This window comes from Shinella sp. GW835-FHT14H05 (assembly GCF_058793575.1).
Genome location: NZ_JBXAFY010000001.1, coordinates 664,158 through 721,339, shown reverse-complemented (window position 1 = coordinate 721,339; position 57,182 = coordinate 664,158). Strand labels below are relative to the sequence as shown.

50 protein-coding genes (1 of these 50 only partly in view) are annotated in these 57,182 nt (G+C 64.3%); 27 read left to right on the top strand and 23 right to left on the bottom strand.

Translation table 11 applies throughout. From position 1 onward, the window contains the following. Nucleotides 1-157, bottom strand: the 5' portion of a protein-coding gene (locus AC1Q6Z_RS03590; RefSeq protein ID WP_492646767.1) for a sensor domain-containing diguanylate cyclase. It extends 833 nt beyond the left edge of the window; the window shows 157 of its 990 coding nt (coding positions 1-157); its start codon is at nt 155-157; its stop codon lies off the left edge, out of view. Between the two features lie 193 nt (nt 158-350). Further along, nucleotides 351-1,844, bottom strand: coding sequence for a glycerol kinase GlpK (gene glpK / locus AC1Q6Z_RS03585; RefSeq protein ID WP_492646766.1), 1,494 nt, complete (start codon nt 1,842-1,844; stop codon nt 351-353). Between the two features lie 195 nt (nt 1,845-2,039). Between glpK and AC1Q6Z_RS03580 the strand changes: the two genes are divergently transcribed. The 8 genes from AC1Q6Z_RS03580 (at nt 2,040) to guaD (ending at nt 12,005) form a co-directional block, all read left to right on the top strand. After that, nucleotides 2,040-2,813 (top strand): 3-hydroxybutyrate dehydrogenase, encoded by a 774-nt coding sequence (locus AC1Q6Z_RS03580; protein ID WP_256117620.1) that lies wholly within the window; start codon nt 2,040-2,042, stop codon nt 2,811-2,813. Between the two features lie 8 nt (nt 2,814-2,821). Then, the gene (xdhA, locus tag AC1Q6Z_RS03575) at nt 2,822-4,297 is read left to right on the top strand and encodes a xanthine dehydrogenase small subunit (protein ID WP_492646765.1); all 1,476 of its coding nucleotides are present in this window, start codon (nt 2,822-2,824) and stop codon (nt 4,295-4,297) included. A gap of 223 nt (nt 4,298-4,520) precedes the next feature. Further along, a complete protein-coding gene (xdhB, locus tag AC1Q6Z_RS03570) occupies nt 4,521-6,866 on the top strand; it encodes a xanthine dehydrogenase molybdopterin binding subunit (RefSeq protein WP_492646764.1) in 2,346 nt (781 codons plus the stop codon). A gap of 1 nt (nt 6,867) precedes the next feature. Continuing rightward, nucleotides 6,868-7,683, top strand: a complete 816-nt coding sequence (gene xdhC / locus AC1Q6Z_RS03565; protein ID WP_492646763.1) for a xanthine dehydrogenase accessory protein XdhC — start codon at nt 6,868-6,870, stop codon at nt 7,681-7,683. 278 nt (nt 7,684-7,961) lie between these two features. Further along, the gene (locus AC1Q6Z_RS03560; protein WP_492646762.1) at nt 7,962-8,855 is read left to right on the top strand and encodes a LysR substrate-binding domain-containing protein; all 894 of its coding nucleotides are present in this window, start codon (nt 7,962-7,964) and stop codon (nt 8,853-8,855) included. A gap of 39 nt (nt 8,856-8,894) precedes the next feature. After that, nucleotides 8,895-9,377 carry a transcription elongation factor GreA gene (greA, locus tag AC1Q6Z_RS03555; RefSeq protein WP_492646761.1) on the top strand — a complete coding sequence of 161 codons (483 nt, stop codon included), beginning with the start codon at nt 8,895-8,897 and terminating at the stop codon, nt 9,375-9,377. 87 nt (nt 9,378-9,464) lie between these two features. Beyond that, on the top strand, nt 9,465-10,691 hold the full coding sequence (puuD, locus tag AC1Q6Z_RS03550) for a urate hydroxylase PuuD (protein WP_492646760.1): 1,227 nt from the start codon (nt 9,465-9,467) through the stop codon (nt 10,689-10,691). 6 nt (nt 10,692-10,697) lie between these two features. Further along, nucleotides 10,698-12,005, top strand: a complete 1,308-nt coding sequence (guaD, locus tag AC1Q6Z_RS03545) for a guanine deaminase (RefSeq protein ID WP_492646759.1) — start codon at nt 10,698-10,700, stop codon at nt 12,003-12,005. Here the strand turns inward: guaD and uraH are convergent. Genes uraH through puuE form a run of 4 tightly spaced genes read right to left on the bottom strand, consistent with a single transcriptional unit; the run spans nt 12,002 to nt 14,346 of the window. Then, nucleotides 12,002-12,364: a hydroxyisourate hydrolase gene (gene uraH, locus AC1Q6Z_RS03540; RefSeq protein ID WP_492646758.1), complete on the bottom strand. Its 363-nt coding sequence runs from the start codon at nt 12,362-12,364 to the stop codon at nt 12,002-12,004. The genes guaD and uraH overlap by 4 nt on opposite strands. 8 nt (nt 12,365-12,372) lie before the next feature. Then, nucleotides 12,373-12,867 (bottom strand): ureidoglycolate lyase, encoded by a 495-nt coding sequence (locus AC1Q6Z_RS03535; RefSeq protein WP_492646757.1) that lies wholly within the window; start codon nt 12,865-12,867, stop codon nt 12,373-12,375. A gap of 52 nt (nt 12,868-12,919) precedes the next feature. Then, nucleotides 12,920-13,417: a 2-oxo-4-hydroxy-4-carboxy-5-ureidoimidazoline decarboxylase gene (gene uraD, locus AC1Q6Z_RS03530; protein WP_492646756.1), complete on the bottom strand. Its 498-nt coding sequence runs from the start codon at nt 13,415-13,417 to the stop codon at nt 12,920-12,922. Continuing rightward, entirely contained in the window at nt 13,414-14,346 is a 933-nt protein-coding gene (gene puuE / locus AC1Q6Z_RS03525) for an allantoinase PuuE (RefSeq protein ID WP_492646755.1), read from the bottom strand. Before puuE ends, uraD begins: the two co-directional genes overlap by 4 nt. An 82-nt stretch (nt 14,347-14,428) precedes the next feature. On the opposite strand from puuE, the gene AC1Q6Z_RS03520 reads away from it, so the two are divergent. Then, a complete protein-coding gene (locus AC1Q6Z_RS03520) occupies nt 14,429-14,803 on the top strand; it encodes a PRC-barrel domain-containing protein (RefSeq protein ID WP_256117643.1) in 375 nt (124 codons plus the stop codon). Between the two features lie 9 nt (nt 14,804-14,812). Here the strand turns inward: AC1Q6Z_RS03520 and AC1Q6Z_RS03515 are convergent, their stop codons facing one another. Then, the gene (locus tag AC1Q6Z_RS03515; RefSeq protein ID WP_256117644.1) at nt 14,813-15,991 is read right to left on the bottom strand and encodes an NAD(P)/FAD-dependent oxidoreductase; all 1,179 of its coding nucleotides are present in this window, start codon (nt 15,989-15,991) and stop codon (nt 14,813-14,815) included. On the opposite strand from AC1Q6Z_RS03515, the gene mnmC2 reads away from it, so the two are divergent. Further along, complete coding sequence (mnmC2, locus tag AC1Q6Z_RS03510; protein ID WP_492646754.1) at nt 15,990-16,712, top strand: tRNA (5-methylaminomethyl-2-thiouridine)(34)-methyltransferase MnmC2; 723 nt, start codon at nt 15,990-15,992, stop codon at nt 16,710-16,712. The genes AC1Q6Z_RS03515 and mnmC2 overlap by 2 nt on opposite strands. A 4-nt stretch (nt 16,713-16,716) precedes the next feature. On the opposite strand, the gene AC1Q6Z_RS03505 is transcribed toward mnmC2, so the two are convergent. Next, nucleotides 16,717-20,370, bottom strand: coding sequence for a PAS-domain containing protein (locus AC1Q6Z_RS03505; RefSeq protein WP_492646753.1), 3,654 nt, complete (start codon nt 20,368-20,370; stop codon nt 16,717-16,719). 225 nt (nt 20,371-20,595) lie between these two features. On the opposite strand from AC1Q6Z_RS03505, the gene AC1Q6Z_RS03500 reads away from it, so the two are divergent. Continuing rightward, nucleotides 20,596-22,197: a trimethylamine methyltransferase family protein gene (locus AC1Q6Z_RS03500; RefSeq protein ID WP_492646752.1), complete on the top strand. Its 1,602-nt coding sequence runs from the start codon at nt 20,596-20,598 to the stop codon at nt 22,195-22,197. Here AC1Q6Z_RS03500 and AC1Q6Z_RS03495 read toward each other — a convergent pair. Then, nucleotides 22,194-22,646 (bottom strand): host attachment protein, encoded by a 453-nt coding sequence (locus tag AC1Q6Z_RS03495; RefSeq protein WP_435267829.1) that lies wholly within the window; start codon nt 22,644-22,646, stop codon nt 22,194-22,196. The genes AC1Q6Z_RS03500 and AC1Q6Z_RS03495 overlap by 4 nt on opposite strands. 214 nt (nt 22,647-22,860) lie before the next feature. Here AC1Q6Z_RS03495 and AC1Q6Z_RS03490 point away from each other — a divergent pair, with 214 nt between their 5' ends. Continuing rightward, complete coding sequence (locus AC1Q6Z_RS03490; protein ID WP_492646751.1) at nt 22,861-23,961, top strand: DNA alkylation repair protein; 1,101 nt, start codon at nt 22,861-22,863, stop codon at nt 23,959-23,961. Between the two features lie 356 nt (nt 23,962-24,317). Then, nucleotides 24,318-25,739: a DEAD/DEAH box helicase gene (locus tag AC1Q6Z_RS03485; protein WP_256117656.1), complete on the top strand. Its 1,422-nt coding sequence runs from the start codon at nt 24,318-24,320 to the stop codon at nt 25,737-25,739. Nucleotides 25,740-25,795: 56 nt separating this feature from the next. On the opposite strand, the gene AC1Q6Z_RS03480 is transcribed toward AC1Q6Z_RS03485, so the two are convergent. Next, nucleotides 25,796-26,680: a DMT family transporter gene (locus AC1Q6Z_RS03480; RefSeq protein WP_492646750.1), complete on the bottom strand. Its 885-nt coding sequence runs from the start codon at nt 26,678-26,680 to the stop codon at nt 25,796-25,798. A 320-nt stretch (nt 26,681-27,000) separates the two neighbouring features. Between AC1Q6Z_RS03480 and AC1Q6Z_RS03475 the strand changes: the two genes are divergently transcribed. The 3 genes from AC1Q6Z_RS03475 to AC1Q6Z_RS03465 are packed head-to-tail and all read left to right on the top strand — an operon-like array spanning nt 27,001 to nt 30,195. Beyond that, nucleotides 27,001-28,410 carry a circularly permuted type 2 ATP-grasp protein gene (locus tag AC1Q6Z_RS03475; RefSeq protein ID WP_256117658.1) on the top strand — a complete coding sequence of 470 codons (1,410 nt, stop codon included), beginning with the start codon at nt 27,001-27,003 and terminating at the stop codon, nt 28,408-28,410. Nucleotides 28,411-28,415: 5 nt separating this feature from the next. After that, nucleotides 28,416-29,357, top strand: a complete 942-nt coding sequence (locus AC1Q6Z_RS03470; protein WP_256117659.1) for an alpha-E domain-containing protein — start codon at nt 28,416-28,418, stop codon at nt 29,355-29,357. Between the two features lie 16 nt (nt 29,358-29,373). After that, a complete protein-coding gene (locus AC1Q6Z_RS03465) occupies nt 29,374-30,195 on the top strand; it encodes a transglutaminase family protein (protein ID WP_492646749.1) in 822 nt (273 codons plus the stop codon). Nucleotides 30,196-30,383: 188 nt separating this feature from the next. Here the strand turns inward: AC1Q6Z_RS03465 and AC1Q6Z_RS03460 are convergent, their stop codons facing one another. From AC1Q6Z_RS03460 to chvE, 7 genes are all read right to left on the bottom strand, one after another. After that, complete coding sequence (locus AC1Q6Z_RS03460; protein ID WP_492646748.1) at nt 30,384-30,992, bottom strand: hypothetical protein; 609 nt, start codon at nt 30,990-30,992, stop codon at nt 30,384-30,386. A 202-nt stretch (nt 30,993-31,194) separates the two neighbouring features. Next, nucleotides 31,195-32,934, bottom strand: coding sequence for an L-arabinonate dehydratase (araD, locus tag AC1Q6Z_RS03455; RefSeq protein WP_492646747.1), 1,740 nt, complete (start codon nt 32,932-32,934; stop codon nt 31,195-31,197). Between the two features lie 50 nt (nt 32,935-32,984). After that, nucleotides 32,985-34,418, bottom strand: coding sequence for an aldehyde dehydrogenase family protein (locus AC1Q6Z_RS03450; protein WP_492646746.1), 1,434 nt, complete (start codon nt 34,416-34,418; stop codon nt 32,985-32,987). Between the two features lie 51 nt (nt 34,419-34,469). After that, nucleotides 34,470-35,465, bottom strand: a complete 996-nt coding sequence (gene araD1, locus AC1Q6Z_RS03445) for an AraD1 family protein (RefSeq protein WP_492646745.1) — start codon at nt 35,463-35,465, stop codon at nt 34,470-34,472. Between the two features lie 127 nt (nt 35,466-35,592). Further along, nucleotides 35,593-36,801: a multiple monosaccharide ABC transporter permease gene (mmsB, locus tag AC1Q6Z_RS03440; RefSeq protein ID WP_492646744.1), complete on the bottom strand. Its 1,209-nt coding sequence runs from the start codon at nt 36,799-36,801 to the stop codon at nt 35,593-35,595. Further along, on the bottom strand, nt 36,801-38,336 hold the full coding sequence (gene mmsA / locus AC1Q6Z_RS03435) for a multiple monosaccharide ABC transporter ATP-binding protein (protein ID WP_492646743.1): 1,536 nt from the start codon (nt 38,334-38,336) through the stop codon (nt 36,801-36,803). Before mmsA ends, mmsB begins: the two co-directional genes overlap by 1 nt. 120 nt (nt 38,337-38,456) lie before the next feature. After that, a complete protein-coding gene (gene chvE / locus AC1Q6Z_RS03430) occupies nt 38,457-39,530 on the bottom strand; it encodes a multiple monosaccharide ABC transporter substrate-binding protein (RefSeq protein WP_256117669.1) in 1,074 nt (357 codons plus the stop codon). A gap of 255 nt (nt 39,531-39,785) precedes the next feature. Between chvE and AC1Q6Z_RS03425 the strand changes: the two genes are divergently transcribed. Both AC1Q6Z_RS03425 and AC1Q6Z_RS03420 read left to right on the top strand, forming a co-directional pair. Next, on the top strand, nt 39,786-40,793 hold the full coding sequence (locus AC1Q6Z_RS03425) for a LysR family transcriptional regulator (RefSeq protein WP_435267838.1): 1,008 nt from the start codon (nt 39,786-39,788) through the stop codon (nt 40,791-40,793). 11 nt (nt 40,794-40,804) lie between these two features. Then, a complete protein-coding gene (locus AC1Q6Z_RS03420; protein WP_492646742.1) occupies nt 40,805-41,290 on the top strand; it encodes a hypothetical protein in 486 nt (161 codons plus the stop codon). Here AC1Q6Z_RS03420 and AC1Q6Z_RS03415 read toward each other — a convergent pair. The 5 genes from AC1Q6Z_RS03415 to AC1Q6Z_RS03395 form a co-directional block, all read right to left on the bottom strand. Then, nucleotides 41,287-41,511: a hypothetical protein gene (locus AC1Q6Z_RS03415; protein ID WP_256117672.1), complete on the bottom strand. Its 225-nt coding sequence runs from the start codon at nt 41,509-41,511 to the stop codon at nt 41,287-41,289. The two genes, AC1Q6Z_RS03420 and AC1Q6Z_RS03415, sit on opposite strands and share 4 nt — an antisense overlap. A 62-nt stretch (nt 41,512-41,573) precedes the next feature. Continuing rightward, entirely contained in the window at nt 41,574-42,368 is a 795-nt protein-coding gene (locus AC1Q6Z_RS03410; protein WP_492646741.1) for a 3-methyl-2-oxobutanoate hydroxymethyltransferase, read from the bottom strand. 15 nt (nt 42,369-42,383) lie between these two features. Then, nucleotides 42,384-43,610 (bottom strand): NAD(P)/FAD-dependent oxidoreductase, encoded by a 1,227-nt coding sequence (locus AC1Q6Z_RS03405; protein ID WP_492646740.1) that lies wholly within the window; start codon nt 43,608-43,610, stop codon nt 42,384-42,386. A gap of 10 nt (nt 43,611-43,620) precedes the next feature. Continuing rightward, the gene (locus tag AC1Q6Z_RS03400; protein WP_319324112.1) at nt 43,621-43,935 is read right to left on the bottom strand and encodes a MocE family 2Fe-2S type ferredoxin; all 315 of its coding nucleotides are present in this window, start codon (nt 43,933-43,935) and stop codon (nt 43,621-43,623) included. 26 nt (nt 43,936-43,961) lie between these two features. Continuing rightward, entirely contained in the window at nt 43,962-45,047 is a 1,086-nt protein-coding gene (locus AC1Q6Z_RS03395) for a fatty acid desaturase family protein (RefSeq protein WP_492646739.1), read from the bottom strand. A 134-nt stretch (nt 45,048-45,181) separates the two neighbouring features. Here AC1Q6Z_RS03395 and AC1Q6Z_RS03390 point away from each other — a divergent pair, with 134 nt between their 5' ends. The 6 genes from AC1Q6Z_RS03390 (at nt 45,182) to iolG (ending at nt 52,155) form a co-directional block, all read left to right on the top strand. Next, a complete protein-coding gene (locus AC1Q6Z_RS03390; RefSeq protein ID WP_492646738.1) occupies nt 45,182-46,213 on the top strand; it encodes a LacI family DNA-binding transcriptional regulator in 1,032 nt (343 codons plus the stop codon). A 159-nt stretch (nt 46,214-46,372) separates the two neighbouring features. Continuing rightward, nucleotides 46,373-47,185 (top strand): TIM barrel protein, encoded by an 813-nt coding sequence (locus AC1Q6Z_RS03385; RefSeq protein ID WP_492646737.1) that lies wholly within the window; start codon nt 46,373-46,375, stop codon nt 47,183-47,185. Between the two features lie 252 nt (nt 47,186-47,437). Further along, a complete protein-coding gene (locus AC1Q6Z_RS03380) occupies nt 47,438-48,367 on the top strand; it encodes a sugar ABC transporter substrate-binding protein (protein ID WP_435267846.1) in 930 nt (309 codons plus the stop codon). 100 nt (nt 48,368-48,467) lie between these two features. Beyond that, nucleotides 48,468-50,006 carry a sugar ABC transporter ATP-binding protein gene (locus tag AC1Q6Z_RS03375; RefSeq protein WP_435267847.1) on the top strand — a complete coding sequence of 513 codons (1,539 nt, stop codon included), beginning with the start codon at nt 48,468-48,470 and terminating at the stop codon, nt 50,004-50,006. A 37-nt stretch (nt 50,007-50,043) separates the two neighbouring features. Continuing rightward, entirely contained in the window at nt 50,044-51,063 is a 1,020-nt protein-coding gene (locus tag AC1Q6Z_RS03370; protein WP_256117685.1) for an ABC transporter permease, read from the top strand. 99 nt (nt 51,064-51,162) lie between these two features. Beyond that, the gene (gene iolG, locus AC1Q6Z_RS03365) at nt 51,163-52,155 is read left to right on the top strand and encodes an inositol 2-dehydrogenase (RefSeq protein WP_492646736.1); all 993 of its coding nucleotides are present in this window, start codon (nt 51,163-51,165) and stop codon (nt 52,153-52,155) included. Between the two features lie 141 nt (nt 52,156-52,296). Here iolG and AC1Q6Z_RS03360 read toward each other — a convergent pair whose 3' ends face one another. Further along, complete coding sequence (locus tag AC1Q6Z_RS03360; RefSeq protein ID WP_492646735.1) at nt 52,297-53,517, bottom strand: ROK family protein; 1,221 nt, start codon at nt 53,515-53,517, stop codon at nt 52,297-52,299. 243 nt (nt 53,518-53,760) lie between these two features. On the opposite strand from AC1Q6Z_RS03360, the gene xylF reads away from it, so the two are divergent. From xylF to AC1Q6Z_RS03345, 3 genes are all read left to right on the top strand, one after another. Further along, nucleotides 53,761-54,801, top strand: a complete 1,041-nt coding sequence (xylF, locus tag AC1Q6Z_RS03355) for a D-xylose ABC transporter substrate-binding protein (protein ID WP_256117692.1) — start codon at nt 53,761-53,763, stop codon at nt 54,799-54,801. A 215-nt stretch (nt 54,802-55,016) separates the two neighbouring features. Further along, nucleotides 55,017-56,330, top strand: coding sequence for a sugar ABC transporter permease (locus tag AC1Q6Z_RS03350; RefSeq protein WP_256117693.1), 1,314 nt, complete (start codon nt 55,017-55,019; stop codon nt 56,328-56,330). A 14-nt stretch (nt 56,331-56,344) separates the two neighbouring features. After that, entirely contained in the window at nt 56,345-57,130 is a 786-nt protein-coding gene (locus tag AC1Q6Z_RS03345) for an ATP-binding cassette domain-containing protein (RefSeq protein WP_435267850.1), read from the top strand. The last annotated feature ends 52 nt before the right edge of the window (nt 57,131-57,182 follow it).

The window sequence follows — 57,182 nt, the reverse complement described above, 5'->3', positions numbered from 1 at the left end:
CGTAGAGATCACAAAGCCGCTTGTCCCAGACCACCGCGTCGGTGATGAGGTTGTGCTCCCATATGCCCATCTGCGACGCTTCGAGCGCGAGCGCCAGCTTGCGGTAGAGCAGCCGAAACTCTTCCGCAGATTCATTGGGGAGCTGAACTTGCTCCAATGCTCGCTCCTCTACGCCGATGGCCTCGGAACGATGGCGGCATGCTCATCCATGATGGGCAGCCTCTCCTAACCCGTATCGTCCCCACACCCCGAGCCTACCGCACGTTTCTCAACATCCCGTTGCCGGCTTTCGCTAAAATCGAATATTTCGGGGTGGTTCATGGGCATGCCGGCAGGAGTGTCGCGCCGGTTTACGCGTCGCTCAGCGTCCGCCGAACCGCATCCTTCCAGCCCCTGATCTTCGTGGCCCGCGTCTTCTCGTCCATCTTCGGCTCGAAGCGCGTATCGCGCGCCCAGGACTTGGCAAACCCCTTGCGGTCCGGCCAGACACCGGCGCGCTGGCCGGCAAGCCATGCCGCACCAAGCGCCGTCGTCTCCAGGATCGTCGGGCGGTCCACCGGCGCGTCCAGGATGTCGGCGAGGCGCTGCATGGTCCAGTCGGAGGCGACCATACCGCCGTCAACGCGCAGCACGGTTTCCTTGCCGTTGGCCTTCCAGTCCTTGTGCATGGCGTCGAGCAGGTCGCGCGTCTGGTAGCAGACGGCCTCCAGCGCCGCGCGTGCGAATTCCGCAGGGCCGGTGTTGCGCGTCATGCCGTAGATCGCGGCGCGCGCCTCCGGGTCCCAGTGCGGCGCGCCGAGCCCGGTGAAGGCGGGCACGAGATAGACGTTCTGCGTCGGGTCGGCCTGCGCCGCGAGATCGCCGGTATGGGGCGCGGCCTTGATGACCTTCAGCCCGTCGCGCAGCCATTGCACGGCCGCACCCGCGATGAAGATCGAGCCCTCCAGCGCATAGGTCGTCTCGCCGTCGAGGCGGTAGGCGATGGTGGTGAGCAGGCGGTTCTTCGAGCGCACCATGTCGGCGCCGGTGTTGAGCAAAGCGAAGCAGCCGGTGCCATAGGTGGATTTCATCATGCCCGGCTCGAAGCAGGCCTGGCCGATGGTGGCGGCCTGCTGGTCGCCGGCCACGCCGAGGATAGGGATTTCCGCGCCGAACAGCGCCTTCTCCGTCACGCCGAAATCGGCCGCGCAATCCAGCACCTCCGGCAGCATGGCTTTTGGCACGCGCAGGATGTCGAGCAGCTCATTGTCCCAGTCGTTCGCGGCAATGTTGTACATCAGCGTGCGGCTGGCATTGGTGGCGTCGGTGACGTGCGACTTGCCGCCGGTCAGCCGCCAGATCAGGAAGGTGTCGATCGTGCCGAAGCAGAGATCGCCCTTGGCACCCCGCGCCCGCGCACCCTTCACGTTGGAGAGCATCCACGAAAGCTTCGTGCCGGAGAAATAGGGGTCGAGCAGCAGGCCGGTCTTCTTGGTAAAGGTCTTTTCGAGATCCTGCTTCTTCAGCTTCTCGCAATAGGAGGCGGTGCGGCGGTCCTGCCAGACGATGGCATTGTGGATCGGCTTGCCGCTCTCGCGCTCCCACACGACCACCGTCTCGCGCTGGTTGGTGATGCCGATCGCGGAAATGTCGGCGGCCTTGACGTCGGCCTTCTTCAGCGCAGCCTTCACCGACCAGACGACGCTGTCCCAGATCTCTTCCGGATCGTGCTCGACCCAGCCGGATTGCGGAAAGATCTGCGTGAATTCCTTCTGGCCGGAGCCGACGACCTTCTGTTTGCCGTCGAAGACGATCGCCCGGCTCGAGGTCGTGCCCTGATCGATCGCGAGAACATATCCGCCCATGCTTGCCTCCCAGCTGAAGGTCGCTCCCAGACCCTTCGGAATCTTCAATACGACATCAAAACGAATGTCAAAGGAAAATAAAACGCAAATCGCGTTACCCGCCCCACGCCACTCTACAGCGCGGAAAACGCAATTGTCATCGCGTTGTTTTTAGGCGTAGGCTGACGCGAAGCAGCATATCGGGAGTTGAAAAGCATGAAGAGTGTCGTCGTAACCGGCTCCACCAGCGGCATCGGCCTCGCCATCGCCACCGCCTTTGCGCAAAGCGACGCCAATGTCGTCATCAACGGTTTTGGCGCGGCCGACGAGATCGAGGCGGCCCGCGCGAAGCTCGACGGCCTCGGCAAGGGTCGCGTCATCTACCACCCGGCCGACATGACCAAGCCGCACGAAATCTCCGACCTCATCCAGACGGCCGTGGAACAGTTCGACGGCGTCGACATCCTCGTCAACAATGCCGGCATCCAGCATGTTGAGAAGATCGAGGACTTTCCGCCGGAAAAGTGGGACCAGATCATCGCGATCAACCTGTCGAGCTCGTTCCACACCATCCGCAACGCCATTCCCCACATGAAGCGCAAGGGTTTTGGCCGCATCATCAACGTCGCCTCCGCGCACGGCCTCGTCGCCTCGCCGTTCAAGGCCGCCTATGTCGCGGCGAAACATGGTATCATGGGCCTGACCAAGACCGTGGCGCTCGAAATCGCCGAAAACGGCATCACCGCCAACGCGATCTGCCCCGGTTACGTGCTGACGCCGCTCGTCGAAAAGCAGATCCCCGACACGGCGAAGGCGCGCGGCATCAGCGAAGCGCAGGTGAAGTCCGACGTCATGCTGAAATTCCAGCCGACCAAGGAATTCGTCGGTGTCGACGAGGTGGCCGCCATCGCGCTTTTCCTTGCGTCCGATGCGGCAAAATCGATCAACGGCACCCATATATCCGTCGATGGCGGCTGGACCGCCCAATAAGGATAAAGATGCACACGGACACCGGCAGCATCCGCTTCATCCTGAATGGCGAGGACATCGCGCTCCGCCACGTGCCGCCGACGGGCACGCTGCTCGACTGGCTGCGGCTGCGCCGCCGCCTTACCGGCACGAAAGAAGGCTGCGCTGAGGGCGACTGCGGCGCCTGCACCGTGCTGGTCGGCCGCGTGGTCGAGGGCCGGCTTGCCTATGAGAGCGTCAATGCCTGCATCCGCCTGCTGGGCTCGATGAATGCGACCCATATCGTCACCGTCGAGCATCTGGCGGGTGCGGACGGCGTGCTGCATCCCGTGCAGCAGGCGATGGTGGACTATCACGGCTCGCAATGCGGCTTCTGTACGCCCGGCTTCGTCATGTCGCTCTACGGCCTCTGGCTTGCCGATCCGGCGCCGGACCGCGCGCGTATCGAAAAAGCGCTGCAAGGCAATCTCTGTCGCTGCACCGGCTATGAGCCGATCGTGCGCGCCGCCGAGGCGGTTGCCGCCGCACGGCCGAGCGCCGTGTTCGATCCCATCGAGCGCACGCGGGCGGCGGTGCTGGCGAAGCTTGCGGCCATGGCGCCGACGGAAACCATCCGCATCAGCGAAGGCGACGGCCGGGTGATCGTGCCCGCCTCGCTCGACGATCTCGCCGGCATTCTGGCGGAGGAGCCGAAGGCGACCGTCGTCGCCGGCTCCACCGATGTCGGCCTTTGGGTGACGAAACAATTCCGCGACCTGAACCCCGTTGTCTTCATCAACCACCTCACCGAGTTGCAATCGATCGAGGAGACGGCGGACGGCGTGCGCATCGGCGCCGGTGTCACCTATAGTCAGGCCTTCGACGTGCTCTGTCGCCGCATTCCCGCGCTGCGCCCGCTGATCGACCGCATCGGCGGCGAACAGGTGCGCAATATGGGCACGATCGGCGGCAACATCGCCAACGGCTCCCCCATCGGCGACACCCCGCCGCCGCTGATCGCGCTCAGCGCCACGCTCACCCTGCGCTCCAAAGACGGCCGGCGCGACCTGCCGCTCGAAAGCTACTTCATCGACTACGGCAAGCAGGACCGCCGCGCCGGCGAGTTCGTCGAAAGCCTCTTCGTGCCCGCCCTTCCCGCAAACACCCACTTCGCCGTCTACAAGATAACGAAGCGCCGTGACGAGGACATCTCCGCACTCTGCGGCGCCTTCCGCATCGCACTCTCGCCGGATGGCACCGTTACCGACGCCCGCCTCTGCTTCGGCGGCATGGCCGGCACGCCGAAGCGGGCGACAAATGTCGAAGCTGCTCTCCTCGGCAAGCCCTGGACCGAAGCCACCATCGATGACGCCCGGGCCGACTTCGACGCGGACTACAAGCCGCTGACCGATTGGCGCGCGACGGCCGACTACCGCATGCTGGCGGCCAAGAACCTGCTGACGCGGTTCTATCTGGAAACCTCCGGAGAAATCGCGCAGGTGCGGCGGTTCGAGGAGGTGGCATGAGAGCGAGCACATGCGGAAGGTGGATCCTCGGGTCAAGCCCGAGGATGACGGAGGGGAGGAAATGGAGGCGCCTGCAAAGCGCGCTTCCGGATAAGGCGACGCTTCTTCCTGCCCCTCGCACCACCCTCTATCCCGTCATCCTCGGGCTTGGCCCGAGGATCCACCCGCACGGCACACCGCCCGCTGCTTTCGTCGCGGCGTCCGGTACAGGAGGACCCCGCTGATGGACCAGTCCACCTTCGAAGACCGCAAGACCATCTCCGCCCCGATGCACGCATCGCTGCGCCACGATTCGGCGCACAAACACGTCGCCGGCACCGCCGATTATATCGACGACATGCCTGAGCCCGAGGGTACGCTGCATGCGGCTCTCGGCATGAGCGACCGGGCGCATGCGGACATTCTCGCCGTCGATCTGTCCGCCGTGAAGGCCTATCCCGGCGTCGTCCTCGTCCTGACCGGCGCCGACATGCCTGGCGTCAACGACATCAGCCCCTCCGGCCGCCATGACGAGCCGGTGCTGGCGGAGGGCAAGGTGGAGTTTCACGGCCAGGCGATCTTCTGCGTCATCGCCGAGACCCGCGAGGCGGCCCGCCGCGCCGCCCGGCTGGCGAAGATCGACTACCGCGACCTGCCGCACTGGACCGACGTCACCGACACGCTTGCCCATGGCGCCGCCCTCGTCACCGAGCCGCTGACCCTGAAGCGCGGCGATGCGGAAGCCGCGCTGGAAACGGCGCCGCGCCGGCTGAAGGGCCAAATGCGCGTCGGCGGGCAGGATCACTTCTATCTCGAAGGCCATATCGCGCTCGCCATTCCCGGCGAGGACGACGAGGTCACCGTCTGGTCTTCGACCCAGCACCCAAGCGAGGTGCAGCACATGGTGGGTCATGTGCTCGGCGTACCCTCCAATGCCGTGACCGTTCAGGTGCGCCGCATGGGCGGCGGTTTCGGCGGCAAGGAGACGCAGTCCAACCAGTTCGCGGCGCTTGCCGCCGTCGCAGCGAAGAAACTCAACCGCGCCGTTAAATTCCGCCCGGACCGCGACGAGGACATGACGGCGACCGGCAAGCGGCACGACTTCCTCGTCGACTACGAGGCGGGCTATGACGATGACGGCCGCATCCAGGCGGTAAAGGCGAACTATGCCGCGCGCTGCGGCTATTCCTCCGACCTTTCCGGCCCCGTTACCGACCGCGCGCTGTTCCATGCGGACAATGCCTATTTCTACCCGCATGTGCTGCTCACCTCGCAGCCGCTGAAGACGCACACCGTCTCAAACACCGCCTTCCGCGGTTTCGGCGGGCCGCAGGGGCTGGTCGGCGGCGAGCGCATCATCGAGGAGATCGCCTATGCGCTGGGCAAGGATCCGCTGGAGATACGCAAGGCGAATTTCTACGGCCTGCCCGGCTCCGACCGCGTGCTGACGCCCTATCACCAGACGGTCGAAGACAACATCATCCACCGCATCGTGGACGAGCTGGAAACGTCGTCCGACTATCAGGCACGCCGCCAGGAAATCCTCGCCTTCAACGAGACGAGCCGCGTCATCCGCAAGGGCATCGCGCTGACGCCGGTCAAGTTCGGCATCTCGTTTACAGCGACCTGGTACAATCAGGCCGGCGCGCTGGTGCATGTCTATCAGGACGGCTCGATCCACCTGAACCATGGCGGCACGGAGATGGGCCAGGGCCTGTTCACCAAGGTCGCGCAGGTGCTCGCCGATGCCTTCCAGGTCGATATATCGCGGGTGAAAATCACCGCGACGACGACGGCCAAGGTGCCGAACACGTCGGCCACCGCCGCCTCCTCCGGCTCGGACCTGAACGGCATGGCGGCCTATGACGCCGCGCGCCAGATCAAGCAGCGCCTCGTCGCCTTCGCCGTCGAAAAATGGGGCGTGGCGCCGGAAGACGTCGCCTTCGTGCCGCATCATGTGCGCGTAGGCGATGCGCTCATCCCCTTCGCGGATTTCGTCAAGCAGGCCTATATGGCGCGCGTGCAACTCTCCGCCGCCGGCTTCTACAAGACGCCGAAAATCCATTGGGACCGGGCAAAGGGCATGGGCACGCCCTTCTATTATTTCGCCTATGGCGCCTCGGTCTCGGAAGTCTCGATCGATACGCTGACCGGCGAATATCTCGTCGATCGGGTCGATATCCTGCACGATGTCGGCCGCTCGCTGAACCCGGCGATCGACAGGGGCCAGGTCGAGGGCGCCTTCGTGCAGGGCATGGGGTGGCTGACGACCGAGGAACTGTGGTGGGACGGCAAGGGCCGGCTGCGCACGCACGCCCCCTCGACATACAAGATTCCGCTCGCCTCCGACCGCCCGAAAATCTTCAACGTCAAGCTCGCCGAATGGGCGGAGGCGGCCGAGCCCACGATCGGCCGCTCCAAGGCCGTCGGCGAGCCGCCCTTCATGCTGGCGGTTTCCGTGCTGGAGGCGCTTTCCATGGCCGTCGCCAGCACCGCCGGCTATCGCCAATGCCCGAAACTCGATGCGCCGGCCACGCCGGAGCGCGTGCTGATGGCCATAGAGCGCCTGAAAGCCCGCAAAGAAGGATGAAATGAACTTTCTGCAGGACAGTCTTGAGGGCTTTCTGGCCCGGGAACACCGTGTCGTCATCGTCGAAGTCACCGCCGTCAAGGGCTCCGCACCGCGCGACGAAGGCACGTTCATGCTGGTGGCGCCAACCGAAATCCACGGCACCGTCGGCGGCGGCCAGCTCGAACATATGGCGATCGAGAACGCGCGAAAGATGCTGGGCAGCGCCGGTGGCGAGGCGACGCTCGATATCCCCCTCGGCCCCGATATTGGCCAATGCTGCGGCGGGCGCGTCGAGCTCACCTTCACCTTTGCCGACGAGGCGGCGCGTGCGGCACTCGACAAGCGCGTGGCGGACGAGGAACGGCGCAAGCCGCAGGTCTGGGTGTTCGGCGCCGGCCATGTCGGCCGGGCGCTCGCCGAGGCGTTGACGCTGCTGCCGCTCAAGGTCTTCGCTGTGGAAGCGCGCGAAACCGAGCTCAACCAGCTGACCTCGGAGGTTCACCGCCGCATGGTCGCCATGCCGGAATCGCTGATCGCGGATATCCCTGCGGGCTCCGCCGTGGTGATCGTCACCCACGACCACGCCCTCGACTTCCTGATCGGCCAGGAAGCACTGAAGCGCACCGACCTCGCCTATATCGGCATGGTCGGCTCCAAATCGAAGCGCGGTTCCTTCGTCCATCATCTGGAGGAGCAGGGCGTGGACCGCGCGGAAGCCGACCGGCTGGTCCTGCCGATCGGCGGCACGGCAGTCGATGACAAACGGCCCGAGGTCATCGCCGCGATGACTGCCTCCGAAGTGCTGCTCGCCTTCGCCGCCTGGCGCAACCGCTAACCGCGGCCGTCGAGAAATCCGAGGTCGCGCTTCATGTAATCGGACAGCGCTCGCGGGTCGAGCCTCGGAGGGCGGTCTCTCTTCTTCCTGCGAAAGACGAGAGAGAGCTTATACAAAATCCCTGGCCTGCGGAATTCCAGCGCGCTCATCGGCGCGTCTTCGGTGATGCATGTCATTGGGAAATCCTCATAAATTCTTTTCCATTGCTTGCAGGGTGCGCCGAAAGGTGATGAAATTCCAATCGAACCTTTGTCTGCATGCATGAAGAGAACTTGGCCATGAAGATGTCGCGCAACTTTCCGCTGAATGCGCTCCGCGTCTTCGAGGCCGCCGCGCGGCATGCGAGCTTTACCCGCGCCGGCGACGAGCTCGGCATGACGCAGACGGCCGTCAGCTACCAGGTCAAGCTCTTGGAAGAGACGTTGGGCGAGACGCTGTTTCTGCGCCAGCCGCGGCAGGTGATGCTGAGCGAAGCCGGCGAGCGGCTCGCGCCGAAGGTCGCCGAAGGGCTCGCCAAGCTCGCGGAAGCGGTGGCGGACCTGCGCGGGGCGGCGGAGCAGAAGCTGCACATCCACTCGACGCCCACCTTCGCCACGCAATGGCTGAGCCGCACGCTCGGCGATTTCCAGCTCAAGCATCCCAACATCGCCGTCAGGCTTTCCACCTCGCAGGAGGTGATCGACTTTTCCAGGGAGGAGGCGGATGTCTCGATCCGCTGGGGCAAGGGCGACTGGCCGGGCCTCGAATGCCACCGCGTCATGCGCATGGACTTCGGGCCCATGCTGAGCCCGGCGCTGGCAGAGACGATCGGCGGCGTGCACGAGCCGGCCGATCTCCTGAAACTGCCGATCATCAGCGCACCGGATATCTGGTGGCCCCTCTGGTTTTCGGCCGCCGGCATCGACAATCCGGGCCTGGAACGCTATCCCCGCAACGAACTCGGCGTACAGACGATCGACGCGCAGGTGGCGATGGCCGGCCAGGGGGTGGCGATCCTCAATCCCGGCCATTTCCGGGCAGAGGTCGCCGCCGGCCTGCTCTATCAGCCGTTCACCCTCACCTGCAACGACGGCCGCGACTACTGGCTGGCCTACCCGGAAAACCGCCGCAACATTTTGAAGATCCGCGCGTTTCGCGAGTGGATTCTGGCGACCCTGCCGGCAGAGGCGTAAGGTGGCTCGCACCAAGAGCCTGGAAGTGGAGTTTTGATCTTGAGCGTTGCCTTCATGAAGGAAGAGAGTGCCGAAGCGGCAGCGGAAACCCAGCTGCCCGACCGGCCGATCTCGCCGCATCCGAACCTGGTGACGCCGGCCGGCCTGAAGGCGCTCGAAACGCAGCTTGCCGAAGCGCGCGCAGCCTGCGAGGCCGCGAACACCGTCGAGGACATCAATGAGCGGCGCCGGCAGACGGCGGGTCCGCTGCGCGACCTGCGCTATTTCGCCGAGCGGGTGCACACGGCGCAGGTGATGCCCGACCCGGCTTCGAGCGAGACCGTCGCCTTCGGCAACACCGTCACCTTCAGCCGCGACGACGGCCGCACCCAGACCTACCGCATCGTCGGCGAGGACGAGGCGGACCCCAAGGCCGGCTCGATTTCCTATGTGTCGCCAGTAGCACGCCTCCTCATGGGCAAGGCGGTCGGCGAGGTGGTGAGCGTCGGCGCGCAGGAACTGGAGATCACTGCCATATCCTGAGGCATGTCCCTATAGGGTCCCTTCCCTCGCCCGCGAATATTGCGCAATGTGCACATCGGGAGACAGGACGGAAGGGAACGCGCACGCATGTATGAATATGCCATCGCCTGGGAATGGCTGACTTTCGCGGTCCGCTGGCTGCATGTCATCACCGCCATCGCCTGGATCGGATCGTCCTTCTATTTCATCGCGCTCGACCTTGGCCTGGTGCGGCGGCCGCACCTGCCGCCGGGGGCTTATGGCGAGGAATGGCAGGTGCATGGCGGCGGCTTCTACCATATCCAGAAATACCTCGTGGCGCCGGCCGCGATGCCGGAACACCTGACCTGGTTCAAATGGGAGAGCTACGTGACCTGGCTCTCCGGCTTCGCGCTGCTCTGTCTGGTCTATTATGGCGGCGCGGACCTCTTCCTGATCGATCGCAACGTGCTCGACGTCTCGACGCCGGTGGCCATCCTCATCTCGCTCGCCTCGCTCGGCCTCGGCTGGATTCTCTACGACCTGCTCTGCAAGTCGCCGCTGGGGAAAAACACCTGGGGGCTGATGATCGTCCTCTATTTCATCCTCGTCGCGATGGCCTGGGGCTACACGCAGGTCTTCACCGGCCGCGCCGCCTTCCTCCATCTCGGTGCCTTCACGGCGACGATCATGTCGGCCAACGTCTTCTTCATCATCATGCCGAACCAGCGGGTGGTGGTGGCGGATCTGATCGCCGGGCGCATTCCGGACCCCAAATACGGCGTCATCGCCAAGCAGCGCTCGACGCATAACAACTACCTGACGCTGCCTGTCATCTTCTTCATGCTGTCGAACCATTATCCGCTCGCCTTCGCGACGGCCTTCAACTGGATCATCGCGGCGCTGGTCTTCCTGATGGGCGTGACGATCCGACACTGGTTCAACACGACCCATGCCCGCAAGGGCAAGCCGACCTGGACCTGGCTCGTCACCGCGCTCCTCTTCGTCCTCATCATGTGGCTTTCCACCGTGCCAAAAGTGCTGAGCGGCGAGAGCGCCGGCCTTGCGCCGTCGGCCCAGCGTTTTGCCTCGAACGACCATTTTCCAGCAGTGCGCGATCTCGTCTCGACGCGCTGTTCGATGTGCCATGCGGCGGAACCCGTCTGGGAGGGGCTGCGCGCCGCGCCGAAGGACGTGATCTTCGAAAGCGAATCCCAGATTGCCCTCCATGCCCGCGAGATCTATCTGCAGGCGGGCCGCAGCCACGCCATGCCGCCGGGCAATGTCACCGGCATGACGAAGGAGGAACGCGCGCTCATTACCGCCTGGTTCGAAACCGCCGCAGAAGGAAGCTGACCGCCCATGACGAAAACCCTCATCCGCGGGCGCCTGCTCTCCTTCCTTCGCCGGCCGGACGCGATCGACGACGCGGCGAGCTATCGCTACGAGGAAGACGGCGGCCTGCTGGTGGAGGATGGCCGGATTGCGGCCGTCGGCCCCTATGCGCAAGTGCGCGCCGCCGCACCCGATGACGTGGAGGAAATCGACCACCGCCCGCACCTCATTCTGCCCGGCCTCATCGACACGCACCTGCATTTCCCGCAGATGCAGGTGATCGGCTCCTATGCCGCCAACCTGCTGGAATGGCTGAACACCTATACGTTTCCGGAGGAATGCCGCTTCGTCGAAAGCGCGCACGCCGCCCGCATCGCCCGCCACTTCTACGACGAGATGATCCGCCACGGCACGACGACGGCGGTCGCCTATTGCTCGGTGCACAGGGCCTCGGCTGACGCCTATTTCGCGGAAGCGCTGGCGCGCGGCATGTGCATGGTCGGCGGCAAGGTGATGATGGACCGCAACGCGCCGCAGGGCCTGCTCGACACGCCCGAAATGGGCTATGACGAGACGCGCGCGGTGATCGCCGAATGGCACGGCAAGGGCCGCAACCACGTCGCCATCACGCCGCGCTTCGCCATCACCTCGACGCCGGCGCAGATGGAGATGGCAGCGGCGCTGGCCCGCGAATTCCCCGACTTGCACATCCAGACGCATCTCTCCGAAAACCACGACGAGATCCGCTTCACCAGCGAACTCTATCCGGATGCGATCGACTATACGGATGTCTATGCGAAATACGGCCTACTCGGGCGCAAGAGCCTGTTCGGCCATTGCATCCACCTGTCGGACCGCGAGGCCGATGCGATGAGCGAGGCGGGTGCCGTGGCGGTGCACTGCCCCACCTCCAACCTCTTTCTCGGCTCCGGCCTGTTCCCTCTGAAAGCGCTGTCGCGGCGGGAGAAGCCGGTGCGCATCGCAGTGGCCACCGACATCGGCGGCGGCACGAGCTATTCCATGCTGAAGACGATGGACGAGGCCTACAAGATCCAGCAATTGCTCGGCGAACGGCTGAACCCGTTCGACAGCTTCTACCACATGACGCTGGGCAACGCCGAAGCCCTGTCGCTCGCCGACCGCATCGGCACGCTGGAGGCCGGCACCGATGCCGACTTCGTGGTGCTCGACGCCGCCGCCACGCCCGCCATGGCGTTGAAGATGGAGGTGGTGCGCTCCCTCACCGACGAACTCTTCCTGCTCCAGACAATGGGCGACGACCGCGCGGTGCGCGAAACCTATGTGGCGGGCACGGCGATGAAGGCGGCGCTTTAGCTGCCGCGATAGGTCGAGTAGCTGTAGGCCGAGAGCAGCAGCGGCACGTGGTAGTGGCTCGACGGATCGGCGATGCCGAAGCGCAGGGGGATGCGGTCGAGGAAGGCGGGTTCGGTGACGGCGGCACCGCTTGCGCGCAGGTAATCACCGGCGTGGAACACCAGTTCATAGGTGCCGGCCATGAAGCCGACGCCTTCGACCAGCGGCGCATCGACGCGGCCGTCGTCGTTCGTCACCGCGCTCACGATATGCTGGTGCTCCTCGTTCTCGATCCAGTAGAGGTCGATCTTCAGGCCGGCCGCCGGCTTGCCGAGCGCGGTGTCGAGCACATGGGTCGTCAGGCGGCCGGGCTTGGTCATGGTTTCCCTCAGGGCTGTTCGATGATGAACGGGGTCTCGAAGAAGAACTCTTCCAGGTTGACGCCGCCGCCGAGGCGGTCGACCACGAGGAAATCGCTCGGCGCGCCGAGCGTCATCAGCGGATGGTGCCAGACATTGCGGCGGTAGTTGACGCCCTGCCGCCCGCCGGCGCGAAAGACCTGCGGCCGGCCCGGCCTGCCGCCCTCGTCCTCGGCCGCGATCACCAGCCAGGGCCGGTCATCGATCGGCGAAAAGCTCTGGCTGCCGAAGGGATGGCGCTCCATCATGTCGATGGCATAGGGGAAGGCGCGCGGCGCACCACGAAAGAGGTTGATGATCACCCGCGCATCCTCGCCCACGGCCTCGGCCTCGGCGAGCGCGTGATAACGCTCCGTCGTGCCGCCGTTGATATGGCGCATGGATGCGGGATCGGCCTCGATCACCGTGCCGAAGGGCGCGAAGGCTTCTCGTGTCAGCGGCTGGATGGTCAGTCTTTCAGCCATCAGACTGCCCTCCCGGGGAGAGGAAGGGCGGTCATTCGGTCGTCGGGCATCGTCAATCTCCGGGGAGAGCAGCTTTCAATCTGAGGAGCGCGATGCGCTCCACCTGGGTTTTCGCGGTTTCGAATTCCTCGTCGGCCGTGTTGCCGACCCGGGCTTCGAAGGCCGCAAGAATATCGTCCTTGGTAAGCCCCTTTACCGCGATGATGAAGGGGAAACCGAATTTTTCCACATAGGCGGCGTTGAGCGCGGTGAAACGGGCATGTTCGTCCGGGCTAAGCCGGTCGAGGCCGGCGCCGGCCTGTTCCTTGCGGCTGTCCTCGGTCAGCCCGCCGGCAATCGCCAGCTTGCCGGCGAGGTCCGGATGGGCGGTGAGCACATCGAGCTGTTCTGCGGCGCTTGCCTTGCGGAAGGCATCGGTGAGCGCGGCATGCACGCCATCGGCCGTCAGCGGCAGCACGACGGCGCCTGCATCGAGCGCCCGCTCCGCAATGAAGGGCGAGTGCTCGAAGACGCCGCCGAAACGGGCGAGGAAATCGGCGCGGTCGATCATGCGCCCTTGCCCGTCGTCGGGTGGTAATTCTCGATCCAGTGGTGCGCGATATCGATGCGGCGCGGAATCCACACCTTCTTGTGCTCCAGCACATAATCCACGAAGCGGGCGAGTGCCGCGACGCGGCCGGGGCGGCCGACGAGGCGGCAGTGCAGGCCGATATTGAGCATCTTCGGGCTGCCTTCCTTGCCCTCCTGGTAGAGTACGTCGAAGGCGTCCTTCAGGTAGTTGAAGAACTGGTCACCGGCGTTGAAACCCTGCGGCGTCGCGAAGCGCATGTCGTTCGTATCAAGCGTATAGGGGATGATGAGGAAGGGCTGGCCGTCGAGGCCCGGCACGAAATAGGGCAGATCATCAGCGTAGGAATCCGAAGAATAGACGAAACCGCCCTCCTCCATGACGAGGCGCAGCGTGTTGGACGACGGCTTGCCCTGGTACATGCCGAGCGGGTGGGAGCCGGTCAGTTCCTTGTGCAGGCGCACGGCTTCGAGGATGTGCTCGCGCTCCTTCTCCTCGGAAAAATCCTTGTATTCCAGCCAGCGATAGCCGTGGCTGGCGATTTCCCAATCCGCTTCCTTCATGGCCGCGACGGCATCCGGGTTGCGCGCCATGGCAAGCGTCACGCCGTAGACGGTGACCGGCACGTTGCGGCTGGTGAACAGGCGGTGCAGCCGCCAAAAGCCGGCGCGCGAACCATATTCGTAGATCGACTCCATGTTGAGGTTGCGCTGGCCCGGCCAGGGCTGCGCGCCGACGATTTCCGAGAGCAGGGATTCCGACGCCGGATCATCGTCGAGGATGCAGCTTTCGCCGCCCTCTTCGTAATTCACCACGAACTGCACGGCGATGCGCGCATCGCCTGGCCAGCGCACCTTGGGCAGGTTGCGGCCGTAGCCGATGAGGTCGCGCGCGTAAGTCTTCTCGGTCATTCTGTCACCTCGGGAATGGGCATTGAGGAACCAATACCGCCTTGCGCCGTTTCCTGTCCATCACAACCAAGGAGAAACACCTATGGCCATGCAGGACGCAAACATTCGCGAAACCCAGGACCTGATTTCCAGCGACAAGGTGGAAGGCACCAGCGTCTACGGCGCCGACGGCAAGCATATCGGCTCGGTGGAACGCCTGATCCTCGACAAGCGCAGCGGGCATGTCTCCTATGCCGTGCTCAGCTTCGGCGGCTTCCTGGGCATCGGTCACGATCACTATCCGCTACCCTGGGGCAAGCTCAACTATGACGAAGGCCTCGGCGGCTACCGCGTCGATGTGACGAAGGAACAGGTCGAAAAGGCGCCGCACTATGAAAGCGACGCGGAATACGACTGGAACCGCCGCAACGGCAAGGTGATCAGCGACTATTACGGCGTGCCGCCGTACTGGATGTAAAAAGGCGGACTAATCCCGTCCGGCCTCCTCCAGATGGGCTGCGACGGTGAACGAGGGCGGTACGTCAAGCGTGCCGCCCTTGATTTCGTTGAGGACCTGGCGCGCCAGCGCATGCGCCATGCCGAAACTCACCTTGAAGCCGCCGGTCATCAGGCTGACATTCGCATGATCCGGATGCCGGCCGACCATCGGCTCCCGGCCGATCGCCTTGGGGCGCAGACCCGCCCAGCGCTCGACGACAGGCGCCTCCGCCAGAACCGGCGCCATGCGCCGCGCCTTGTCGATGAGGGTATCGAGAAGGCCGTCGGTTGCCAGCGGATCGGTAAAGCTGTTTTCGCTGGTGCTGCCGATGGCGACGAGGCCGTTTTCATGCGGCACGATATAGAGACCGTCTGCAAAAATCACCGGAAGCGCCGGGTCGACCGGGGCCTTCAGCAGCGCCGCCTGCCCTTTGACCGCGGCACCGACCGGCTTGGTGAGCGGCGGGTTGAGGGGCGCAAGCAAGCCGAAGGTCTCGACGCCGGCCGCCAGAGCGCAATGGCCGAAGCGCAGGCTGGTGCCGTCATCGAAGCGGGCGAGACCGGCAGCGGGCTCGATCGTTTCAACGCCGACGCCCTCGGCAATCGTGACATTCGGCAGGCGTTCGAGCGCCGCACGCAAGGCCGCCAGCAGGCTTCGCGGCGCAAGGCGGGCGGCGAGGTGATCGTGCACGAGCCCGTGCGCCATCGCCGCCTCGGCGGGCCAGCCGGTAACGTGGGCAGCGTCCAGAACCTCGAAAGAGAAAGCGCGGTCGGGGGTGTTCCAGACCGAAAGCGCATCCCGCGCATGGCCGAGCGCGATGTCGCGATTGTGCGGCTTCGGAAGCGGAATGAGGCGGCCGGAGCGGCGGTAGCCGGTGGAAAAACCCGTCTCCGCTTCGAGATCGGCAATCTCCGCTTCGAGCGAGATCAGGGCGGCGAGTTGAAAGGCCTTCTTGGCGTTCCAGCGGTCCGGCAGGTGCGGCATCAGCGCGCCGAGCACGCCACCGCTGGCACCCGCACCGATCATGCGGCGTTCGACGAGGCGCACGGAAAACCCGTCGCGGGCGGCGAAAAGCGCTGTCCACAGGCCCATGATCCCGCCGCCGACGACGAGCAGGTCCACGCCCGGTTGACCGGCGGCCTTCACGCGACTATCGGCATCCGTCATGTCTGAGCACGATCCTGAAAACGTCCCGCAAAACGAAGCGGTCCTCGACTGGCACGAGGGCGATATGCCCTATTCCCGGGCCTTTGACGACCACTTTTATTGCCGCAGCGACGGCCGGCTGGAATGCGGCCACGTCTTCCTCGCCGGCAACGACCTGCCGCACCGTTGGCAAAGCGAAAAACCGTTCCGCATCGCCGAGCTCGGCTTCGGCACCGGCCTCAATCTCTGCGAGACCTGGCGGCAATGGCGGGACACGGCACCGGACGGCGCGAGCCTCTCCTTCACCTCCTTCGAGCGTTTCCCGATGGCGCGCGCCGATATCGACCGGGCACTCTCGCACTGGCCGGAGATCGACCGCGAGCGCGCCATCCTCACCGAAAACTGGCCGGAAACACCGGCCGGCCGCGTCGAAATCGATCTGGAGCCCAATGTCCACCTCACCGTCATCTGCGGCGCGGCCCTCGAAAGCCTCGGCCGAGAGGAGACGCCCTTCGACGCCTGGTATCTCGATGGTTTCGCGCCGTCGCGCAATCCGGACATGTGGTCAGCCGAGCTGATGGCGGAGGTTTTTCGCCTGACCGCGCCGGGCGGGCGTTTCGCGACCTATGCGGCTGCGGGTTTCGTGCGGCGCAACCTGGCGGCCGCCGGTTTCGCCGTGGAGCGCCGTCCGGGTTTTGCCGGCAAACGCGAAATGCTCTGCGGGGAGAAGCCGGCGGCCTGAAGCCTCAGTGCAGGGTGCCGGTCGCGGCCTGCGTCTTGCCGCGCTTCAGCCAGCGGTCGAGCTTTTCTTCGAGCTTCTCGATGCTGATCGGCTTCGCCAGATAGTCGTCCATGCCGGCGGCAAGGCATTCTTCACGGTCGCCATCGAGCACATGGGCGGTAACGGCGACGATCGGCACGCGATGGCCGCTGCCGCTTTCGATCTCGCGGATCGCCCGGCTCGCCTGCAACCCGTTCATGACCGGCATGGAAATATCCATCAGGATCATGCGGGGGCGGACGGCGCGAAAGACCGCGACGGCCTCTTCGCCATTGCCGACAAGCCGGAATTTGAGGCCCGAGGCCAGCAGCATCTGGGTGAAGAGGATCTGGTTGACCTCGTTGTCCTCGGCGACGAGCACGTCCAGCACCTCGCCCTCCGCGGCGATGGGAGCGGCCGGAGCCACAAGGGGGCGGAGCGGCAGAACCTTGCCCTCCGGCACGGCTGCGGCCGGCCGGATGCCGCGCGTCGCGCGCAACACTTCCGAGACCGTCTCGCGCAACAGGTCGGCGCGGGCCGGCTTCATGAGATGGGCCTGGATGTCCTGCGAGGACAGCAACCTGTCCTCCGACGAAAGGTTCATGGAGGTGAGCACGATCACGGAAACATCGGCCGTCGCCGGGCTTTCCCTGAGCGCGCGGATGAAATCGGGCGCGTGGTCCGGCTGGTAATCGAGCAGGATCGCATCCACGGAAAGGCCCATGCCGGTCGCCGCGGCGAGCACAGCGAGCGCCTCGGTCTCGGAGGCGACGGCGGTCGCATCGAAACCCCAGTCGAGCAGCATGTCGTGCGAGGCCTTGCGGGACAGATCATGCGCATCGACGACGAGGATGCGTGCGTCCGGCGTTTTCGCCGGCACGATGCGCGTCGGCAGCGAGGCGACCGCGAGCGTCATCGGCAGGCGCGCGGTGAAGACGGAGCCCTTGCCGACCTCGCTCATCGCCTCCAGCGTGCCGCCGAAAAGCCGCGTCAGGCCGTCGGTGATCGCAAGGCCGAGGCCGGTGCCCTCGTGGCGGCGGGTCGAGGAGGCATCGACCTGCGAAAACTTTTCGAAGATCGATTCCATCTTCTCGGTCGGGATGCCCGCGCCGGTATCCTCGACGCGGATGACGATCTCGATGCCGCCATCGGCCTTCGTGTTGCATGCGAGGTCGATCAGCACATGGCCGCGATCGGTGAACTTGACGGCATTGCCGACGAGGTTGGTGACAATCTGGCGGAAGCGACCGGCGTCCCCCATCACGGCGGCCGGCATGTTGGCCGCGCCGCGCACGACGAGCTCGATATCCTTCTCCGCGGCCTTGGCCGAAAGCAGCGTCGCCACGTCCTCGATCGCCTCGACCGGATTGAAGGCGACATCGCGCAACGTCATCTGGCCGGCGTCGATCTTCGAAAAATCGAGGATGTCGTTGATGATCGTCAAAAGCGCATTGCCGGACTTCACCATGATGTCGATGAAGGTTTTCTGCCGCGTGTCGAGGTTCGACTTGGCGAGCAGCTCCGCCATGCCGAGCACGCCATTCATCGGCGTGCGGATTTCATGGCTCATATTGGCCAGGAATTCGGACTTCGCCTTGTCGGCTGTCTCGGCGCGGGTGACGAGCTGGCGCAGCTCCTCCTCGCGGCTCTTGAGGTCGGTGATATCGGAGAAGACCATGACGGAGCGTCCGCGGCCCGTCGGCGTGACGTCGAGGCGCAGCCAGCGCTGGTAGCCGCTGAACACCGTCAGCGAGGCCGGCTTGCCGGTGAAAAGGATGGTTCGGAACTTGCTCGCATCGACCGGCTCCTCGCCGACGAAGCCGACGATCTTGCGGTCGATGCAGCTTTGCAGCACGTCCTTGACCAGTGCGCCGGGCTGCAACAGTTCGCGCGGCATGGCGATCATCGTCGCGAGCGCCTCGTTCGAGAGCACGACCCGGTCGTCCTCGATGATCAGCAGGCCCTGGCTCATGGAGGAGACGGCATCCTTGACGAGGCTGCCGACCTCTTCCAGCGCGCTGCGGGTTTCCAGCACCTCGCGCTCGCGCTCGCGCCGCTCGGTGATGTCGATATAGGTGAGCAGGCAGCGGCCGCCGGAAATCGCACAGCCCGCCTCGATGACGGTGCGGCCGTTGGCATAGGCCACTTCGCGCACCGGCATCTCGCCGGAGCGGATGCCGGAAAGGCACTGTTCATAGCCCTGGTCGCAATCGCCGTCCTCGCAGGTGCCGCCCTGCGCCTGCTGGAAGCGCAGGAGCACGCCGAGCGCCTCGCCCCTGACCGGCGGCAGCGCGCCGTCCCAAAGGTCTTCGAAGGCACCGTTCACCAGCTCGATGATGCCCGTCTCGTCGACAACGACGATGCCGACGGGAAGCGAGGCGACGATGCTTTCGAGGTCGGAGCGCGCCGCCTCCGCCGCACGCTGCGCCTCGATCAGCTGGTCTTCGCGCTTCTTCAGCACCGTCGTGTCGGTGATCGAACCGATCAGGTAGCTCTTCTCGTCGAGCGTCGTGACACGGTAGAGCCTGGAGATCGTCGGCAGCGTGGAGCCGTCCGGGCGCACATAGTCGATCTCGGATTCGACGAGTTCGCCGGTGTCGAGCACGAACTGGTTCTGCTCGTGGAATTCCTGCCCCTGTTCGGGATACATTTCGAGCGTCGTCAGGCCGAGCAGCTGTTCCGGCTGCTTGCCGGTCATCTCGACATAGGCCCGGTTGGCGAAGATCATGCGCTGGCTCTGGTCGCGCATGAAGCTTGCGACCGGCAGCTCGTCGAGCAGCGCCCGGTAGAGGCTGATCTCCTGCGAGTGCTGCTTCAGCCGCCCTTCGCTCTCCTTGAGCGCCGTCACGTCCAGCCGCAGCGCCACGAGCGCGCCATCCGGCCGGCGCTGCGTGACGAGGCGCATCCAGCCGCCCGCAAGACGCGCGACGGATTCGTAGACCGGCAGGTCGTAGCTCGCGAGCCGCGCGGCAACCCAGCGCTCGCGCTCCGCCGCGGGCGTGCGCCCCACTTCTATATCGTGCAGCGCCTCGGTAAGCGTCGTCAGGCTCACCGGACCATCCGCAAGCTCGCCGACGAGCACCCGGTAGAATTCCCGCATGCTGCGGTTGGCATAGCTCAGCCGGTTGTCGGCATCGAACACGGCGACGCCCGCGCCGAGCGCATCAAGCGCGCCCTGGACGTGATCGGACGGACGGTCCTGCCCGTCATCGTCGTAAGCGTTCGATGGCCGCACGGCGTCGGCGTTCGCATTGGCGGCAGCGCGCAGCGTGGTGGCCAGCGCCTCGATCGAGGGCGTGAAGAGGCCGACGAGGATCGACAGTGTCGGAGAAATGCGCTCGCGTTTCAGCGCGATCTCGAAGCTTCCGCCGCCGAAGGGGTGGATGTAGCGGGCACGCTCGTGATTGCCGAAAATCAGGCAGCGGCGTTCGGGATCGTCCCGGTCGCCGTGGCCGAGCGCTTCGCCAATCTCGTCGCTGCGAAGGCCGATCATCTCAGCAGCCGTATGGCCGAACAGGCGGGCATAGGCGTCGTTCACCGCCAGGTAGCGCAGCTCGCTGCTTTTGACGTAAGCCGGATGCGGGTGTTCGCGAACGCGCTCACAGGCCGCCACCAGCAATTCGTCTTGAGATTCAGCCACGCCAAGCGCTCCCCGAAGCGGGACGGAGGGAGAGATTCATACCCCTTGGGGAGTACCAGCAATCCTTGAACGGATGGTTAACCGTTCGTTGCCGGAAATCACTCATGGCGGCTGCGAGCGCCCTCTTATCCAAGAGAGCATTTCCCTGTCGCAAATGACGGGGGCATCGCACGGCAGGATATGCGACAAGGAGAAAAGACAAACCAGACCGGGGTTCTCTTGCACATGGGCGACGTGATCAAACTCGAAAATCACCTCGAACAACCGGAGGCCGAGGCCGCCGAAACACCCGTCGAACGCCGGCGCCGAAGCGGCGGACGGGGTGCCGAGCGCAGCCGGCGCGCGCCAGCCAGCTCGAAATATCTCAATCTCGTCAACACGACCGCCAAATCCACCGTGTTGTCGGAGGATGCGCTGGAGGCCGTGCACCAGGCCTCGCTGACCATCCTCGAAGAGATCGGCATGGACGTCATCCTGCCGGAGGCGCGCGAGCGCATGAAGGCGGCGGGCGCCGACGTGACTTCGGGCACCGACCGCGTGCGCTTCGACCGCGGGCTCATCCTCGACATGATGGCGAGCGTGCCGCCGGCCTTCACGCTGCATGCGCGCAACCCGATCCGCAATGTCGAGATCGGCGGCAACAACCTGGTCTTCGCGCAGATCGCCTCGGCCCCCTTCGTCGCCGATCGCGACGGCGGTAGGCGCGCCGGCAACCAGGAGGATTTCCGCAAGCTGGTGAAGCTCGCGCAGTCCTACGACATCATCCACACGACGGGCGGCTATCCCGTCGAGCCGATCGACATCCACGCCTCGATCCGCCATCTCGACTGCCTGTCGGACATGGTGAAGCTGACCGACAAGGCCTTCCACGTCTATTCGCTGGGCAAGCAGCGCAACCTCGACGGTATAGAGATCGCCCGCATCGGCCGCGGCATTTCCATGGAGCAGATGGAGCGCGAACCCTCGCTGTTCACTATTATCAACACCTCCTCGCCGCTCCGCCTAGACGGACCGATGCTGCAAGGCATCATCGAAATGTCCTCGCGCAACCAGGTCGTGGTGGTGACACCGTTCACGCTCGCGGGCGCCATGGCGCCGGTGACGATCGCCGGTGCGGTCGTGCAGCAGAATGCGGAAGCGCTGGCCGGCATTGCCTTCACCCAGATGGTGCGCCGCGGCGCGCCGGTCATGTATGGCGGCTTCACCTCGAATGTCGACATGAAGACCGGCGCGCCTGCCTTCGGTACGCCGGAATATATGAAGGCGGTCGTGGCCGGTGGCCAGCTCGCCCGCAAATACAACATCCCCTACCGCACCTCGAACACCAATGCCTCCAACACGCTGGATGCACAGGCGGCCTATGAATCCGCCTTCTCGCTCTGGGCACTGACCCAGGGCGGCGGCAATTTCATCATGCATTCGGCGGGCTGGAGCGAGGGCGGCCTTACGGCCTCCTTCGAGAAGTTCATCCTCGACGTCGACATGCTGCAAATGGTGGCGGAATATCTCCAGCCGCTCGATGTCAGCGACGATGCACTCGGCCTCGATGCCGTGCGCGATGTCGGCCCCGGCGGGCATTTCTTCGGCACGCCGCACACGCTGGCGCGCTATGAGACTGCTTTCTATGCGCCGATCCTGTCGGACTGGCGCAATTTCGAGACCTGGACGGAAGCCGGTCGGCCGACCACCTACGACCATGCCAACCGGGTCTTCAAGGAAAAGCTCAACACTTATGAACGGCCGCCGCTCGACCCGGCGATCGAGGACGAACTGGATGCGTTCGTCGCCAGGCGCAAGGAAGAGGGCGGCGTTCCGACCGACTTTTAAGCGTCGAACATGATGGAGCGGACGGAGGAGATCAGTTTCTCCGTCGGCAGGTTGGAAAAGTTCTTGTCGATCTCGGCCATGGTCAGCGTGCGGGATTTATCCGAAAGCTTGTTGCGCAGATCTCCCAGCGTCTGGGGTGCTGCGCACACGACCAGCCGGTCGAAGGCGCCTTCGGCGGCGTAGTCGTCGATCCGGCCCGCGACTTCGGCGGTGAATTTCTGCTGTTCCTCCCGCACCGGGTCACTCGAATATTCCATGGCGGAGCGGCCGGGGCCGACCGACGAGTGGCTGCGGCCGGGCTTGTCCGTCATGATGTCCTGCGCCTTCTTCGTCTCAGAGCGATAGACTTCCTGCTCCGGGCTCTGTTGGCCATCCTTCAGCAGGTTTACCCCCTTGAGCAGGCGGGCCTGATTGCCATCGGCGGCGAGAATCCAGGTCGTAGCGGTCATGTTTCACTCCCGTAGCGAGGTTCATGGATAGGCAGACGAATCTGCGTAGGAAAGCATCCTGCAAGATTGTGGCCAGGATGCGCATTGACCCAACGCAACAGGTCCGCCGCATGTTCCGGGTGGCGCGGGACACGAAGCTGTTGGAAAGGCGATGGCACCCCTATCGCCATGCCGTAGAGGCCCGCTAGGGTGCCCGAAACGACAGGAGAAGACCGTGGCCGAACCGCTGAAAAACCTGCTGCATCCCGGCCTGGTGAAAGACATGGCGGGCCATCTCTCCCGCCAAGCACCGGATTTCGACGCCGCTCGCTTCACGCGCCTTGCAACCGACGGCATGGCGGCGCTGGAGCTGATGCAGCGCGCGGAGCGCATCAAGGATGCGCTGGCCGAGACGCTGCCCGCCGACTATGCCGCCGCGGCGGATATCCTGCGCAAGGCGCTGCCGCAGGATGGCAATCCCGGCCTGACCGGCTGGGCGTTGCTGCCGGTCAACCAGTTCGCCGCCCAGCATGGTCTCCAGCATTTCGACCTCTCGCTGACGCTGCTCAAGGCGCTGACGCCGCATTTCACCGCGGAGTTCGGCATCCGCCGCTTCATCCATGCCGAACAGGACCGGGCGCTCGCGGAAATCTCCGGCTGGACGGCCGACCCCAACCACCACGTCCGAAGGCTTGCCAGCGAGGGCACCCGCCCGCGCCTGCCCTGGGCGATGCGCCTGCCGGCGCTCGTCAAGGACCCGCAGCCGATCCTGCCGATCCTCGTCGCCCTGCTGGACGATCCGGAGGACTATGTGCGGCGCTCCGTCGCCAACAGCCTCAACGACATCGCCAAGGACCACCCGGCGCTCGTCACCGATTTCGTCGAACGGCATATCGCGGGCGCCTCGGCCGAGCGGCGGCAATTGCTGCGCCATGCCTCGCGCACCCTGCTCAAGAAGGGCGACGCGAAGGCGCTCGCCAATTTCGGTTTCGCAGCCGCCAAGGGTATCGAAGCCACGCTGGCGCTCGCCACACCGGTCGTCGACTTCGGCGACAAGCTCGGCTTCTCGATCGTCGTGACGAATGCCGAGGCCGCGCCGCAGCGACTGATGATTGACTACGCGATCCACCATGTGAAGGCGAACGGCACGCTGGCGCCGAAGGTCTTCAAGTGGAAGCAGCTCGACCTGCCGGCCGGCGGCAGCCAGAGTATCGCCAAGGACCACGCGATCCGGGCGATCACCACCAGGCGCTACTACCCCGGCGCGCACCGCATCGAGATCCTGATCAACGGCGCGATCTGCGCCTCTGCCGACTTCGATCTCCGCATGGAATGAGGCCGGTCTTTTCGCACCTGCGAAAAACTAGGGCTTGACTTTCCGACGCAAAACAACGACATGAGCCCCAGCGTCGCCCTTCGGCCGCCGCGTGAGCGAGCCAAAGATGTCCCGATATCGGGATGCTGAGAAGGACTAGCGCAAGAGAACGATCCGCCTCCCATTTGCGGATGCCTGCGCAGACGACTACCCAACCAACCCACAAGTTCCCAATTCACGCGGGGTTCTTGACGCCAGACGAAACCGGAAGCGCATGGTGCGATTCCGGTCCAAAGCAGTTCGAGCAAAAGTGTGACGCGGTTTGCGTCCCGAACTGCCTATGGAAAAGTCGTTTGGCGCCCCGAAAGGTATTTGACTTGACCACTTTCCACGACCTCGGCCTCTCGAAGACCATCGTCGACACGCTCACCACGCTCGGTTTTGAAAAAGCAACGCCGATCCAGGAAAAGGCCATCCCGCTCGTCATGGAAGGCTCGGACCTGATCGGCCTCGCCCAGACCGGCACCGGCAAGACGGCCGCCTTCGGCCTGCCGATGATCGAAAAGCTTCTCGCCGACACCCGTCGTCCCGACCCGCGCAACATCCGCGCCCTCATCCTCGCGCCGACCCGCGAGCTGGTGAACCAGATCGCCGACAACCTGCGCGACTTCGTGAAGAAGACCCCGCTGCGTGTCGTCACCGTCGTCGGCGGCGCTTCCATCAACAAGCAGTCGGAGATGCTCTCGCGCGGCACCGATATCCTCGTCGCCACGCCCGGCCGCCTGCTCGACCTCGTCAACCGCAAGGCCGTGACGTTGACCCAGGCCCGCTACCTCGTGCTCGACGAAGCCGACCAGATGCTCGACCTCGGCTTCATCCATGATCTGCGCAAGATCTCCAAGATGGTGCCGAAGAACCGCCAGACGCTGCTCTTTTCGGCCACCATGCCGAAGCTGATCGGCGAGCTTGCCGGCGAATATCTCGTCAACCCGAAGAAGGTCGAAGTCACGCCCCCCGGCAAGGCTGCCGACAAGGTGGAACAGTATGTCCACCACGTTCCCGGCAAGGACCAGAAGGCGCAGATCCTGCGCAAGACGCTCACCGACAATCCGGACGGCCTGTCGCTCGTCTTCTCGCGCACCAAGCATGGCGCCGAGAAGCTGATGAAGCATCTCGACCATATCGGCTTCAAGGCCGCCTCCATCCACGGCAACAAGAGCCAGGGCCAGCGCGAACGCGCCCTCAAGGCCTTCCGTGACGGCGAAATCCGCGTGCTGGTCGCCACCGACGTCGCTGCCCGCGGCATCGACATTCCGGGCGTCACCCACGTCTACAACTACGACCTGCCGGAAGTGCCGGACGCCTATGTCCACCGCATCGGCCGCACGGCCCGCAACGGCCGCGACGGCATCGCCATCGCCTTCTGCACGCCGGACGAAGCGCACCTGCTGCGCGATATCGAAAAGCTGATGGGCATCCAGATCACCGTCGCAAGCGGTGAAGCGCCTGCCGTCATCACCGCCGGCCCCGGCGGCAAGTCGCGCAAGCCCCGCTCGGGCAGCGGCCACCGTGCTAGCCAGGGTCGCGCAGGCCAGCGTCCGGCGCGTAAGCCGTTCGGCGAAGGTGCTCAGGCCGATGGCGGCGCACCGGCAGCCGGCAAGCGCGCGCATGGCAACCGCCCGCCGCAGAAGCAGGGCGAACGCCAGAACCGCAACCACGGCGCCGGCAACGGCCAGGGCCGCCCGAACCAGAGCGGCAAGCCGCGTCGTTCGGAAGGCCAGCGCCGCGAACAGGCGTAAGCCACAGCGTTAGGAAATGAGGAAACGGCGGGCTTCGGCCCGCCGTTTTCGTTTGTTCACTCCGCGGGCGCGGGGTCCTTGCGGTTGGTGAGGTAGACGCCCGCCACGACGATCAGCGTGCCCAGAATCATCGGGATCGTCAGTTCCTCGCCGAAGATGGCGGCGGCCTGGAGGGCGGCGATCGGCGGCACGAGATAGATGAGGGACGCCGCACGGGAAACCTGGCCGCGGCGCAGCAGGTAGAGCAGCAGCAGGACCGCCCCCATCGAAATGCCGAGCACCGACCAGGCAAGCGCCGCGACGAAGGCCCAGCCGAAATCGACATGCAGGCTTTCGAGGCCCAGCGCAAGCGGCACGGTGACGATCAAGGCCCCGGCATATTGCAGGGTTGCGATCGCCCTGATGTCCCCGGTCGGCAGATATTGCTTCTGGTAGATCGTGCCATAGGTGACGGCGGCCATGCCGAGCATGTTGATGACAAGCGCGAAGGCCGGGATTTCCGCAGCCCCCTGCCCGAAGAATTTCGGCAGCACCGCGAGCAGGACGCCGAGGAAGCCGAGACAGAGGCCCGCCTTCTGCGTGCCGCTCAGCCGCTCGCCGATGAAATAGGGCGCGGCCAAAGCCGTCATCAGCGGCTGGAGTGCGGCAATGATGGAGGAGAGCGCCGCTGGCACGCCCTCGCCGATCGCCCACCAGACCGCCCCGAGATAGAGCCCGTGCAGGAAGGCGCCGGAGACCACGGCATGCACGATCGTGCGCCTGTCGCGCGGCCAGGCGACGCGCGAGACGACGCACAGCCCGCCGAAGAGAATGGCGGCGGCGATATAGCGGATGCTGAGAAAGGTCAGCGGCTCGGAGACGATGGCGCCGAACTTCGCGACGACCCAGCCGGTCGACCAGAGCAGGACGAAGATGGCCGGAGCCAGGCGATCGAGGAACATGGGACTTCCGGCAGAAGGACAATCGGTGGGCGAGCGATAGGCGCCGCCCCCGTGATGGTCAAAGGAATTTCCTTGATGATTAGGTTCAACGAAAGGCGCGACGGTGCAGCTTTTCGGCATCTGCCCATGTTTTCGGCACATCGCGCGCACGACGCCGGCGCGGGTAATGCACCGGCCGGTTCGGTCACACCGGAAAACCGTCCTGCCGGCCGGTTTAGCCGCGCTCAAAGCGGTATGAGAATTCTTCAGCGCTAATTGAGCATGGTTCTTGCATTGCCCCTGATGTTGTACTCAAATGGCGAAAAATAGGGAACACGCCTTTGGCATTTGACGAAATGATGAGCGCGGACTCCAACCCGCGGCAGCCATATGAAAACTACCATGACTGGTACGAGGGGCAGGATCGGGCTCGCCTGATTGCCAAATCGAGGGACGCCGAAAACCTCTTTCGAAAAACCGGCATCACTTTCGCGGTCTACGGACACGAAGACAGTTCTGAAAAACTCATCCCCTTCGACATCATCCCCCGCATCATTTCCGGCCGAGAATGGCGCAGGCTCGCCCAGGGCATCGAACAGCGGGTCATCGCCCTCAACGCCTTCCTCGACGATATTTACCACAAGCAGGAGATCATCAAGGCCGGCCGCGTGCCGCGCGAGCTGATCGAGCGCAATGTCGCCTTCCTGCCGCAGATGATCGGCTTCAAGCCGCCGGGCGGCGTCTATACCCACATCGTCGGCACCGATATCGTGCGCACCGGCGAAGACCAGTTCTACGTGCTGGAAGACAATGCCCGCACGCCCTCCGGCGTCAGCTACATGCTGGAAAACCGGGAAACCATGATGCAGATGTTCCCGGAGCTGTTCCACCTGAACAAGGTGCGCCCGGTGGAAGACTATCCGAAGACCCTGCGCCAGAGCCTCGCTTCCCTCGCGCCGCCCGGCTGTTCCGGCAAGCCGCGCATCGCCGTGCTGACCCCCGGCATCTTCAATTCCGCCTATTACGAACATTCCTTCCTCGCCGACATGATGGGCGTGGAGCTGGTCGAGGGCTCGGACCTGCGCGTCGTCGATGGCAAGGTGAAGATGCGCACGACCCGCGGCTACGAGGCGATCGACGTGCTCTACCGCCGCGTCGACGACGATTTCCTCGACCCCCTCACCTTCCGGCCGGATTCCGCACTCGGCATCCCCGGCATCATGGACGTCTACAAGGCCGGCAACATCACGATCGCCAATGCGCCGGGCACCGGAATTTGCGACGACAAGGCGATCTATTCCTACATGCCGGAGATCGTGGAGTTCTATACGGGCCGCAAGGCGCTGCTCGAAAACGTGCCGACCTGGCGCTGCTCGGAAGAAGACAGCCTGAAATATGTGCTCGAACATCTCGAAGAGCTCGTCGTCAAGGAGGTGCACGGCTCGGGCGGCTACGGCATGCTCGTCGGCCCGACCGCCTCGAAGAAGGAATGCGCAGCCTTTGCCGAAAAGCTGAAGGCCCGGCCGTCGAACTACATCGCGCAGCCGACGCTGTCGCTCTCCACAGTCCCCATCCTCGTCAACAAGGGCATCGCGCCCCGGCACGTCGACCTCCGGCCCTACGTGCTCGTTTCCGACAAGGTGAAGATCATTCCGGGCGGGTTGACCCGCGTGGCGCTGAAAGAAGGCTCGCTGGTGGTGAACTCCAGCCAGGGCGGCGGCACGAAGGACACCTGGGTACTGGAGGACTGACGCCGATGCTGGGAAGAACTGCAAACGGCCTATACTGGATGTTCCGCTACATCGAGCGGGGCGAAAACATTGCCCGCCTCATCGACGCGGGCCTGCGCATGGCGCTGACGCGCAGCGGCTCCAGCGACGAGGACTGGGACGGCGTGCTGCAAAGTGCCGGCGTGCGCGAGGATTTCGACGAGGTGCACGGCAAGCTCACGGGCGCCGACGCCATCGACTACCTGCTGCGCGACCCCGCCAACCCGTCGAGCGTGATGTCCTGCATCGAATCGGCGCGCAACAATGCCCGCATGGTGCGGACGGCGCTGACGCGGGAGACCTGGGAAGCAACCAACGAGTGCTGGATCGAGCTGAAGCTGGCGCTCTCCAAACGCGTAAAGCCCGCCGACATGCCGGAGGTGATCGGTACGATCAAGCGTTGCACCGCCCTCATCCGCGGTGCCTTCCACGGCACCATGCTGCGCGACGACATCTACAATTTCTCGCGCATCGGCACCTTCATCGAGCGGGCGGACAACACCGCGCGCATCCTCGACGTGAAGTATTACGTGCTCCTGCCGGCGATCGCCAAGGTCGGTTCCTCGCTCGACAACATGCAGTGGGAATCGATCCTGCGCTCGGTCTCGGCGCACCGCTCCTACAGCTGGGTCTATGACGGCGACTATTCCGCGACCAACATCTCGGATTTCCTGATCCTCAACGACCGCATGCCGCGCTCGCTCGCCTATAGCTACGACAAGATCGTCAGCAATCTCGGTTATCTCGCAAAACTCTACGGCGACAACCACGCGGCGCACGAGACGGCCTCCGCCACGCTGATGCTGCTCAGGAGCCGCAACATCGACGACATCATGGAACAGGGTCTCCATGAATTCATCGAGGAGTTCATCGTGCACAACAACCGCCTCGGAGAGGAAATCTCCGAAGGCTACCGCTTCTACCGATAGGCTGACGGGGCAACCAATGCGACTGAAGATCAGCCACACGACGGAATATCACTATGACGACCCGGTGCAGTATTCGCTGCAACGGCTGCGGCTGACGCCCAAGACCCAGCCCGGCCAGCGCGTGCGCGACTGGAAGACCACAGTGCACGGCGCCCGCCTGGAGGCGGGTTACACCGATCACTTCGGCAACCATGTCGACCTCGTCAGCACCAATGCCGAACAGGTGACGATCCGCATCGTCGCCGAGGGCGAGGTGGAGACGGAGGACCGCGCCGGCGTCTTCGGCCCGCACCAGGGGTTCGTGCCGCTCTGGCTGTATCTGCGCGAAACGCCGCTGACCAAGCCCGGCGCGCTGATCCACGAACTGGCCAAGGCCGCCAGCGGCGAAAACGAACTGGCGCGCATGCACGCGCTCATGGAGGCAATCCACCTGGCCGTCGCCTACAAGCCGGGCGAAACCGCCTCCGACACCACGGCCGAAGAGGCGCTGGAAAAGAAGCAGGGTGTCTGCCAGGACCACGCGCATATCTTCATCTCCGCCGCGCGTTCGCTCGGCCTGCCGGCGCGCTACATTTCCGGCTACCTGCTGATGGAAACGCCCGAGCAGACGGCAAGCCATGCCTGGGCGGAGGTGCACCTGCAGGGGCTCGGCTGGGTCGGTTTCGACGCGGCCAACAAGATCTGCCCGGACGCACGCTATGTCCGCCTGTCCAGCGGCCTCGACTATGCCGACGCCGCCCCCATTTCCGGCATGGTGGTGGGCACGGCGGCGGAAACGATGAGCGTTGCCATAACGGTGGAAACGTCCGGCCAGAGCCAATCGCAAAGCCAGAGCTGACGGCAGTTGAATCAGGATTCCCAAAGGGCGCCGTAACGCCCTGAATCTGCTGCACAAGCCCTTAAATCGAATCCGCTTTAAGGGCTTGTGCAATCGCTTTAACGCGACGCCGTTTCGAGCAGGCGGCAGAGTTTCACGAGGGCGGCATCATAACCGCCGCTGTCAACGCCGCGACAGCGCTTGATGAGCTACATGCGATCGTTGCCGGAAAGCCGTGAGAATTCGCGAACGACCGTGCGGTCATCCGGGTCGCCGCGCCGGTCGTCATCGCCGAGCGAGCGCGGCTCGCGGCGGTCCGGCCGGCCGAGCACGTCGTCGTCGCCGAGGCTGACATCCACATCGGCATCCAGCAGGCCGCGGCCGCCGACCGTGGCACCGACATCCGCCGCAAGGCCATCCCGCCCGCCAACGGTCGCCCGCACGTCCGCATCCGCAAGGCCGCGCGATCCGCCGACATTGGCCCTGACGCCGGCATTCACGCCATCCCGCCCGCCGAGGCCGGCCTTCACATCCGCATCGGCAAGCCCGCGGGCACCGCCGACATTCGCCTTGGCATCGGCCTTCAGGCCATTCCTGCCACCTACCCGCGCGCCGACATTGGCATCGGCGAGACCCTTGCTGCCGCCGACCCGGGCATCGACGCCGGCCTTCACGCTACCGAGGCTCACACCGACACCCACGCCGAGGCCGCCCCGATTGCCGCGATCGGCCGCGTGAACCGGCACGGCAAGAACCGCCGCGACCAGCACGGCCGCGGAGAGTTTTGGAATCGATACACCGTCTGATGCTCTGAACATGGAAACCTCCCATTCAGCGACCGACCCGGGAGTGGACCGGTATCGTGAAATGGAAGGGGAAGATGACCTCCGCGGTTCCTCGCGCAGGACGGCAGGTGGCCGCAAAGGAAAAGGAAAGGTTGCATTCGGTCCGAAGAGCAGGCCAATCCGTGCCAGAACGGCACAGATTGGGCGCGGCCTGCAAAGCCGCGCCCGAAAAAGCTCAGTGGCTGTCCTTGCCCACCGCGCTGCCGCGACACCCCTTGAGGAAGTCGAGATCGGCGCCGGTATCGGCCCCCTGGACATGCTGCTGGTGCAGCCAGGCGTAACCCGACGCAGGCAGGTCATGGTTTGGCGTCCAGGCGGCAAGCCGGCGCGCCAGCTCCTCCTCGGAAATGTCGAGGTGCAGGCGGCGGTTCGGCACGTCCAGCTCGATCATGTCGCCGTTCTTCACCACCGCAAGCGGCCCGCCGACGGCGGCTTCCGGCGAGGTGTGCAGCACGACGGTGCCGTAGGCTGTGCCCGACATGCGCGCGTCGGAGATGCGCACCATGTCGGTGATGCCCTTCTTCAGCACTTTCGGAGGAAGACCCATATTCCCGACCTCGGCCATGCCCGGATAACCCTTCGGCCCACAGTTCTTCATGACCATGACGCAGGTCTCGTCGATGTCGAGAGCGTCGTCGTTGATCTTGGCCTTGTAGTCGTCGATATCCTCGAACACGACCGCCCTGCCCCGATGCGTCAGAAGATGCGGCGAGGCGGCCGACGGCTTCAGCACCGCGCCCTTCGGCGCGAGATTGCCGCGCACGACGACGATGCCGCCCGATTGCGTCAGCGCCTTTTCGGCCGGAAGGATGACGTCCTCGTTCCAGTTGACGACGTCCTTGACCTCGTCCCAGACGGTTTCGCCGGAGACCGTTATCGCATCCTTGTGCAGGAGGCCGGCCTCGCCGAGACGCTTGAGAACGACCGGCAGGCCGCCGGCATAGAAGAACTCTTCCATCAGGTATTTGCCTGACGGCATCAGGTTGACGATGGTCGGCACGTCGCGGCCGCAGCGGTCCCAGTCGTCCAGCGTCAGGTCGATACCGACACGGCCCGCCATGGCGAGCAGGTGGATGACGGCATTGGTCGATCCGCCGATCGCCGCATTGGTGCGGATGGCATTCTCGAAGGCTTGCTTCGTCATGATGTCGGACGGCTTCAGGTCGTCCTTGACCATCTGCACGATACGGCGGCCGGTAAGCTGCGCCATGACCTTGCGGCGGGAATCGACGCCCGGAATGGCGGCATTGCCTGACAAAGCCATGCCGAGCGCCTCTGCCATGGAGGCCATGGTGGACGCCGTGCCCATGGTGTTGCAGGTGCCGGAGGAACGGCTCATCGAGGCTTCCGCCTCCAGGAACTCTTCCTGCGTCATCTCGCCGGCCTTCACCATTTCGGAGAACTTCCACAGATGCGTGCCGGAGCCGACGCGCTCGCCGCGGAAATAGCCGTTGAGCATCGGACCGCCCGTGACGACGATCGACGGCAGGTCGACAGAGGCTGCCGCCATGATCAGCGACGGCGTGGTCTTGTCGCATCCGACCATCAGCACGCAACCGTCCATCGGCTGGCCGCGGATCGTTTCCTCGATCGCGAGCGCCGCGAGGTTGCGGTACATCATCGCGGTCGGGCGGAAGGTGTTTTCGGAGGCCGAGAACACCGGCACTTCCATCGGGAAGCCGCCGGCCTCCCAGATGCCCGCCTTCACCTTTTCGGCGAGTTCGCGCAGATGGCCGTTGCACGGCGTCATATCCGACCAGGTGTTGAGGATGCCGATCACCGGGCGACCGTCGAACAGGTCGTGCGGATAGCCCTGGTTCTTCATCCAGCCACGGTGATAGATCACATCACGGCTGGTGCCGCCGTACCATTCCTGCGATCTCAGCTTGCGCGGCCATTCCGCTTTCTTCTTCATGTCTCTCAGTCCTTGAAGGGCCTGCCCCGAAAAACCGGGCGGCCTTTGCCTCACGCCAGCGTGTAGGCGGTCTTGACGGTTGTGTAGAATTCGTTGGCGTATTTGCCCTGCTCGCGCGAGCCGTGCGACGAGCCCTTGCGGCCACCGAACGGCACATGGAAATCGACGCCCGCCGTCGGCAGGTTCACCATCACCATGCCGGCCTCCGCATTGCGCTTGAAATGCGTCGCATGCTTCAAGCTCGTCGTCGCGATGCCGGAGGAGAGGCCGAACGGCGTGTCGTTGGCTATGGCGAGTGCCTCCTCGTAGTCCTTGACGCGGATGACCGCGGCGACCGGACCGAAGATTTCTTCACGCGAGATACGCATATCGTTCGTCGCCTCGGTGAAGAGGGCGGGCGCGAGATAGAAGCCGGGTGTGTCCCGCTTCAGCAGTTCGCCGCCGAAGGCGAGCCTGGCGCCTTCCTTCTGACCGATCTCGATATAGTCGGTGTCCTGCTTGAGCTGGCTCTCATCGACCACCGGGCCAATATGCGTGCCGGCCTTGAGGGCATCGTCGACGACGACGCTCTTCAGCCGCTCACCAACGGCGGCGACGAAACGGTCGTGAATGCCTTCGGTGACGATGACGCGCGACGAGGCCGTGCAGCGCTGGCCAGTCGAGAAGAAGGCCGAGTTGACGGCCGCCTCGACCGCGACGGTGAGGTCTGCATCGTCGAGAACGACGAAGGGGTTCTTGCCGCCCATTTCGAGCTGGTACTTGCGGTTATGCTCGACGGACGCGGATGCGACACGCTTGCCCGTGCCGGTCGAGCCGGTAAACGTGATGGCGTGCACGTCCGGGCTGTCGAGCATGGTCTGGCCGACGACGGAGCCCTTGCCCATGACGAGGTTCAGCACGCCCTTCGGAAGGCCGGCGCGCACGAGGATATCGACGATCGCCCAGGAGCAGCCCGGCACCAGTTCGGCCGGCTTGAAGACCACCGTGTTGCCGTAGCAGAGCGCCGGCGCGATCTTCCAGGCCGGGATGGCGATCGGGAAATTCCACGGCGTGATGATGCCGACGACGCCGACCGGCTCGCGGGTAATCTCGACGCCGATATTCGGACGCACCGAGGGCAGCACCTCGCCGGCAAGCCGAAGGCACTCGCCTGCGAAGAAGTCGAAGATCTGGCCGGCGCGCACCGTCTCGCCGATGCCTTCGGCAAGCGTCTTGCCCTCCTCGCGCGACAGCAGCCGGCCGAGTTCGTCCTTGCGGGCGAGGATCTCGTCGGCGGTCTTACGCAGGATGGCGTGGCGCTCAAGGATGCCGGAGCGCGACCAGGCCGGGAAAGCCGCCTTTGCCGCAGCGATTGCGGCTTTCGTGTCCTCGACGGAAGCGCGGGCATATTCGCCCACCACATCGTCGGTGTTCGACGGGTTGATGTTGCGGATCGCGTCCGAGCCGACCCATTCGCCGGCAATCAGGTTCTGGTGGATGGTCATGGGCTGTCGAGCCTCCTGTGTGTCATGGCGGCCGAGCGGCCGTCGCATCGATTACAATTGGCGGATTTCGATCTCGTCTTCCTTGGCGATCGCCAGCGGATTGCGCAGCGGCAGGCCAAAACCGTCGGCGCCGATCTCGAACACGTCGCCCTCTTCCGTGCGGATGCCGTCGCCGAAGGACAGCGTCGCCGTGCCGAACATGTGGACATGCACATCACCCGGCGCGCGGAACAGGCCGTATTTGAAGTGGTGGTATTCGAGGTTGGCGAAAGTGTGGGACATGTTCGCCTCGCCGGACACGAACGGCTTTTCCCACAGGACCGCGCCGCCACGCAGGATGCGCGAGAAGCCGCGGATATCCTCGGGCGCTGCGCCGACGCGGATTTCCGGGCCGAAGCTCGCCGGGCGCAGTTTCGAATGGGCGAGGTACAGATAGTTGATGCGCTCCGTCACGTGGTCGGAGAATTCGTTCGAGACGGCAAAGCCAATGCGGAACGGCGAGCCATCAGCCGCGATGATATAGATACCGGCCATTTCCGGCTCCTCGCCGCCATCGAGCGCGAAGGAGGGCGAGGTGAGCGCAGCACCCGGTGCAACGGCCTGCGAGCCGTTGCCCTTGTAGAACCATTCCGGCTGCACGCCCTTCTCGCCGGCTTTCGGCTTGCCGTTTTCGAGGCCCATGCGGAACATCTTCATGGAATCCGTCAGCGTCTCTTCGGCCGCTTCCGTCGTCTTCTTGTGCATGGAATCGCGTGTTGCAGCAGAGCCGAGATGGGTAAGGCCCGTGCCGGTCAGGTGCAGGTGGGCGGCGTCCGGATGGGTGATCGGCGACAGCAGCCGGCCATCGGCGTAGGCCTCTTCCAGATCGACCTCGTCGCCCAGCCCCTTGGCATCGATGACAGCTTTGAGCGACTGGCCGCCATTGGCCGCTTCCATGGCGAGCGCATAGACGCTTGCCGCACCCTTCACCGCGCGGCCCTGGCCGCCCTCTTCCCGCACGACGACCGTGATCGAACCGTCGGCATTTCCGACCTGCGAAATCAGCATTTCCATTTCCTTCCTGGAGCCGGCTCTAGCCAAGGCTCCGCACCTGCGGTGGACGGACGCCACCACACTGGCCGCCTCGGCGGCTCGTCAGAGACACATGCAATGCGGAGGGTTGGCCGGTTTCCGGTCAGCCCTTGTTCTTGTTGTAGACGTCGAAGAACACGGCAGCGAGCAGCACCAGGCCCTTGATGAGCTGCTGGTAATCGATGCCGATACCCATGATCGACATGCCGTTGTTCATGACGCCCATGATGAAGGCGCCGATGACCGCGCCGGTGATCTTGCCCACGCCGCCGGAGGCCGAAGCGCCGCCGATGAAGCAGGCCGCGATGACGTCGAGCTCGAAGCCGACGCCGGCCTTGGGGGTCGCGGAGTTGAGACGGGCGGCGATGATCATGCCGGCGAGTGCCGCAAGCGCGCCCATGTTGACGAAGGTGTAGAAGGTCAGCCGCTCTGTATTGATGCCCGAAAGCTTCGCCGCCTTCTCGTTGCCGCCCATCGCATAGATACGCCGGCCGATCGTCGTGCGCGTCGTGACGAACGTATAGAGCACGATCAGGAGGCCCATGATGACGAGAACGTTCGGCAGGCCGCGATAGGTGGAAAGCTGGAAGCCAAGGAAGATCGCCACCGCGCTGATGATGACCATCTGCCCGGCGAAGAAGGCGAAGGGCTCGTTCTCGGTCTCATGCAGCGCGTTCTGGCTGCGCTCGCGAAGGCCGGCATAGATGGCGTAGCCGACGAGCAGGATGACCACGACGAGCGCGAAATAGTTCTTGATAAGACTGGTTGCCGGGTCGGTGATCGACAGGAAGTCCGGCACGAAACCGGTGGAGAGGATCTGGAAGTCCTTGGGGAACGGACCGACCGGGCGGCCGCCAAGCACGACATAGGTCATGCCGCGGAAGACGAGCATGCCGGCGAGCGTGACGATGAAGGACGGGATCTTCTGGTAGGCGACCCAATAGCCCTGTGCCGCGCCCATCGCCGCGCCGACGAGAATGCAGGCCGGCACGACGATGATCGCCGGTACGCCCCATTTCACCAGCATGATCGCCGATATCGCCCCGATGAAGGCGACGATGGAGCCGACCGACAGGTCGATATGCCCCGCCACGATGATCAGCAGCATGCCGAGCGCCATGATGACGATGAACGAGTTCTGCAGCACCAGGTTGGTGATGTTGACCGGGCGGAAGAGCACGCCGTTGGTGATGACCTGGAAGAAGATCATGATCACGACGAGCGCGACCAGGAGGCCATATTCGCGGATGTTCTTCTTGAGGTATTCCCCCACCGAAGGCTGGGTCGTCTTTGTCGCGGTGTCGGTGGACATCAGTGTTTCTCCCCGGAGCGCATGATGGCGCGCATGATGGATTCCTGGCTTGCTTCCGCCTTGGAGAGCTCGGCCACGATGCGTCCTTCGTTCATGACATAGATGCGATCGCAGGTCCCGAGCAGTTCCGGCATCTCCGACGAGATCATGAGGATGCCCTTGCCCTCGGCGGCAAGCTGGTTGATGATTGTATAGATTTCGAACTTCGCGCCGACATCGATGCCGCGCGTCGGCTCGTCGAGGATCAGCACCTGCGGATCGGTGAACAGCCACTTCGACAGCACGACCTTCTGCTGGTTGCCGCCCGAAAGATTGACCGCTTCCTGATAGATCGAGTGGGACCGGATGCGCAGCCGCGAGCGGTAGCCGGAGGCGACCTTGGTCTCCTGGTGATTGTCGATCACCGCCGCCTTGGAGACGCCCTTGAGGTTGGCGAGCGTCGTGTTGTGCATGATGTTGTCGATCAGCACGAGGCCGAGATGCTTGCGATCTTCCGTCACATAGGCAAGGCCCGCATCGATCGCCTTGGGAATGGTGCTGACATCGACCGGCTTGCCGCGCATCGCGACCTCGCCGGTGATCTTGTGGCCCCAGGACTTGCCGAAGATGCTCATCGCCGTCTCGGTGCGGCCCGCCCCCATCAGCCCGGCAATGCCGACCACTTCGCCGGCGCGCACGTTGAGGCTGATATTGTGCAGGAACTGCCGGTCGCGGTGGTGCTGGTGGAAGACGTTCCAGTTCTTCACTTCCAGCAGCGTCTCGCCGATCTTCGGCTCGCGGGCCGGATAGCGGTCTTCCATCTCGCGGCCGACCATGCCCTTGATGATGCGGTCTTCGGAAATATCCTCGTGATGACAGTCGAGGGTCTCCACCGTGCCGCCGTCGCGCAGAATGGTGATCTGGTCGGCGACCTTTTTGATCTCGTTCAGCTTGTGCGAGATGATGATCGACGTCATGCCCTGCGCGCGGAACTCCACGAGCAGCTTCAGCAGCGCATCGGAATCCTTCTCGTTGAGCGAGGCGGTCGGCTCGTCGAGGATGAGCAGGCGCACCTTCTTGGAGAGCGCCTTGGCGATCTCGACGAGCTGCTGCTTGCCGACGCCGATATCGGTAATCAGCGTGCCCGGCGGCTCCCTGAGGCCCACCTTGTTCAACAGTTCCTGCGTGCGGCGGAAGGCGAGCTTCCAGTCGATGATGCCGTTGGTCGCCACCTCGTTGCCGAGGAAGATGTTTTCGGCAATCGACAGAAGCGGCACCAGCGCCAGCTCCTGGTGAATGATGATGATGCCCAGATGCTCGCTGTCGGAGATCGTGGAGAAACGGCGGACTTCGCCGTCGAAATGGATTTCGCCCTCATAGGAGCCGGCCGGATAGACGCCGCTCAACACTTTCATGAGGGTGGATTTGCCGGCGCCGTTTTCGCCGACAAGGGCGTGAATCTCGCCTTCGCGGACTTTCAGGTTGACGTTGTCGAGCGCCTTTACGCCCGGAAACGTCTTCGTGATGCCACGCATTTCGAGAAGGGTCTTGCTCATGTATCAGTTTCCAGCAGCCGGTCCTCCACCATGCGGCGGTAAACCGAGCCTATTCGCTCTGCGATCCGGAGAAAAGAGGGTTCGCGCAGCTTGGCGCGAACCCCGGAGAATGGAGAACGATCAGTTCTTCAGCTGGTCGGCCGTGTAGTAGGCCGAGTCCGTGACGAGGATCTTCTCGGCATTGGACTTGTCGACGGCAACCGGCTTCAGGAGGTAGGACGGAACGACCTTGACGCCATTGTCATAGGTCTTGGTGTCGTTCACTTCCGGCTCCTTGCCTTCGAGGATCGCGTTGACCATGCTGACGGTGACCTTGGCCAGTTCGCGCGTGTCCTTGAAGACCGTCGAATACTGTTCATCGGCGAGGATCGACTTGACGGACGGCAGTTCGGCGTCCTGGCCGGTGACGATCGCCATCGGCTGGTCGCCCGAGCCGTAGCCGACGCCCTTCAGGGCCGACAGGATACCGATCGAGAGACCGTCATAGGGCGACAGAACGCCATCGACGCGGCCGTCGGTGTAGGTCGAGGACAGCAGGTTTTCCATGCGGGCCTGGGCCACGGCACCGTCCCAACGCAGCGTGCCGACGGTTTCCATGCCGGTCTGGCCGGACTTGATGACGATGTCGCCGCTGTCGATCAGCGGCTGGATGACCGACATTGCGCCGTCATAGAAGAAGAAGGCGTTGTTGTCGTCCGGCGAACCGCCGAAGAGCTCGACGTTCCACGGCTTGGTGTCCGGGAACTTCGCCTTGAGGCCGTCGACGAGGCTGGTGGCCTGCAGAACGCCGACCTGGAAGTTGTCGAAGGTGGCGTAGTAGTCGACATTGCCCGAATCGCGGATCAGGCGATCGTAGGCGATGACCTTCACGCCGGCATCGGCCGACTTCTGGAGAATGTCGGAGAGCGTCGTGCCGTCGATGGCGCCGATGACGAGAACCTTGGCACCCTTGGTGACCATGTTTTCGATCTGGGCGAGCTGGTTCGGGATATCGTCGTCAGCAAACTGCAGGTCCGGCGTGTAGCCGGCTTCCTTGAAGAGCTTTTCCATCGTCTCGCCGTCGGAAATCCAGCGGGTCGAGGTCTTGGTGGGCATGGAAATGCCGACCATGCCCTTGTCCTGGGCGAAGGACGGCGCCACGAACGACGCGACGCTGATGGCGGCGGCGGCGAGAAGCGAAGTGATCATTTTCATTGAAAGGTCTCTCCCTTGTGCGCACTGGCCGATATTGCGGCCAGGCATTGTTCTGTGCGCGACGGGGTCGCATTCAGACGACGGTCCAGACTGGCCGGGCGCAAGACCCGCCGGTCCCCACTCCCAAGGACCCCAGCGCACATTGGCGCAAGGTCGTACGAATTGCCATAACTGTCAAATGCAATAAGCTTCTAAATCGATATCAGAACTGATATATTATGGGGCAAATGTACTATTTTATGGATTGGAGTAACCATGCGTTTGGAGGACGATATCGACGAACGCCTCTTTTCCGATGACAGCGCCGACAACCTGCAGGGCGTCGGCCTGCTGCGCAGCGGCCTGAAGCTCAGCCACCTGCGCATGATCGTCGCGATCGAGGAGCACAAGCAGGTGAGCGCCGCAGCCGATGCGCTGAACATCTCGCAGCCCGCCGCCTCCCGCATGCTGACGGAAATGGAGACGATCCTCAAGGCCCAGTTGTGCGAGCGCGTCTCGCGCGGCGTGGCGCTGACGGCCTTCGGCCGCGCCTTCGCACGCCGGGCACGCACCATTCTGCTCGAACTGCGCGAGGTGGACCGCGAGCTTTCGGCGCTGAAATCCGGCACCGGCGGCTCGGTCTTCCTCGGTTCGGTGACGGCGCCGGCGATCAGCCTTGCCGTGCCGGCGATCCAGCAGGTCAGCGCCGCCTATCCCGGCATCGAGGTGAATGTGCGCGTCGAGACGAGCAACGTGCTCGCCCGGGAGTTGCTGGCGGCGCGGCAGGATTTCATCATCGCCCGCGTGCCGGACGATCTCAATCCGCGCCTCTTCAACGTCACCGAGATCGGCATCGAAAAGGCCTGTCTCATCGTGCGCAAGGGCCATCCGCTTCTTGAAAAACCCGTCGTCGGCCTCGCCGACCTGCCGCATTACGACTGGGTTTTCCAGCCGGCCGGCACGCTTCTGCGCCGACGCATCGAGGAACTGTTCATCGCTGCCGGCGTCGCCCTTCCCTCCACCGTGGTCAACACCTCGTCGATCCTGCTCACCACCGCCATCGTCTGCGGCTCGAATGCGATTGCCCCCGTCGCCCGCGACATGGCGGTCTTCATCGCCGATGTCGGCGCGCAGGCGGGTGACGTGCGCATCCTGAACACCGATTTCGAGATTGACATCAAGCCGTACAGCCTCATTTCCGTCAAAGGCAGGGCGCTGCCGCCGAGCGCCAAACTGCTCTATGATCTGATCCTGCAACGCAGCCGGATGCTCTCTCCGGACTGAGGAGACTTTTGATGTTCGGCCTGACCGTTTTCGAATCCGTGCTGGAAAGGCTGAAGGCCGAGGCACGCCAAGCGGAGGAAGACGAAGAGCTTGAGGAAGAAGGCTCGGGCGAGATCCGCGGCCTGACCTCCGGCTTTACGGGTCTGGGAATGGGCGGAACCTTCGTGTCCGGCTCGCAGGCCGCCGCCGCCTATCTCGATCTCTACGAAGAGCCTGCTCCCGTGCCGCCGGAGCCGGAACCGTTGCCGCCCGAGCCACCACCGCATCTCCTGCGCATCGCGCCGGAAGAGGTAGCGGAAGACCTCGCCTTGCATGGCAAGGAAAGCGTGGACGAGCTGCTCGCCCGCCGCCGCAGCTTTGCGCGCGAAAACCACCCGGACGGCGTGCCGCCCGACCTGCGCGACAACGCGACCCTCCGCATGAAGATCGCCAACATGCTGATCGACGAGACGATCCGGCGGATCAATGTCGAGAAGAGTTTAGGGTTGTCGCGCTAGCTCTTGGGTTGCTCTTCCGGGGGCTTTGCGGCCGGATCGGAGGGCTTGAAGAACAGGATGAGGTTGGCAAAGGCATAGGCGGTGACGACGAGGAAGATCGTGCCCCAGGTCTGCTCGCCATTATAATATTCCACGCCCGTCCATGCGGCACAGACCCCGACCAGAAGCAGCCGCCGCCAGAGCGGACGGTAGAACGGATGGTCGGTATCGATGATTTTCATGAACGTCTCCTCACGCCTTCGCCCGTCTATAGGCGGTTTTTCCGCGCGGGGAAACCGGCTTTTCAGGCATCGAGACGATCGAGGAAAGCGGCAAGCTCCGAGGGCTCGATGCCGACGAGGTGCCCCTTCTCCGGATAGGCGCCGGAGCGCACGTCCTCCGCATATTCGCGGAAGGCGGCGATGCGCTCGTGCTGGAGCCGGTCATATTCGGCCGCGAAATTGCGATAGACCTTGGCATGGCGCGGATAATGGCCGCGGTTCTGGCCAAGCACATCGTCGGCAAAGAGATATTGCGCATCGCAGCCTGTGCCGGCGCCCATCGAGAGCATGAGGAGCGACGTCTTCGCGCTGATCGCAGCCGCAACCTCGCCCGGCACGACCTCGATTTCGGCGGCAAAGGCGCCGGCCTCTTCCAGCGCCTTTACCTGCCGCCAGATTTCCAGCGCACTCGCCACCGTCTTGCCGACCGCCTTGAAGCCGCCCGTCCACGTCGCCTTCGAAGGGATGAGCCCGACATGGCCGCAGACCGGGATGCCCTCCTCGCGCAGCCGCCGGACGGTGGAAAGGCCGGCCGCGCAATAGACCGCATCGCCGCCCGCCTTCATCACCTGGAAGGCGCCGCGCAGATAGTCGTCCGCGGTGACGAAATCGCCATATTCGAGGCCGGGAAAGGCGAAGACCGTAGGCGCCGCCTCGCGAAAGGCGGGTCCCAACAGCGCGGGCGGCAAGGAGACGAGGTCGATGCCCGCCTGTTCGGCAGCGGCAGCCTCCTCCAGCGTCACGACGCGCAGCATGGTGAGTTGGCGCTTGCCCTTCATCGCCTGAAGGTCGGCGACGGTCGGTCTCTTGTTCTTCACGGTGATCTCCAGGGTTCAGGCGGCAAGCAGTTTCTTGAGTTTGGTTTCCGGCGCGGCAAGCTCGGCCGGATCGGGATGGGCGCGCGCGGCGATCAGCATTTCCGCAAGGCGGATATCGCGCGCCACCGCATTGCCCGGCCCGATGCCGCTTGCGGCGATCAGACGGCCCTCGGCATCGAGATGGAACAGGATGAACGCCCCCTCGCCCATGTCGCGCCGAACCGTCGTGACCGCGCCATCGGCGAGGCCTGCGATCTGCAAGGTCATGTCGTATTGATCCGACCAGAACCACGGCACGGCGGAATGGGTTTCCACACCGCCGAGCATGTTGGCCGCTGCAAGCTCGCCCTGCTCCTGCGCATTGCGCCAGGATTCGAGCCGGATGCGGCGCTCACCGTAGAGCGGTAGCGGATAGGATGTGCAGTCGCCGGCCGCGAAGATATCCGGATCGGAGGTGCGCAGCATTCCGTCGACCGCGATGCCGTTTTCCGTCGCAAGACCCGCCGCTTCCGCCAGTTCCGTATTCGGCACCGCGCCGATGCCGACGATGAGAAGATTTGCCGAGACGACGCGTCCGTCCTCAAGCGCGATGCGAACCTCGCCCGGCAAGTCCTCGACACCCGCCACCTTGGCGCCGCAGAGGATCTCGACGCCCTCCGCCGCATGGCGCTCCGCCACGATCGCGGCGATCTCGGCCGGCACGCCGCGCGTCAGCACGCGGGGCAGCCCCTCGACCAGCGTCACCGTCGCCCCAAGCTTGCGGGCGCTCGCCGCAAGCTCCAGGCCGACGAAGCCACCGCCAAGGATGGCGATATGGCTGCCATTGACTAGATGCGCGCGAATGGCCGCGGCATCGTCATGGCTGCGTAACGCAACGATTCGCCCCCCGGCATAGGGCGCGCCCGGCAAGGCTCGTGGCCGGGCACCGGTCGTGAGCAGCAGCTTGTCATACGCAAGTGCGGAGCCGTCGCCGAGCACGATGCGTTTTCCGGCACAGTCGATCTCGGACACCGTCCGGCCGGTGAACACATCGATCCGCGCCTCCGCATAACGCTCCGCATCCGCCACGAGCTTTGGGCCGGCGCCTGCGACGAGCGCCTCCTTGGAGAGCGGCGGGCGCTCATAGGGCAGATGCATCTCGCTGCCGATCAGCGTGATCGTGCCGTCGAAACCCTTCTCGCGCAGCGCGAAAGCTGCGCGGGCGCCGCATTCGCCGGTGCCGACGATGATGAAATCTGCCATGACGGGCTCCTTACAGACCGATGAAGACGGTGCCGCCTTCGACCTTGACCGGATAGGTTTTCAGGTCGACGCAGACGGGTGCGCCCTTGGCCTCGCCAGTCTTGTAGTTGAACCGGCCGTTGTGCTTGGGACATTCGATGACGTGGTCCATCACGAGGCCATCGGCGAGATGGATTTTCTCGTGGGTGCAGAGCCCGTCGGTGGCGTGATAGGTGTCCTCCGGGCTGCGATAGACCGCGAAGGTGCGGCCCGCATGGTCGAAGCGGATGACATCCTCCTCGTCGATTTCGTCCGCTGCGCAGACCTCGATCCAGGTGTCGCTCATGGTTGTCTCCTCCAAAGACTTGGGGGTTATTCGGCGGCCGCGACGGCCGGTTCTGCGTGGAACTCTTCCTTGTAGGGCCGGGCCGTCATCGGTAGGTCGCGCTTCAGAAAGTAGTCCTCGTTGCGCAGCTGCCGCAGGAAGGCCGGCAGCATTTCCTTGTAGCCGTGCCACATGGACGGGTTCGGCGCCGGCAGGTCGTGCTTGATCATGGCGTGCAGCCGCGGCAGCGCGTGATAGGGCACCATCGGGAACATGTGGTGCTCCACATGGTAATTCATGTTCCAATAGATGAAGCGGCTGAAGGGGTTCATGTAGACCGTGCGGCTGTTCAGCCGGTGGTCGGTGACATTGTCGGCGAGGCCGCCGTGCTGGAGCAGGCCGGTCAGCACATGGTGCCAGGCGCCGTAGAGCCGCGGCAGGCCGATCAGCATAGCCGGCAGGATCGAGCCGGTGGCGAAACAGAGGGCGATGGTCGCGAGATAGATCGCCAGCCAGATGCGGGCGACGCGGATCGCCTTCGGCTGTTCCGATTCGGGAATGAAGGTTTTTTCGGCAGCGCTCATTACGCCGGAAGCATTGAGCACCATATCGATAACGGCATGCCAGGCGTCGAGCAGGCCGAAAAAATTGAGCACGAGGCGCAAAAGATCCGGCGGACGCATGACGGCGATTTCGGGATCGCGGCCGACGATGACCGTGTCCGTGTGGTGGCGGGTGTGGCTCCAGCGCCAGGTCACCGGATTGCGCATGATCATGAAGCAGGCGATCTGGTAGACGGCGTCGTTCATCCACATCGTCTTGAAGGCCGTGCCGTGGCCGCATTCGTGCCAGCGGGAATCGGACGCCGAACCGTAGAGCACGCCATAGACCAGGAAGAACGGCAGAGCCCACCAGGTTCCCCAGAACCAGATGCCGAGAGCGCCGGTGACGAGCATCGCGCCGAGCCAGATCGCCGTGTCGCGGATCGCCGGTCCGTCGCTGCGCTGCATCAGCGCCTTCATCTCCTTGCGCGGGATGTCGGTGTGATACCACTCGGCCGCGGCAAGGCCGTTTGCCACGGCCGCCTCGGCATCGCGGCCAAGAAGGCTGTAGTCCCGCTTCGTCGGCTTCATCGCCCGTCTCCTCCATCTGATGGGCAAACGATAATACCGATGCTTGCATCTCTCAATCCTGCCATGATAGAATGCGTCAAATCCTATCATTTACCATCATTCGATTATGATGGAAAGATTTCACGGAGGGGAACATGGCATCGCGGCCGACCATTACGGATCTCGCCAACGCGGCCGGCGTCAGCGTCGCGACCGTCGACCGCGTGCTGAACGGCCGCCACAAGGTGCGCGAGGAGACGGCGCGCCGGGTCTACGATGCCGCCAATGCGATCGGCTATCACGCGCTCGGCCTCATCCGGCAGCGCGTCTTCGAGGACCTGCCGCAATATCGGCTGGGCTTCAGCTTCCAGCGCCCCAACCAGGCATTTTATCAGAATTTTGCCCGCGAGATCGAAATCGCCTGCAATGCCTGCACCACCGCGCGCATCGTGCCGCAGATCGATTTCATCCCCACGCAGACGCCGGCCGCGATGGCCGAAATGCTGCGCCAGCTCTCGACCCGCAATCAGGCGCTCGCCGTCGTTGCACCAGACTATCCGGCGACCACGACCATGGTAGAAGACCTGAAAAGCCGCGGCATTCCGCTGTTCTGCCTGCTCTCCGACTTCGCCATGGATGTGCGCCAGGGCTATATCGGCCTCAACAATATGAAGGTCGGGCGCACCGCCGCGTGGATGATCGCCAAGGGCGCCAAGCGCCCCGGCAAGGTGGCGATCTTCGTCGGCAGCCATCGCTTCCACGGCCATGAACTGCGCGAGATCGGCTTCCGCTCCTTCTTCCGCGAGAAGGGCGAAGGTTTCGAGGTGCTCGACACGCTGGTCAACCTCGACACGAGTGAAATCACCCACGAGGCGACCGCCAACCTGCTGGCGCAGCATCCCGATCTGGTCGGCCTCTATGTCGCCGGCGGCGGCATGGAGGGGGCGATTTCCGCTGTGCGGGAAGAGGGTTATGCGGGAAAGGTGCAGTTGATCGTCAACGAGTTGACTCCGGAATCGAAGGCCGGGCTTGCCGACGACGTGGTCACCATGGCCATCCACACGCCGCTCGCAGCACTTTGTCGCGAACTCGTCACGCTGATGATCACCGCCATCGAGAAGGGTGGGAGCGCGGTTCCCGGCCAGACCTTCCTGCCGTTCGATATCTTCACGCCGGAAAATATCTGAAGTGGAAATGATGGTTTTCCCTCACGCGCGCCGCTAATCTTTCAGCGATGAGGGCGCATCTGCGACCTTCGGCTTTGACGCCAGCAAAACCCTTCCCGATCCTCATGCGTGCATGCGAGGCCGCCCGATCGCCGCCTCGAAGACCGGAGGACCCATTCCATGCCCGCCCTGACTTTCGCCCTCAACCACATGACGGCGCCCGCGCTGACGCTCGACGCCTTCTTCGCCCTTGCCGTTTCCCTTGGCATGACGGCCGTCGAAATCCGCAACGACCTTGACGGCAACGCCATTCTTGACGGCACGACGCCGGACGAGGTGAAGGCGCTTGCCGAGCGCCATGGCGTCACCATCATTTCGATCAACGCCCTCCAGCGCTTTAACGAATGGACACCGGCCCGCGCCACAGAAGCCAAGGAGCTCATCGACTATGCGAGCGCCTGCGACGCCCGCGCGCTCGTTCTCGTGCCGAAGAACGACGGTACCGGCCAGGCGGATGGCGAGCGGCAGGCGAGCCTCCGGGAAGCACTGACCGCACTGAAACCCCTGCTGGATGCCGCCGGCATCATCGGCCTCGTCGAGCCGCTCGGCTTCGAGATCTGCTCGCTGCGCTCCAAGCGCGAGGCCGTGGAGGCCATCAAGGCCGCCGGCGGGGAACAGACATTCCGTCTGGTGCACGACACGTTCCATCATCACCTGGCCGGCGAGCCCGACCTCTTCGCCGACCTCACCGGCCTCGTCCATATTTCCGGCGTCGAGGACCCCGCCGTCTCCGTTTCAGACATGCGTGATGGCCACCGCGTTCTCGTCGGCCCGGCGGATCGGCTTGGAAATATCAGCCAGATCAAGGCCTTGCACGCTGGAGGCTACACCGGCCCGCTCTCCTTCGAGCCCTTCTCGCCAGCCGTGCACGACGTTGGAGACCCGCAGGCAGTGGTCTCCGAAAGCGTTGCCTTCCTGCGTGAAAACATCTGAAAACCGGGTGCCGGCGGGCGCTCCGCCGGCACTTTTCCCCAAGCGGGATGAATCGCGCATCGGAAAAAATGGAACAGGCTTGACGTTCTCCGCAGAAAATGGAATAAACATTCCGTAAGACGGAATTCGCGGTTTGTTTATTCTGTTTTGACCCCTGCCTCCCGGGAGGAGCAAGGGTAGGCCACCCGCAAGGGCGCGCCATCCGGATCAGTCTGTGGTGCGACCGGACACCACGTTGAGGAGGAGAACGACATGAAAAAATTCATTCTTGGCTCGGCACTCGCCGTCATGATGTCCACCGCCGCCCATGCCGAGACGATCGGCGTGACGATGGCGCAGTTCGACGACAACTTCCTGACCGTCCTGCGCAACGGCATGTCCGACTATGCCAAGACGCTCGACGGCGTCGAACTGCAGATCGAGGACGCACAGAACGACGTCGCCAAGCAGCAGAGCCAGATCCAGAACTTCATCGCTTCCGGCGTCAGCGCCATCATCGTCAACCCGGTCGATACCGACGCCACCGCCGCCATGTCCAAGGCTGCCGCGGATGCCGGTATCGCGCTCGTCTACGTCAACCGCGAGCCGGTGAACGTCAACGAACTGCCGGAAAAGCAGGCCTTCGTCGCGTCCAATGAAATGGAATCCGGCACGCTGGAAACCAAGGAAGTCTGCCGGCTCCTCAACGGCAAGGGCAAGGTCGTCGTCATGATGGGCGAGCTTTCCAACCAGGCCGCCCGCATGCGCACGCAGGACGTCAAGGACGTGATTGCGACCGACGAGTGCAAGGGCCTCGAAATCGTCGAGGAGCAGACCGCCAACTGGTCGCGTACCCAGGGCTCCGACCTCATGACCAACTGGCTCTCCGCCGGCCTGGAATTCGACGCCGTCATCTCCAACAACGATGAAATGGCGATCGGCGCCATCCAGGCGCTGAAGGCCGCCGGCCGCTCGATGGACAGCGTCGTCGTCGCCGGTGTCGATGCCACGCAGGACGCACTCGCCGCCATGGCTGCGGGCGACCTCGACGTGACGGTGTTCCAGGATGCCGCCGGCCAGGGCAAGGGCTCGGTCGATGCCGCGCTGAAGCTCGCCAGGGGCGAAAAGGTCGAGACGAAGGTCTACATCCCCTTCCAGCTCGTGACCCCGGCCAACATCGCCGACTTCCAGTCGAAGAACTGATCGGCTCTCGCCGGTCAAGCAAGAACGGCTAGACTGTTATGGACGCGCGCACGCAGGCGTGCGCGCGTCCGACCCGTTTCAGGTTGCAAGGGAGGGGACGATGGTCAGTCCGACCACCATGGCCGCGGTTCGTGCCAGCGGCGCCATTCCGAATGCCGAATATCTCTTGTCCGCGGAAGGTGTCCGCAAGGAATTCCCCGGCGTCGTCGCCCTCGACGACGTCCAGTTCAAGCTGAAGCGCGGCACCGTGCATGCCCTGATGGGCGAAAACGGCGCAGGCAAATCCACGCTGATGAAGATCCTCGCCGGCATCTACACGCCGGACCAGGGCGAGGTGCTGCTGAAGGGCCAGAAGATCCGGCTCGGCTCGCCGCTCGATGCGCTGGAAAACGGCATCGCCATGATCCATCAGGAACTGAACCTGATGCCGTTCATGACGGTGGCGGAAAACATCTGGATCCGCCGCGAGCCGAAGAACCGCTTCGGCTTCGTCGACCACGGCGAGATGCACCGCAAGACGGCAGAACTCTTCAAGCGTCTCAACATCGTGATGGACCCGGAAGTGCAGGTGCGCGACCTTTCGGTCGCCAACCGCCAGATGGTCGAGATCGCCAAGGCCGTCTCCTACGAATCCGACGTGCTGATCATGGACGAGCCGACCTCGGCGCTGACCGAGCGCGAGGTGGAGCACCTCTTCACCATCATCCGCGACCTTCGTTCGCAGGGCATCGGCATCGTCTACATTACCCACAAGATGAACGAGCTGTTCGAGATCGCCGATGAATTCTCGGTGTTCCGCGACGGCAAGTATATCGGCACGCATGCCTCCACCGACGTGACCCGCGACGACATCATCCGCATGATGGTCGGCCGCGAGATCACCCAGATGTTCCCCAAGGAAGAGGTGCCGATCGGCGACGTCGTGCTGTCGGTCAAGAATCTCTCGCTCAAGGGCGTCTTCCACGACGTCTCCTTCGATGTGCGCGCAGGCGAAATCCTGGGCCTTGCCGGCCTCGTCGGCTCCGGCCGCTCGAATGTTGCCGAGACGATCTTCGGCGTGACGCCGGCCACGTCGGGCACGATCGAGATCAACGGCAAAAAGGTTACCATCGACAGCCCGAACACCGCGATCCGCAACCGCATGGCCTTCCTCACGGAAGACCGCAAGGAGACCGGCTGTCTGCTGATCCTCGACGTGCTGGAAAACATGCAGATCGCCGTGCTTCAGGACAAGTTCGTGAAGAACGGCTTCGTTTCCGAGGGCGCGCTGACCAAGGTCTGCGAGGAGATGAGCAAGAAGCTGCGCGTCAAGACGCCGAACCTGTCGGAGCGCATCGAGAACCTGTCGGGCGGCAACCAGCAGAAGGTGCTGATCGGCCGCTGGCTGCTCACCCATCCGCGCATCCTCATCCTCGACGAGCCGACCCGCGGCATCGATGTCGGCGCCAAGGCGGAAATCCACCGCTTCGTCACCGAACTCGCCCGCGACGGCGTCGCCGTCATCATGATCTCGTCGGAAATGCCGGAAGTGCTCGGCATGAGCGACCGCGTGATGGTCATGCACGAGGGCCGCGTCACCGGCATCCTCGACCGCGCGGACGCCACGCAGGTCGCGGTGATGGAACTGGCTGCCCAGTAAGTTTTTGGGCCGCCGAGCGGCCACAAGGGAGGTAATCATGAGCACGAATTCCGCAGCGCAAGCCCAGGTCGCCGCGCAGAAATCTGCCCGCCGGCTCCCGCCGGAACTCAGCATCTTTCTCGTCCTCATCGGCATCGCGCTGGTCTACGAAATCCTCGGCTGGATTTTTGTCGGCCAGAGCTTCCTGATGAACACGCAGCGCCTGACGATCATCATCCTGCAGGTCTCCGTCATCGGTATCATCGCCGTCGGCGTCACGCAGGTCATCATCACGGGCGGCATCGATCTGTCCTCCGGCTCGGTGGTCGGCATGACCGCCATGTTCTCCGCCAGCCTCGCGCAGTCCTCCACCTGGCCGCGCGCGCTCTATCCCTCGCTGACCGACATGCCCGTCATCGTGCCTGTCGCGCTCGGCATCGGCGTCGGGCTGCTCGCCGGCTTCATCAACGGCCAGCTCATCGCCAAGACCAAGATCCCGCCCTTCATCGCCACGCTCGGCATGATGGTCTCGGCGCGCGGCATTTCCAAGTGGTACACCAAGGGCCAACCGGTCTCGGGCCTCACCGACCAGTTCAGCTTCATCGGCACCGGCATCTGGCCCGTCGTCATCTTCCTTGTCGTCGCCGTCATCTTCCACATCGCGCTGCGCTACACCCGCTACGGCAAGTTCACCTATGCGATCGGCGCGAATGTGCAGGCCGCCCGCGTCTCCGGCATCAATGTCGAATCGCATCTGGTGAAGGTCTATGCCATCGCCGGCGCGCTGGCCGGTCTTGCAGGCGTCGTCACCGCGGCCCGCGCCCAGACCGCCCAGGCCGGCATGGGCGTGATGTACGAACTCGACGCCATCGCGGCGACCGTCATCGGCGGCACCTCGCTTGCAGGCGGCGTCGGGCGCATCACCGGCACGGTCATCGGCACCGTCATCCTCGGCGTCATGACATCGGGCTTTACCTTCCTGCGCGTCGATGCTTTCTACCAGGAAATCGTCAAGGGCGTGATCATCGTGGCCGCCGTCGTCGTCGACGTCTACCGCCAGAAGAAGCGCAAGACGTAGTTAAATGAGCGAATAGGGCGTGGCGAATAGCGAATAGTTCGCCGACAACCGCTCCCCATTCGCTATTCCCTATTCGCTAATCGCTCACATGAGGACAACATGACTGTAAGATTTGGTCTTCTCGGCGCCGGCCGCATCGGCAAGGTGCATGCCAAGGCCGTGACCGGCAATCCGGACGCCGTGCTCGTGGCCGTCGCCGATGCCTTCCCGGCGGCTGCCGACGCCATCGCCAAGCAATACGGCTGCGACGTGCGCACCATCGAGGCGATCGAGGCGGCCAAGGACATCGACGCCGTCGTGATCTGCACGCCGACCGACACCCATGCCGACCTGATCGAGCGCTTTTCGCGCGCCGGCAAGGCGATCTTCTGCGAAAAGCCGATCGACCTCGATGTCGATCGCGTGCGCGCCTGCATGAAGGTGGTGGAAGACACCAAGGGCAAGCTGATGGTCGGCTTCAACCGCCGTTTCGACCCGCATTTCATGGCCGTGCGCAAGGCGATCGACGAGGGCAAGATCGGTGACGTCGAGATGGTCACCATCACATCGCGCGACCCCGGCGCCCCGCCGGTCGACTATATTAAGCGCTCCGGCGGCATCTTCCGCGACATGACGATCCATGACTTCGACATGGCACGTTTCCTGCTCGGCGAAGAGGTCGTCTCGGTCTCGGCAACCGCCGCGGTTCTGGTCGATCCGGAAATCGGCAAGGCGGGCGACTATGACAGCGTCTCCGTCATCCTCCAGACAAAATCCGGCAAGCAGGCCGTCATCTCCAATTCGCGGCGCGCCACCTACGGCTACGACCAGCGCATCGAGGTGCACGGCTCGACGGGCATGGTCGCCGCCGAAAACCAGCGCCCGGTCTCCATCGAAATCGCCAACGGCGACGGCTACACCCGTCCGCCCCTGCACGACTTCTTCATGACCCGCTACACGGAAGCCTACGCCAACGAAATCGCCGCCTTCATCGCGGCAATCGAAAAAGGCGCCACCATCTCGCCGTCCGGCGCCGATGGCCTCGCAGCCCTGGCCCTCGCCGACGCCGCGGTAAAATCCGTACAGGAAAAACGCCAGATCTCCGTCGCCTGATGGAACCCTCCTCCCAAGGCAACTGGCCGGGCGATTTCGTCGCCCGGTCTTTTTGTGCGGCCCTCGTAATCGACCCGAGCATGACGGAGGAGAGGCGCCTGGGAAACCGGGAAAGCCGGAATGGGCTTTCCCCACCTGCCCTCAATCCCCATCGCTCTTGGCCGCAATAATATCGTGGTCCATCTCCCCCAGTGCACGGGCAAAGTGGCCCTCCAGCACCAAGGTCGCCTCTTCCGGCACGACCGAAATCGGCGGTGCGCCGAGCAGGCGCACCTGCTGCGACTGTGCCAGCCCCTCCTCCAGGCCGCGCTGGATGAGGTCGAAATAGCGGGTGCCGGGGCCGGTGATGGCGATGGGCATGTTTTCGTAGAGGCTGACCATGCGTGAAAGCCCCTGCCCCAGCGCGAGACCGGCCTGGCGGAAGGCATATTCCGACATCCGGTGGCCCTGGCGGGCGCGCAGCGCGATCTTGTCCATCTCGGCAAGCGGCACGAACTTCGCCGGGATCGTGTCCGGCGGCACTTCGAAGGCGGTGCGCAGGATGCCGTAGAAACCGGCGGACGCCTCGATGCAGCCCTGCGAGCCGCAGCGGCACAATTTGCCGTCCGATGAATTCAGCATGTGCCCGAAATTCGGCGCGGTGACGGAGAGTTCGCCGGAGCGATCGAACCGCGCAATGCCAAGCCCGATGCTGTGGCCGAGCGACAGCGCCGCGACGGCCTGCAGGTTTTTCACGCCCGCTTTTTCCATGCGCAGCGCCATGGCATGTGCCACGAGCAGCGTCTCGTTGCTGAGCAGGATTTTCGCCCGCCAATGCGGCTCCAGCAGCGCCGCGAAATCCACCTGCTGCGCGCCAAAAACCGGCGACCAGACGAGACGCGCCAGGGCGGGATCGACCAGCCCCTTGCTGCTGATGGAGACGACGAGTACCTGCCCCCGCTCTATGCGCGAGCGGCTCACCAGCTTTTCCAGCGCGGCAACGAAGGCCTCCGCAAAGGGCCGCGTCGAGGTGTCGGCGTGGTTGCGCGCTTCTTCGAACCGGTCGATCAGCGTGCCGGCATAGTCGGCCAGCGAATATTGCACGATATCGGACGAGATGCGCACCGTGACGAGATAACCCGCCCCGCGCCGCTGACCGAAGATGACGCGAGGGCGGCCGCGCGAGGCAGACGCCTGCTGCTCGCGGCGCTCCAGCACATCGGCCTTTTCAAGCTCTGCGGTAATCGCCGAAACCGTCGCCGAGGCGAGCCCGGTATGCTGGGAAATATCGGTGTGCGCGAGCGGACCATGCCGGCGCAGAGAGGCGAGCACGAGCGCGCTGTTCTGCTGACGCACAAGCTCCGTGCTCGACTTGGTCAGCATCCCCGGGTTCCACTCGTTTTCATAGGCTGCAACACATGCCCCTCCCAAAGCATCTGTCGTGCTGCCGATCAAGGTCTCGATGCCTTGTTGACAGCCCGAAAAACTTCTGACATTTATTTTCTCGACTGTCGAGAAAAAAGTCCCGGCACCGTCGGGAGGGGCATCGAGACAGTATTATCGTGGCCGGTCGTTGAAAGGGCGGGAGGTTCGTCCAAGCGGCCGGTATTCACTTGGGAGGATAATATGAAGTTCGTTCTGAAGCTGATGGCAGGGGCTGCCATCATCGTTTCCCTGCATTCCGTTGCGCACGCCAAGGACCTCGTGGTCGGCGTTTCCTGGTCGAACTTCCAGGAAGAGCGCTGGAAAACCGACGAAGCCGCCATCAAGGCAGCGCTCGAAGCCTCCGGCGACAAGTACATCTCGGCTGACGCTCAGTCTTCCGCAGCAAAGCAGCTGACGGACGTCGAATCGCTGATCGCCCAGGGCGCCAACGCCATCATCGTTCTCGCCCAGGATTCGGAAGCCATCGGCCCGGCCATCGAAAAGGCCGCTGCTGAAGGCATCCCGGTCGTCGGCTACGACCGCCTGATCGAAAACCCGGCCGCCTTCTACATCACCTTCGACAACAAGGAAGTCGGCCGTATGCAGGCCCGCGAAGTGTTCAAGGTGAAGCCGGAAGGCAACTATGTCTTCATCAAGGGCTCCTCGTCCGACCCGAACGCCGACTTCCTCTTCGCTGGCCAGCAGGAAGTGCTGAAGGAAGCGATCGACGCCGGCAAGATCAAGACGGTGGGCGAAGCCTATACCGATGGCTGGAAGCCGGAAAACGCCCAGAAGAACATGGAACAGTTCCTGACGGCGAACGACAACAAGGTCGACGCGGTCGTCGCCTCGAACGACGGCACGGCCGGCGGCGCAATCGCTGCGCTGACGGCACAGGGCCTCGCCGGCTCCGTCCCGGTCTCCGGCCAGGACGCCGACCACGCCGCGCTGAACCGCGTGGCGCTCGGCACCCAGACCGTTTCCGTCTGGAAGGATAGCCGTGAACTCGGCAAGCGCGCTGCGGAAATCGCAGCCTCGCTCGCCAGCGGCAAGACCATGGACGAAATCGAAGGCGTGACCACCTTCAACGGCGGCCCGAAGGGCGTCGAAATGAAGTCGGTCTTCCTCGCCCCGCTGCCGATCACCAAGGACAACCTGAACGTCGTCATCGACGCAGGCTGGATCCCGAAGGAAACGGCTTGCCAGGGCGTTGCTGCCGGCTCGGTCGCAGCCTGCAACTGAGTAGCCGCCATCCGGTACTGATCTGACCATCGCCAGGCGCCGCAACGTCAAACGTTGCGGCGCTTGCGCAAGATGGGCAGCGGGCGGAGGATGAAGACGGCGAACATCCTCGAAGCGGGATGCGGAAAAGTGGGAACCGGTTTTCCGTGACATCCCGCTTGAACTTCAGACCACGCCCGAAGAACACGTCAACAAAGTGGGGGGACGGCAAAGCCATGGCCGACATCACGACTACCGCACAAGCCAATCGCGCGCGATCGGCAAGCGAGAACCCGGTAAAGCGCTTCTTCCGCGCAACCGAGATCGACACGCGCCTGCTCGGCATGATCGGCGCCATGCTGATCATCTGGATCGGCTTCAACATCCTGTCCGGCGGCCTGTTCCTGACGCCGCGCAACCTCTGGAACCTTTCCGTCCAGACCGCCTCCGTCGCCGTGATGGCGACCGGCATGGTGCTCGTCATCGTCACGCGCAACATCGACCTGTCCGTCGGTTCCATCCTCGGCTTCGTGGGCATGAGCATGGGCGTTCTGCAGGCCGAACTGCTGCCGCAGCTGCTCGGCTTCAACCACCCCGCCATCTGGGTCGTGACGCTTCTCGCCGGCATCCTGCTGGGCGCCGCCATCGGCGCGCTGCACGGCTCCATCATCGCCTTCCTCAACGTGCCCTCCTTCATCGTCACGCTCGGCGGCCTGCTGGTCTGGCGCGGCGCAACCTGGTTCGTGACCAGCGGCCGCACGGTCGCCCCGATGGATTCGACCTTCCGCCTGATGGGCGGCGGCACCGAGGGCTCGATCGGCGCCACGGCGAGCTGGGTCGTCGGCATCCTCGCCTGCATCGCCATCGTCGCCACCATCATCAATTCGCGAAAACAGCGCCAGCGCTTCGGCTTCCCGCAGCGCCCGATGTGGGCGGAGTATTTCCTCACCGCCGTAGGCTGCGCGCTGGTGCTCGGCGCCATCGCCGTCGTCAACAGCTACCCCTGGCCCGTCGCCATCGCCCGCAAATATGCCGACGCCAACGGCATCGCCTGGCCGGACGGTGGCCTGTTCATCCCGCACGGCATCGCCATCCCGGTCCTGATCGCCATCGTCGTCGGCATCGTGATGACCTTCATCTCGACGCGCCTGCGCTTCGGCCGCTATGTCTTCGCCATCGGCGGCAACCAGGAGGCGGCGGAACTCGCCGGCATCAAGACCCGCTGGGTGACGGTAAAGATCTTCGCGCTGATGGGCATTCTCTGCGCCATCGCCGCCGCCATCTCCACTGCCCGCCTTAATGCCGCGACCAACGCGCAGGGCGAGCTCGATGAGCTCTACACCATCGCCGCAGCCGTCATCGGCGGCACGTCGCTCGGCGGCGGCATGGGCACAATCGCAGGCGCCATGCTCGGCGCCCTCGTCATGCAATCGCTGCAATCGGGCATGGTGCTGGTCGGCATCGATACCCCGTTCCAGCGCATCGTGGTGGGCATGGTCCTTGTCGTCGCCGTCTGGCTCGACACGGTCTACCGCGCCCGCGCCAAATAAGAGGAGCCCATCCAATGACGGACACCCGTACGCCCCTCGTGGAAATGAAGAACGTTTCCATCTCCTTCGGCGGCATCCACGCCGTGGACAATGCCTCGATCGACCTCTATCCCGGCGAGGTCGTGGCGCTGCTCGGCCATAACGGTGCCGGCAAGTCGACGCTGATCAAGATCCTCTCCGGCGCCTACAAGCGCGATGGCGGCGAGATCCTGATCAACGGCGAAGCCGCCGAGATCAACAACCCGCGCGACGCCAAGAAATACGGCATCGAGACGATCTACCAGACGCTCGCCGTCGCCGACAATGTCGACGCCGCCGCCAACCTCTATCTCGGCCGGGAACTCCGCACCCCCTGGGGCACGCTGGACGACGTGGCGATGGAGGCCAAGACCCGCGAAGTCATGGGCCGCCTCAACCCGAACTTCCAGCGCTTCAAGGAACCGGTGAAGGCCCTCTCCGGCGGCCAGCGCCAGTCGGTGGCGATCGCCCGCGCGATCCTGTTCAACGCCCGCATCCTGATCATGGACGAGCCGACCGCAGCACTCGGCCCGCAGGAGACGGCCCAGGTCGGCGAACTGATCAAGCAGCTGAAAAAGGAAGGCATCGGCATCTTCCTGATCAGCCACGACATCCACGACGTCTTCGACCTCGCGGATCGTGTCTCGGTGATGAAGAACGGCCAGGTCGTCGGCCACGCCCGCACGGAAGACGTCACCAAGGACGAGGTGCTCGGCATGATCATCCTCGGCAAGGTCCCCCCCAAGGCAATCCCCGGCCCCGGCGCCATGCAGACCGCCTGAGCAAATGAGGGCGCGGGGGGGGGGGGGGGGGGGGGGGGGAGAACAAAAAAAA

What these genes read in the sequence shown, in the direction of transcription:
- mmsB (WP_492646744.1), bottom strand. Translation starts at nt 36,801, where the DNA reads ATGTCCACCGACACCGCGACAAAGACGACCCAGCCTTCGGTGGGGGAA.
- AC1Q6Z_RS03535 (WP_492646757.1), bottom strand. Translation starts at nt 12,867, where the DNA reads ATGGCTGAAAGACTGACCATCCAGCCGCTGACACGAGAAGCCTTCGCG.
- AC1Q6Z_RS03360 (WP_492646735.1), bottom strand. Translation starts at nt 53,517, where the DNA reads ATGCTGACCAAGTCGAGCACGGAGCTTGTGCGTCAGCAGAACAGCGCG.
- AC1Q6Z_RS03345 (WP_435267850.1), top strand. Translation starts at nt 56,345, where the DNA reads ATGACGGACACCCGTACGCCCCTCGTGGAAATGAAGAACGTTTCCATC.
- puuE (WP_492646755.1), bottom strand. Translation starts at nt 14,346, where the DNA reads ATGACCGAGAAGACTTACGCGCGCGACCTCATCGGCTACGGCCGCAAC.
- AC1Q6Z_RS03460 (WP_492646748.1), bottom strand. Translation starts at nt 30,992, where the DNA reads ATGTTCAGAGCATCAGACGGTGTATCGATTCCAAAACTCTCCGCGGCC.
- xylF (WP_256117692.1), top strand. Translation starts at nt 53,761, where the DNA reads ATGAAGTTCGTTCTGAAGCTGATGGCAGGGGCTGCCATCATCGTTTCC.
- AC1Q6Z_RS03560 (WP_492646762.1), top strand. Translation starts at nt 7,962, where the DNA reads ATGAAGATGTCGCGCAACTTTCCGCTGAATGCGCTCCGCGTCTTCGAG.
- araD1 (WP_492646745.1), bottom strand. Translation starts at nt 35,465, where the DNA reads ATGCTGATTTCGCAGGTCGGAAATGCCGACGGTTCGATCACGGTCGTC.
- AC1Q6Z_RS03405 (WP_492646740.1), bottom strand. Translation starts at nt 43,610, where the DNA reads ATGGCAGATTTCATCATCGTCGGCACCGGCGAATGCGGCGCCCGCGCA.
- iolG (WP_492646736.1), top strand. Translation starts at nt 51,163, where the DNA reads ATGACTGTAAGATTTGGTCTTCTCGGCGCCGGCCGCATCGGCAAGGTG.
- mnmC2 (WP_492646754.1), top strand. Translation starts at nt 15,990, where the DNA reads ATGTCTGAGCACGATCCTGAAAACGTCCCGCAAAACGAAGCGGTCCTC.
- AC1Q6Z_RS03415 (WP_256117672.1), bottom strand. Translation starts at nt 41,511, where the DNA reads ATGAAAATCATCGATACCGACCATCCGTTCTACCGTCCGCTCTGGCGG.
- araD (WP_492646747.1), bottom strand. Translation starts at nt 32,934, where the DNA reads ATGAAGAAGAAAGCGGAATGGCCGCGCAAGCTGAGATCGCAGGAATGG.
- AC1Q6Z_RS03500 (WP_492646752.1), top strand. Translation starts at nt 20,596, where the DNA reads ATGGGCGACGTGATCAAACTCGAAAATCACCTCGAACAACCGGAGGCC.
- AC1Q6Z_RS03370 (WP_256117685.1), top strand. Translation starts at nt 50,044, where the DNA reads ATGAGCACGAATTCCGCAGCGCAAGCCCAGGTCGCCGCGCAGAAATCT.
- uraD (WP_492646756.1), bottom strand. Translation starts at nt 13,417, where the DNA reads ATGATCGACCGCGCCGATTTCCTCGCCCGTTTCGGCGGCGTCTTCGAG.
- AC1Q6Z_RS03470 (WP_256117659.1), top strand. Translation starts at nt 28,416, where the DNA reads ATGCTGGGAAGAACTGCAAACGGCCTATACTGGATGTTCCGCTACATC.
- chvE (WP_256117669.1), bottom strand. Translation starts at nt 39,530, where the DNA reads ATGAAAATGATCACTTCGCTTCTCGCCGCCGCCGCCATCAGCGTCGCG.
- AC1Q6Z_RS03495 (WP_435267829.1), bottom strand. Translation starts at nt 22,646, where the DNA reads ATGACCGCTACGACCTGGATTCTCGCCGCCGATGGCAATCAGGCCCGC.
- AC1Q6Z_RS03400 (WP_319324112.1), bottom strand. Translation starts at nt 43,935, where the DNA reads ATGAGCGACACCTGGATCGAGGTCTGCGCAGCGGACGAAATCGACGAG.
- AC1Q6Z_RS03380 (WP_435267846.1), top strand. Translation starts at nt 47,438, where the DNA reads ATGAAAAAATTCATTCTTGGCTCGGCACTCGCCGTCATGATGTCCACC.
- AC1Q6Z_RS03465 (WP_492646749.1), top strand. Translation starts at nt 29,374, where the DNA reads ATGCGACTGAAGATCAGCCACACGACGGAATATCACTATGACGACCCG.
- AC1Q6Z_RS03580 (WP_256117620.1), top strand. Translation starts at nt 2,040, where the DNA reads ATGAAGAGTGTCGTCGTAACCGGCTCCACCAGCGGCATCGGCCTCGCC.
- AC1Q6Z_RS03420 (WP_492646742.1), top strand. Translation starts at nt 40,805, where the DNA reads ATGTTCGGCCTGACCGTTTTCGAATCCGTGCTGGAAAGGCTGAAGGCC.
- guaD (WP_492646759.1), top strand. Translation starts at nt 10,698, where the DNA reads ATGACGAAAACCCTCATCCGCGGGCGCCTGCTCTCCTTCCTTCGCCGG.
- AC1Q6Z_RS03375 (WP_435267847.1), top strand. Translation starts at nt 48,468, where the DNA reads ATGGTCAGTCCGACCACCATGGCCGCGGTTCGTGCCAGCGGCGCCATT.
- uraH (WP_492646758.1), bottom strand. Translation starts at nt 12,364, where the DNA reads ATGACCAAGCCCGGCCGCCTGACGACCCATGTGCTCGACACCGCGCTC.
- AC1Q6Z_RS03515 (WP_256117644.1), bottom strand. Translation starts at nt 15,991, where the DNA reads ATGACGGATGCCGATAGTCGCGTGAAGGCCGCCGGTCAACCGGGCGTG.
- AC1Q6Z_RS03385 (WP_492646737.1), top strand. Translation starts at nt 46,373, where the DNA reads ATGCCCGCCCTGACTTTCGCCCTCAACCACATGACGGCGCCCGCGCTG.
- xdhC (WP_492646763.1), top strand. Translation starts at nt 6,868, where the DNA reads ATGAACTTTCTGCAGGACAGTCTTGAGGGCTTTCTGGCCCGGGAACAC.
- AC1Q6Z_RS03425 (WP_435267838.1), top strand. Translation starts at nt 39,786, where the DNA reads ATGCGTTTGGAGGACGATATCGACGAACGCCTCTTTTCCGATGACAGC.
- AC1Q6Z_RS03395 (WP_492646739.1), bottom strand. Translation starts at nt 45,047, where the DNA reads ATGAAGCCGACGAAGCGGGACTACAGCCTTCTTGGCCGCGATGCCGAG.
- xdhA (WP_492646765.1), top strand. Translation starts at nt 2,822, where the DNA reads ATGCACACGGACACCGGCAGCATCCGCTTCATCCTGAATGGCGAGGAC.
- mmsA (WP_492646743.1), bottom strand. Translation starts at nt 38,336, where the DNA reads ATGAGCAAGACCCTTCTCGAAATGCGTGGCATCACGAAGACGTTTCCG.
- AC1Q6Z_RS03480 (WP_492646750.1), bottom strand. Translation starts at nt 26,680, where the DNA reads ATGTTCCTCGATCGCCTGGCTCCGGCCATCTTCGTCCTGCTCTGGTCG.
- puuD (WP_492646760.1), top strand. Translation starts at nt 9,465, where the DNA reads ATGTATGAATATGCCATCGCCTGGGAATGGCTGACTTTCGCGGTCCGC.
- AC1Q6Z_RS03520 (WP_256117643.1), top strand. Translation starts at nt 14,429, where the DNA reads ATGGCCATGCAGGACGCAAACATTCGCGAAACCCAGGACCTGATTTCC.
- xdhB (WP_492646764.1), top strand. Translation starts at nt 4,521, where the DNA reads ATGGACCAGTCCACCTTCGAAGACCGCAAGACCATCTCCGCCCCGATG.
- AC1Q6Z_RS03390 (WP_492646738.1), top strand. Translation starts at nt 45,182, where the DNA reads ATGGCATCGCGGCCGACCATTACGGATCTCGCCAACGCGGCCGGCGTC.
- glpK (WP_492646766.1), bottom strand. Translation starts at nt 1,844, where the DNA reads ATGGGCGGATATGTTCTCGCGATCGATCAGGGCACGACCTCGAGCCGG.
- AC1Q6Z_RS03350 (WP_256117693.1), top strand. Translation starts at nt 55,017, where the DNA reads ATGGCCGACATCACGACTACCGCACAAGCCAATCGCGCGCGATCGGCA.
- AC1Q6Z_RS03450 (WP_492646746.1), bottom strand. Translation starts at nt 34,418, where the DNA reads ATGACCATCCACCAGAACCTGATTGCCGGCGAATGGGTCGGCTCGGAC.